Origin of the sequence: Halalkalibacter flavus (assembly GCF_036663575.1) — a bacterium.
Classification (GTDB): Bacteria; Bacillota; Bacilli; order Bacillales; family Bacillaceae_D; genus Halalkalibacter; species Halalkalibacter flavus.
The window spans coordinates 1-57,671 of the sequence record NZ_JAWRVK010000023.1 but is presented as its reverse complement, the minus strand read 5'-3'; the positions used below and the strand labels follow the sequence as shown (position 1 = coordinate 57,671).

The window sequence follows — 57,671 nt, the reverse complement described above, 5'->3', positions numbered from 1 at the left end:
AATCTCTAATCCGAATTGAAAGTGATGAGCTAACTTACTGTTTACATATCATTTTACGTTATGAACTTGAAAAAGCTCTTATGGAAGATAAGATTACGGTTGCTGAACTTCCACAAGCTTGGAACGACAAAATGGAGGAGTATTTAGGTATCCGTCCTTCTCATGATGCCGAGGGTGTTCTTCAGGATGTACATTGGTCGTTTGGGGCATTTGGCTACTTCCCATCATATGCTCTTGGATATATTTATTCAGCCCAAATAAAAGAAGCGATGGAGAAAGATTTACCTAACTTTGATCAATTGGTGAAAGAAGGTGAGTTTGCTCCAATTCGTGAATGGTTAACGAATAAAGTTCACCAACATGGAAAAATGAAAAAACCAGCTGAGATTATTAAAGATATTACAGGTGGAGGCATTGACTCTAAGCCGCTTGTTCGTTACCTGGAAGAAAAATACCGCAGATTATATAAGTTTTAGGTGAAGATGGTTGGATCTTAGCTTTTTTGGCAAGACTATTGACACAATCTTTAGTTGGAGTGAAATAGCGAATGCGTATAGTTGAAATGCATCCAAGGGAAGAGAGTTCAGTAATAGCTTTAGAGACGGATCCACAAACTTATTTTCATGGTGAGGCAAAAATTCTTAGTTTCACATTAGGAGAAAAGAAATATAGCTTCGTTTGTCACCAAGATGGTGTACAAGTAAAGAACAATGAAGTTAAAGCTCTATATGGTCCAGCTATCGTTTGCGGTGAAGCGTTACAAGGACTATCTGAGCAAGAAGCAAGCCTCGTACAGAGATATATGAATGACTATCAGTTTGATTTATCTAATATATCCTTGCATTGAACTAGATTACGTTATGTAAAAGGGATTGAACATGGAGGTGACGAAAAGGGGAATTGAGCCTTTTGAGTCACCTCCTTCTTTTTTGGGTGAAACGAATTGTAGAAATAGATCGTTTTATTATAAAAAGTAGGTAGGTGAAAAGGTGATGTTACCGTTAACGAAAAAGGCATGGATCTCTTTTTTTAGTCCGTATTTTCCCCAAAAAAAGAAGCAAGTCAGTTTAGAATCTTTAGTGAAAGAAAAAGCAAACTTATCAAGCGAAGTATGTAATGTAGAAGACCATTGGTTGTTACTTTGTAATAACATTTACGTTGATATAAGAGAGGCGTCACTATTTGATGAAAATTTACGTGCTATAGAGATTGATCAGATTAAAGAGGGGGATATAGTCGATGTATGGATAGAAGAGAGTGAAGTGATTCGCACGTATCCAGCATTAGCTACCGCTCGTATGGTTAGGACCAAAAGTGACCTGCACTAAAATTGAAAGGAAAAGACACGAAATGAAACGATTATGTTCTGTACTACTAATAATTTCTTTTTTAGCTTTTATTACTGTATTTACCTATATTGGAAGAGGGGAAGTCGTTCCTCTTTATACTGAAGAGATTGAATCTTCTCCACACTAAAACAAAGAACATTCAAGCTTACTTGAAACGCTTTTGTTTAATTAAAAACGGAAGATAGAGGAGAAGAAACATCACCAAAGCAATAACTTCAAGGGAAAGAATATACCAAGGGTATGGTCCTAAGAAGTCAAGAATGCTCGGGTTTTGCGGTTTCCGAGCAAGAAACATATAATTGGCCCCCGTTGCGATATTAATAAAGAGTGCGATAAGGGCAAATAGGTTTAATACAATAAATGATTTAAAGACGGATCTAAGTGTAATGCTTGCTCCTTCTACCCATACCATATATAGGATGGCTAAGATAATAGCAAAATGGGCTATGAAAAAGTGTAGATAGCGAAAGTGAGGAAATGTGTAAAATAATTCAGGTGTGATGAGTGCTTGCAAAGCCCCTGCCAAACCAAAAAAATAAACAATTTCAAATACAAAGCGCCTCTTCGTGATGAGCATAAATATACACAAATAGAGGCTTATTGTACATAGTTGTAAAGGTAAGTTGAACCGAATATCCCAAAGCCCTACAGAAATACTCCATTTTATGATGCTTATTTCAGATAAGATTAAAGTGACAATAAGAATCCAGCGACCATATTTCCTTAAAAAAGGGGAATGCCGGAATAAAAAAAGCAAAAAAACGAGCACAGCGAAAAGAACTAACGTTGTTATATGGACAGGAGAAAGAAAGAGTGCGTCGTTTACATAAGATCCTCGTTCAAATATAGCTGTCACACCACTCCTCCTTTACTAAATAAAGAATGTAGACGTATTAAGTCGGTTTATTAGACGAGTGTAAGGCAGTCGTGCGTTCCTTCTTATTTTGTCTTTGGTCTGTATGGCGAAACCTAGATCGCTTATATTTTTTATATTGGTTAAGGATTTCTTTTTCGGACAATGTATTTTCTTGTAACTCAATTCTATCAATAAACTTAATAAAAAGTTCGGCTGTATTTATCGCATCATCAATCCCTCGGTGTGCTTTCCCTTTTGGTTCGATTCCTGCAATTTTTAAAGCATTTTTTAATCCTAATTGATTGTTTGGGTTTTGAGTTATTAATTTTCCGATCGGCTTTTGGATGTCATTGTAATTTCGTAGCCAATCTAGGTTTATCTTGTTTTGAGCAGCTTGATTAATAAAATGTGCTTTGTCGTCTTTTCCCCATGAACATAAATAATAGTCATCACCAAGCCAGTTAGCAAATTGCCGAATAGCCTCCTCGAATGATACGGCTTTATCTACATCCTCTTCTTTCATTTTAATGAACTTTCTTGTGCTTTTAGAGATATGACCTCGTTTTGGTAAAATATAGAGCTGGAACTGGTCAATGATTTCTTTTTTCCCAAGGTGTACTTTACATGCCCCAATTTCAACGATTTCACTAGGCTGACCTTTTCTAAATCGTTTGATGAGTTCCAGATCAAATATGACGGCTACCAACAAACATCATCCTTTCTTCATTCCTACTTATACTCTGCGCTTCAAAGACTATTTAAATGCAAATCATAGGCAAAGCATTTTCCTTTTATTATTATTGTAGATTGAAATTGATCTTCAGTCTTGTCCAAGCCATTAATTTGTCAAAAGAAGTGGAAGGAAACGCCAGTGCTGTTACAGAAGTAATTCTTATAGCAGTAGGATTATTTAAATAAACGAGACAAGACAAGAGAGGATGAATGATGTGAAAAGTCAGTTTCAAGCATTTGTTTTAGATATAGTAGACGGAAAAACAAAAATGGAAGTAAAGCAGTTATCGACATTTGATTTACATACAGGAAATGTGACGATTCAAGTTCAGTACTCAAGTGTAAATTTTAAAGACGGATTGGCCACGATTCCAAATCAAATTATTCAATCATATCCTCTTATTCCAGGAATAGACTTGGCGGGGACAGTGCTTGAGTCCGAAGATGAACGGTTTTCTGAAGGAGACGAGGTCATTGTAACAAGTTATGAATTAGGGGTTTCTCATCATGGGGGTTTTAGCGAACTAGCACGTGTTCCAGCTGAATGGGTCGTGCCTCTCCCAGAAGGATTAACTCTTAAAGAAGCCATGACCATAGGGACGGCAGGATTTACTGCAGCTTTATCGATTCAACGTTTAGAGGAAAATGGCTTAACTCCTGATCAGGGACCAGTACTTGTAACAGGAGCAACTGGTGGTGTTGGGAGTCTTGCTGTAGATATGTTAGCTAAGTTAGGTTATGAAGTTACTGCAAGTACAGGAAAAGAAGAGGAACACGACTATTTACGTCAATTAGGAGCATCAACGGTTCTTCACCGTAATGATTTAATTGCCGAAGATAAAAAAGTGTTACGAAAGCAGCTCTTTTCGGCTGCGGTTGATCCTGTCGGAGGAAAAACGCTGGAATTTGTTCTTGCGTCACTGAAGTACGGCGGTTCTGTTGCTAATAGTGGGTTAACGGGTGGAACGAAGGTCGAGGCGACAGTGTTTCCATTCATTTTAAGAGGAGTAAATTGGTTAGGAATTGATTCCGTTTATTGTCCAATGAACACACGAGTAAAGGTATGGGATCGCTTAGCAACTGATTTAAAACCAGTACATTTAAATAATGAAGTTGTTACAGAAGTTTCACTAGACCAATTACCAGAAGTGTTGGACAAAATTGTTGCTGGCAGCGTTCGTGGAAGGACAATTGTGAAGCTATAGTTGTCTTGTGAAAAAAAACTGGAATTTCACACATATTTCATTCCATTCAAGGTTAATTTACTTTTGTACCAATAACATTAAACCTTTAGGAGGAATGAAACTATGTTTCAACAACCGAATCAAATGAGTTCAATGACATCCATGAACATGTCATCAATGACAGGGCAATTACAGCAGATGCTGCACCAAATGCAGCAAATGGAACAACAACATGCTTCTCAATTAAAACAAATTACTAGCCAGCTTCAACAGATTGCTCAGCATGAAGGGATGGCAGGTCAACAAATTCAACAACTTTCTCACATGTGTAACCAGTTAATACAAGAAAATCAGCGCTTATCTCAAACTCAATCTATGCATTCCATGCAATCTACTTCTATGCAACCAATGACACATAGTATGAATCATATGAATACGAATCAAATGAATCAAACACCTAACCAATTTCAATAATTCTAGGTGTTACATACTTTTATGTCATTTGATGTTGTAAGGCGGTTTATCCCAAAAGGTCAAAAGCCTTTTGGGATAAACCCATTAGTAAACCATTTCAATATCATGATAATATTTAAATTCCAAAAGGTTATTGGCAGGATCAATTAAAAAGAACATGATATGTTCCTCTTGCTTTCCTTCAAAGCGAGTAGTTGGCTCCAAATAGAACGGGAGAGCGTTCGTTTTTGCTCGTTCAAGAAGTTGATCAAATTCTTCCTTATTAATAAGGGTGAGTCCAAAATGTCGTGGGTACATTTTTGGTGATAAGTCAATGTCATTTGGATTCAAATGACATACCAATTGATCTCCAAAAAAATTAAAAGTAACCCGGTCGTCATACCTTCTTGCCAATTTACAGCCTAATTTCTCATAAAATTCTACTGTTTCATCTAACTCCTTACACGGGATCGCGAGGTGAAACAATTTGTTTGTCTCTCTCATTTTTCTAACTCCTTCTTATCAAATAAATTAAACGTATCAGAGCGTAACCCTAATCGAAGAGTTTCCAATGAAATGGTGTCGGTAAAAGGGATATTTGCTAAGTTCACATTTGAACCGAGTAGTTGTATGAAGAATGTTTGCATCTTTTTCGTTGGGGCTTCAAAAATAATATCCTCCTTATTAATGGAAGAGGCAAGTATCTCTTCAATAACGTGATAGCGCATGTCTCCATTGCTTTGACAAATACCACTTGTACCACTTTCTCTGGCTTCTGTCATTACTTTTATTGCTCCTGCATCCAAATCCTCGTGTAACTGTTCAACCCATTCAGATGTGCAGCAGTTATCGGATTTTTCAGAGTCTTTACTACCTACCTCACTAAAAACATGAAAGTCTGCTGAGAACTCAGATATATATTTTGCTTTTTCTTTATTTGAAAGATCGATCGTTCCGTTAGAGATCTCAATGTATCTACAGTTGTACATTTTACAATAATCATAATATTGATCAATTTTATTTTGACTTAGAAACTTCTCAAAAAGAGTTCCGCCAAAAAAATAATAAATGCTATGGTCCATTAAACAATTTATTTTCTCTTGAAGTTGTTTCGTTATGAGAGACGTACCCCAGCCAAATTTAACAAAGTCGATCAATTCAGGTGAGCTAGTGATGACGTCTTGAAATGCATGTAACGATAACCCGTTATCAATTAACACAGTGAGTCCTTTTGTTCTCGGCTTTACTTGTCTTTCTGGAAGAATTAATCCAGAAGTTGATGTGACATTCATACGTTTTTCCTCTCAATCACTGGTATTTTTCTGTTTTTGTTCACTTCCATAATGAAATAGCTGTTGTGCTCCTTAGAGCAAAAGCTTATATCCTCAGGATCAAAATCTGAATTTGTTTCATCAAAAAATTTCTGTGAAACATGTGAGTGAATAATTCTAGTTATCACTTCTGTGGCGGTGATCGTATTCGATCCTAAAATTACGTTTTTTATATACTCTGCACAGGCTAAATCATCATCTCCGGTAGGATGAGAAGCAATGATATTAATGAGGAGCTTCTTATCGGCTAATGAATATAACTTCCTAACATATTCGGCTGTACATTTTGCGTTTGAAAAGCCAGTAACAAAGAGGTGTTTCGTATTTAAAGAGTGTAGCGTTGCTTTAACACCATTTGTTGTTTTTTGAACAAGAGTTGTATCATTCAACCTTTCCTGTGAAATTTGTTTAGGAGAGTTACTTAAGTCAAATCCTCTTATCGCAATGCCGTGTTCTTCCCCAGCTAGAAGGTAATGTGGATGTGTTTTTTTCAATGCTTTTGCCTCGTCAGTCGACTCAACAAGTAGTATGTTTCTCACTCCTCCTAAAAAGGCATAATGAGCTACTGTGAATGCACGTATGACGTCAATAACAATATTGATATCTGATCGTTCCAACTCGAGATTATTTCCCTGATGTATGGCAATAGTCATTTTATATCTCCCCTATAACAGGCTTAGTGTCACGGTTACTATATTCGCCTAGCAAAAGAGATGTTACTAAAAACTGCCTGTATTATTACTGAACAAAAAAATACGTGAAGAACAATTAAGACAACTTGCTTACAATAATGATTTAACTGAATTACCGAATAGAAAGCTTCTAGACATCCAATTAAAAAAGCATTAGCACGATCGAAGCGTCCTAATCATTCTCTTGTGACAATGTTTATCGATTTGGATGGATTTAAAAAGGTGAATGATACGTATGGTCATGAGAGTGGGGATCTCCTATTAAAAGAATTAGGGACGATGAAATGTAAATTTTATTACATTTACTGTATTTTGTCACATTGTCGAATAGCTTGAATAGAATGGAGCTACTAACAGATAAAAAAGTTAGTAGCTTTTTTTAGTGTAATTAAAGCAACGTGCAGAACCTTTGCTTCTTCATACAAGCACTAAAAAGGTTAGATTAGTTTTAATACTTGTGTTGTTCTATTTTTGTCTAATTATTGAAATAAGCGATTATTTTAATGAGAAATATTCTGACGAAAGGTTTGAAGGGACGACCATGTGAGGTATAAGATTTGAAAAAGTACCGAATGAAATGTCAATTTTTTACTATAAATTGGATTTTAAGAAGAAAGGTGTGATTTTCTTTGATTGAAAACTACTTAGAGGAACGATTTGGGATTGTTCAGGAAGACATATTGGTTTCTCCTGCAACAAACCAAAAAGCAACGGTCAAAGAAGTCTTACGCATAATTGAACAAAGAGGACATGCGGATCGAGTATTAAGAAAGATTAAATCCATCCAGTCTCTAGGGAGAAAAGGGGTAATTGTTTATTTAACCGGGCAGTTTGAATTGGATCGAAGAAAATTTAAATAGAAGAAGGGTTATCGCACAAGGGCAAAAGCAGCCCTGTGCGATAACCCTTACACTTGGGTTTTGAAAGTAAAAAGAGTAACAGAAACCAATCCAATGGAAGAATAGAAGGTTGCTGTTACTCATTATTTTGTTACTTATTCGGATTGATCATTTTTCTTTGCCTTAAAGAGGTCCTTTAAAGAAGTCTTTGCTACTACTTTTTGATCTTCTTGTTTTTCATTCTTGTTTTCCTTGTGCGCATACCATGAAATAATCTTCAATTTAAGCACCACCGTTCATTGTTTTAATTATTATTTTATATACGCTTTGTCCAAGTATATGAATGTAAGTGATTAATATGACAAAAAAGTAGTATTACTAGATTTCTAGGATAACTCTTTCGAACAAGCAACACGACCTGAAAAGAAAGTAGCCCCTCCGCCCATATCGGATAGACGGTCAGGTGTTAACGCATTGACAAGTTGCTTCTTCCCAGGCATATCAGCCCATAAACCTTGACTGACAAGAACACCAGGAAGAACATTTTCTCCTACTGCGGCCATTAATTCACATTCGCCTTGATTGTTCCAGATTCGAATCATGTCACCGTCTTCAATTCCGAGATTTTGTGCATCCAATTGACTTATATGAACTTTAGGTTCTTTTTCTAACGTTATGTGCTTATCGTTATTTGAAAACGTGGAATTTAAGAAATTATGATTCGGGCCAGGAACAAATAGAAAAGGAAACTCTCCGTCATCAACCAAAGGTATGTGCGTCGGTAACCCAGGATATCCATCTTTGATCATAGTTTCTGAATAAAGTTCAATTTTACGACTTGGAGTAGTAAGGTTGAGTAAAGAAAATGACTTTCGATCTGCTTTGATATACAGCTTTTCATCTAATTCATCAAACTGTACATCTTTTAAGAAAGGATTCTCTGGATGATGGACAGCTTGACGAACTAATTCTTCGTCTGAGTCTTGTAAGGTATCGTCTGTAAAGCCCATGGATCTTGCTAACAAGCGAAATACTTCAGTGTTTGACTTACTATCTCCAAAGGGTTCTACAATAGGCTTTTGCATATGAATGTAGTGATGCCAATAAGACGTATAGAAATCAGTGTTCTCAAAAGCTGAAGTTGCTGGTAATACTACGTCTGCAAATGTCGCTGTTTCTGTTAAAAATAAGTCATGAACAACGGTAAACAAATCCTCGCGTGCTAACCCTTCTCGCACTTTGTTACTATCAGGTGTGACGACTGCAGGGTTGCAATTATAAATAAAAAGTGACCTTACAGGAGGAGTTGTTTCTAGTAACGCTTTTCCTAGTTCGTTCATGTTAAACACGCGAGTTTGCTTATCTTTAAGTAGATCTGGTCGCTGCAATGCTGCCGAATTGTGTGACAAAAATCCTGAATTTGATTTAAGCGCACCACCGCCTTTTTCAAGCCATGCTCCTGTAAGGGCTGGCAAACATGAAATCGTCCGCACAATCATCCCACCATTATCGTGGTGCTGTAACCCATTCCCGATACGAATAAGGGAGGGAGAAGTCGTTGCGTACATACGAGATAATTTATAAATGTCATCGACTGGTACGCCAGTAATCACAGAAACCGTTTCAGGATCATATTGTTTTACATGCTCTTCTAATTGTTGATACCCAACCGTGTATTCTTTCATAAATGGTTCATTAACTAACTTTTCTTTAAAAAGAATATGCATCATTCCAAGAGCTAGCGCGCTATCAGTACCTGGAACAATCGGAATAAACCAATCAGCCATTTTGCCTGTTTGATTTTTATGAACATCAATGACGATGATTTTCGCCCCATTTTTTCGAGCTTTTTGAGCCAACATCATTTGGTGCATGTTTGTACTTACAGCATTAATCCCCCAAAAAATAAAAAGTTTCGTTTCCGTTGTTTCCTCAGGGTCTGTTCCATATGCTCCACCCATCGTATAGCGATAGCCTACAGACCCTGCAGCTTGGCAGATGGTCCGGTCAAGCTGACTGGCACCTAGTCGATGAAAGAAGCGGCGATCCATTCCTTCTGCATTAATGTTTCCCATATTTCCATAGAAGCTGTAAGGAAGGATTGACTCAGGTCCTTCAATTTCAATTAATTTTCGCCAGTTTGAAGCAATGATTACGATGGCTTCCTCCCAAGAAATAGGAGTAAAGGTTCCTTCGCCTTTAGCACCGACACGTTTTAGCGGAGTCGTCAGTCGCTTCGGATCATAGAGACGTTCTGTCATATGTCGAACTTTGTTGCAAATCGCTCCTTGTGTAACAGGGTGATTAGGATCACCCTCAATCTTGACAATTTTTCCCGCTTTTTTATGTACTAATAGTCCACACTGATCAGGACAATCTAAAGAACAGACCGATGGGAAAATTCCGTCTTCTTTTGATATAAATGATTGCATAATATTAACCCTTTCCAAAATGAAGTTAGTAGATTATATCATTTAATTGAATAGTAGAAAAGTTTAAGAGGCCATTGAAAAAGGTACGGTTTTGACCTTTTTCAATGGCCTCATCTGTATCTGTATTTGTGATTTTTTTTATTTAACAAAAGCAACTCCTACAATAACTAGTAGGATGAAAAGCACAACGATTAACGCAAATCCGCTACCTGTGCCGTAGTAACCCATGTGGAATACCTCCTTTTTGAGTTGCTATACTACACTGTATGATGAGGTGCTGAATTTGATTGGGCAGGGGACCATTAAATGAAAAATAAAGCAGGTGCCAATTGATCATAAGCAAATCAAATATAGGAGGATCTGATCATTTGAAAAAAATATGATAAAATAAAAAGAAATGAAACTTGAGGAGTTTATTATGCATATCGATCATTTAAAAATATTTGTCACTGTTGTAGAGTTAAAGCATTTTTCAAAAGCGGCAAAGGTTCTAAATTTATCACAGCCAAATGTTAGTCTTCATATTCGCAATCTAGAGAGTGAATTAGAAACAACGTTGTTTATTCGATCACCGAAACAAGTAAAAGTAACAGCAGCAGGAGAGATGTTTTATATAAAGGCAAGACAAATGTTATCTCTTTTTGAAGAAGCAAAGCAGGAAATTGCCGATCAACAGCATATTGTTCAAGGTACGATCAAAATTGGAGCTAGTTTTACGATAGGGGAATACATCCTCCCAAGAGTCCTTGCTGAATATGCGAACGATCACCCAAAGGTTAATGTTGAAGTCATGGTTGGAAATACAGAAGAAGTTATGGAGAAAACACGGACAAATGAATTAGATATTAGCTTAATTGAAGGAGAAGTTAGCGAGCAGGAAGTAGAAGCTGTCCCGTTCATGGATGATGAGATGATTATTATTGCTTCAAGTTCCCATCCATTAGCACAAGTCAGTGTAGTAACCCCTGATTTATTACAAAATCAAGTATGGATATTAAGAGAAAGTGGGTCCGGAACAAGGGCGTTTAGTAACCAATTGATTCAGCATTTAGAATTACAAATGAAGCGATCCTTTGTCTTTAGTAGCAGCCAAGGAATCAAAGAGGCGGTTTCTGCAGGACTTGGTATAGCGATGATCTCACGCTTAACTGTAAGGAAGGAATTAGAATTAGGTGAGCTGAAAGAAATCGATATTGCAAATCAGAGGTTCACACGAAAACTATCTATTATAAAAGGGAAACATGAATTTGTCTCACGAGCGCATGATTTATTTATTGAGAAAATACTTAATTTAAATAAATCGTAAAAATCTACAATGAAGAACAAGCTCTGCTCTTTGCAAACCTTCTATGAGAAAGCCACTCATAGAAGGTTTTTATAATATTTACAATAGATCAGCAGGGCAACTGACAAGGTCATAACTTATTCTTTTCCCCCTCCTCCACAAAATAAAACATATTCTTTCTGAAAAATTGTATTTTTTTGAAGGAATTGAAATGTTTTGGTCGAATTAAGTATGTGTAAGTAAAACGAATACATTTTTTTATCGCAGGAGGAGTAAAGATGAGAGAAGTAGTCATTGTTAGTGCAGTACGTACGCCAGTTGGGACATTCGGAGGTTCATTAGCGAGTGTATCAGCAGTTGATTTAGGGGTTGTCGCAACAAAAGAAGCAATCAAACGAGCAAATATTGCTCCAGAATTAGTTGATGAAGTACTAATTGGAAACATCTTGTCAGCTGGTCTTGGCCAAAACGTAGCACGTCAAGTTGCTATTAATGCCGGCTTACCAGAAACTACACCAGCTACAGCGATTAATAAATTATGTGGTTCAGGTCTTCGTACGGTCAGTATGGGAGCACAATTTATTGCATTAGGCGATGCAGATGTGGTTTTAGCTGGTGGAATTGAGAGCATGAGTAACGCTCCTTATGTTCTACCAAATGCACGTTGGGGTCAACGTATGGGACATGGCCAGTTAATTGATACAATGATTCACGATGCCTTAACAGACAAATTCAATGATTTTCATATGGGTATTACTGCTGAAAACATTGCAGAACAATGGGAATTAAGCAGAGAATCGCAAGATGAGTTTGCCCTACATAGCCAACATAAGGCAGAAAAAGCACAAAAAGAGGGTCGATTTAAAGATGAAATCGTCCCAGTTGAAATCCCGCAAAGAAGAGGGGAGCCAATTGTAGTTGATACAGACGAGCATCCAAAGCATGGTCTAACTATCGAAAAGCTTGCTAAGCTTCGTCCTGCCTTTAAGAAGGATGGTACGGTTACTGCGGGGAATGCATCAGGAATTAACGATGGAGCAGCGATGGTAATCTTAATGGCAAAAGAAAAAGCGGAAGAGCTTGGACTTGAGCCATTAGCGACAATTAAATCGTACGGAAATGCAGGACTTGATCCAAAAATTATGGGATATGGACCTGTACCAGCAACAAAACAAGCGTTAGAGCGTGCTGGATTAACAGTGGAAGATTTAGATTTAATCGAAGCTAACGAAGCGTTTGCTGCACAATCATTAGCTGTCGTAAAAGATCTTGGTTTAGACCCTGAAAAGGTCAATGTAAACGGTGGTGCGATTGCGTTAGGTCACCCTGTAGGTGCTTCTGGTACACGTGTGTTAGTAACATTGTTACATGAAATGCAACGCAGAGATGCGAAGCGCGGTTTAGCGACGCTTTGTATCGGTGGCGGTCAAGGAACAGCACTTATTGTTGAACGTAACTAAATAGAAGAAAAAGGTTTCTTTTTTGAGGCACTGAAAAAGGTCGATTGTATCTTTTCAGTGCCTTTTTTCATAAAAGAGTCTTTTTTCTATTAGTGCAATGAGTAAAAAGGGTTCTAACTATAAGAGGAACATGGTAAGATGAAATAGAAAGTGAATGAATGTTCATTCAAGAGGGGGTAGAGACTGTGAAGGGAAAAGCAGTTATTGTGACAGGTGGTAGCAATGGCATGGGAAAAGCAATGGCCAAACGATTTGCAGAACAAGGTGCTTTTGTGACAATTAGTGGGCGGGACCAGGGAAAATTGGAACGTGCAAAAGAAAAAATTGAGACGTTTGATGGACAGGTGTTACCAGTTGTCATGGATGTTCGTGACCCAAAAAAAGTCCAATGGATGGTAAGTCAAACGAAAGAGAAGTTTGGAGCAGTTGACTACCTGGTCAACAATGCAGCAGGAAATTTTCTCGTCTCAGCAGAGCAGTTATCACTAAACGGCTGGAACTCTGTTATTGACATTGTCTTAAATGGAACATGGTATTGCACACAAGCGGTGGCAAAGGACTGGATCAAAGAGAAAAAGTCTGGGAGCATCATCAATATTGTTGCAACTTACGCTTGGACAGCAGGACCAGGTGTTGTTCACTCTGCTAGTGCTAAGGCTGGTGTATTAGCGATGACAAGATCGCTCGCTGTTGAATGGGGAAGCAAGTACGGAATTCGCGTCAATGCAATTGCACCAGGACCAATTGAAGGTACTGGAGGAGTCGATAAGCTGATAGAGAATGAAAGTGTTCATAAAAAAATCATCGAAGGAATTCCGGCAAAACGATTTGGAAAAGTAGAGGAAGTAGCTGGAGTCGCTGCGTTTCTCTTCTCAGAAGAAGCCCGTTATATTAACGGAGATTGCATTACCATTGATGGGGCGCAATGGTTAAGTGGAGCTTCTTATAAACTGTAGTGAACTTAAGACCCTCTAAGTATAAAAAAGTGAGATTTAAGGTCTACGGAGTGCCGTTATATTGCTCAGAACACATCCCTTTTTAAAAAATCTTTGAGCAAATAACGGCTTTTTTGTGCACTTGTATTTTTTTACTTATAAAGGATGGTAATCATTCGCGTGTTCCGTTTGAATGGCTAATTTATAGATTTTTTCATTTAAATACTTACGATCAAGTTCCAATATCTCTTCTTTTTTGATTCCTTGCTGGATATAGCGAGAGAATTGCCATACCATCTTTTTAATTCTTGTCTCATTTTGTGAGGCGATTAATTGTAAGGAGTCGATCATAGCTGCAACAACGGATACATCCTCGATCCCGTAATGCCTAATTTGGTAGTAGCAACGATATAAATAGTCTTCAAAATGTCGCTGTTTTACGATGACACGTAAGCTTTCGAATTTATCATTGTAATAAGAACGATGAAGGTTCTTTTTTGCTAACACTTTCAGAATTCGAGCTAGTGCTCGAATTCCGCTAATAGCTGTATTCGGGTCATTTGTGCCTGGAGATAACGCTCGTAAAGTAATTTCAACAAGCTTGGTAAGGCCAAAATCAATGTCTTGAATAGTCGCCCGTTCTTCTCCTACATGAAACAAATCTTGATATCTAGCCTGATCTACGTTGCTTTTCTTATTCCCCCAAAAGGATAGGATGGTTGAACCTTTTTCAATAAAATCACCAAGTCCAACTTCTACTTTGATAATAATATCATCATCACTTGCTCGCTCAACTAATTTATCGATTTCAACAACAAGCAAATACCCTGATTTCTCAGAATGAATGTAAGTAGGCTCAACTAAATTCAGTTCTTCACTCTCCCAATCTTTCCATGGCTCATCTGCAGCTTCAATCATCTCATCTTCATAATTGGCATGAATCGATTCAATTGTATTTCGCGTAATATGATGAATTAAATTACTCACTTGAATCCATCTTCCTACATGATGTACAAAAAATACAAAAAAGCCTACACAAACGATCGCATACAACACAGCTAGTGTTGGCGAGAGAAACAACGTTTGCTCCTTTGTTTCTCGAATGAACAACAATAAAATTAAGGCATACACAAATCCGCCAATGAAAACACCAAGAATTCGCTGTGTGTTGTCATCTGTTAAAAAATCTTGCATCGTCCGTGGAGAAAATTGTGATAAGTAGGTTGTAAGAACGACCATAATCGTTGAAAACGAAATGGTTGTCATTGTTAACAGAGAGGAAGCGATTGTGCTTAACAGAGTCTGTGCCAAACCAATGTCAACGATAAAAAATCTAGGCAAAACATCATTGTTTACATACAGATCAAATAGAATGCTCAAGAAGGCGAGTATGATTGAGATGAGTCCATATAATGCCGGGATAAACCAAAAATGTGAGCGCAACATAAGCCATGTGGGACGATTTTTCATGACAAACAACCTCCCTCTTTAACGATGTATTACGTATTATTTTTTGTTATTTTGTCAAAATTAAACATTTATCTTTTCGTTTATGCAGGAAAATGAACCGATCATGCGGAAACATGTGAGAGTGAAAAAGAATAAAGGAGTGTTTAGATGGCTATTCAATACCCGAGCAATGAAGAAGTGAAGCAATTATTACAAGAAAGCAAACGAATTGCAGTTGTCGGTCTGTCAGCAAACCCAGAGCGAACGTCATACATGGTGTCAGAAGCGATGCAAAAAGCAGGCTATGAGATCATCCCAGTCAATCCTACAGCAGATGAAGTACTAGGGGTGAAAGCAGTTAAATCACTTAAAGAAATTGAAGGTGACATTGATATTGTTAATGTTTTTAGAAGAAGTGAATTTCTCCCGGAAGTAGCACGTGAAACGATTGAAGTGGGTGCTAAGTCATTTTGGGCTCAGCTCGGGCTTGAAAACGAAGAGGCATACGATATGTTAACTGAAAAAGGAATTCAAACAGTCATGAATCGCTGCATAAAAGTCGAACATGCAAAGTGGAAATAGAAACAGTGGTTAAAAATAGAGAGAATGAATACTGAACAAGGTGAAAAGTCACTTAATAATCAGTACGTTGATCTATACTAGCAATGTCTTTGCACGTTGCCGCCTTCTATGAGAAACCCACTCATAGAAGGTTTTTTAAGATATTACATAATGGGTAGAGGATCAGGTGAAATTGATTCTTTTTCCGACGAAACATTGAAGCTGCAAGGCTAGTGAAAAAGGCTAATAGTAACCTTTTTCACTAGCCTTGCAGAGCTCCCCCTTTTCTTTTCAGAATGTTGAAGAAAATGCAGGATAATCGAAAAGAGGTTGCGAATACAGAAATAACCGCTACAATAGATAAAGCAGCACTGTTCGATAAATAGAAACATTTGTTCGTTTGTGCTACAATACGAAAAGTAGCATGTTGAAAGGAGTACCAACTTTGGCTAAGAAACAACATTTGGATTATAACGATGATGCGATACAAGTATTAGAAGGGCTAGAGGCAGTAAGAAAGCGTCCGGGGATGTACATCGGGAGTACAGACGCTCGTGGCCTCCATCACCTTGTCTATGAAATAGTTGATAACTCCGTTGACGAAGCGTTAGCTGGACACGGATCATACATAAATGTTACGGTACACCGCGATAACAGTATCTCTGTTAGTGATGAAGGACGAGGAATGCCTACAGGAATGCATAAATCGGGGAAACCAACACCTGAAGTCATTTTAACGGTATTACATGCAGGTGGAAAATTTGGTCAAGGAGGCTATGCGACAAGTGGAGGTCTTCACGGTGTAGGGGCCTCGGTCGTAAATGCGCTGTCTGAGTGGCTTGTTGTTGAAATTAAGCGAGATGGGCAAGTATATAAGCAACGTTTTGAAAATGGTGGCAAACCTGTTACCACACTTGAGAAGACAGGGAAGACGCGCAAATCAGGAACAACCATTCATTTCAAGCCTGATCCAACCATTTTTAGCGCAATTACGTATAACATTGAAACGTTAACAGAACGATTACGTGAAGCGGCATTCCTCTTAAAAGGACTAAAAATTGAACTAGTCGATTTACGTGGCGAAGGTTCACAGCTAGAGTTTTATTTTGAAAATGGAATTGAAGCGTTTGTTGAATATTTAAACGAGGACAAAGAAACGTTAAGTCCGGTCGTCTTTTTCTCAGGGGACCAAAACGACATTGAAGTTGAATTCGCTTTCCAGTTTAACGATGGGTATACAGAAAATGTCCTTTCTTTCGTTAACAATGTTCGTACAAAAGATGGCGGAACCCATGAACTTGGTGCAAAAGCAGCGATGACGCGCGCTGTAAATGAATATGCACGTAAAGTGAAACTGTTAAAAGAAAGAGATAAAAATTTAGATGGATCAGATATTAGGGAAGGCTTCACTTCAATTATTTCCGTTCGAGTACCTGAAGCAAAGCTTCAATTCGAGGGCCAAACAAAAGGAAAGCTCGGTACACCTGAGGCACGATCGGCCGTAGATAGCGTTGTTTCCGAGAAGCTCTCTTATTTCTTCGAGGAAAATCCAGATGTCAGTACAATGCTCATAAAAAAAGCTGTGAAAGCCGCACAAGCGCGTGAAGCGGCAAGAAAAGCACGTGAAGATGCTAGAAACGGCAAGAAGAGCAAGCGAAAAGACATCCTATTAAGCGGGAAGCTCACACCAGCTCAATCGAAAAATCCACAACGTAATGAACTATATTTAGTTGAGGGTGATTCCGCTGGAGGATCGGCTAAACAAGGACGAGACCGTAAGTTCCAAGCCGTTTTGCCTTTACGGGGGAAAGTTATTAACACAGAAAAAGCAAAGCTTGAAGATATTATGAAAAATGAAGAAATTCGCACGATTATTCATACGATAGGTGCAGGGGTTGGGTCTGATTTCACGTTAGAAGATGTCAATTATGATAAAATTGTCATTATGACTGATGCGGATACCGATGGTGCGCACATTCAAGTCCTTTTGCTAACATTCTTTTATCGTTATATGCGCCCGCTGTATGATGCAGGGAAAATATACATTGCTTTGCCTCCGCTTTATAAAATCAGCAAAGGCAGCGGAAAAAAAGAAGTAATCGAATATGCGTGGGATGAGCGTGAACTTGATAAGGCGACGAAAAAAGTCGGTCGTGGCTATACATTACAACGTTATAAAGGTTTAGGTGAAATGAACGCAACTCAGCTATGGGAAACAACGATGGACCCAGAAACGAGAACGTTAATTCGTGTGAAACTAGATGATGCAGCACGTGCCGAAAAGCGTGTCACGACATTAATGGGAGATAAAGTTGAACCAAGACGAAAATGGATTGAGTCTCATGTTGCATTTGGGATGGAAGAAGACTCAAACATCTTAGAAAACGAAAACTTAGCAATTATTGAGGAGGAGTAAGCTTGGCACAAACAGAGCGTTACTTAGACCTTCCCTTAGAAGAAGTCATCGGTGACCGATTTGGTCGTTATAGTAAATACATTATTCAGGAGCGTGCATTACCTGATGCAAGAGACGGCCTAAAACCCGTACAACGAAGAATTTTATACGCAATGTATAAAGATGGAAATACAGCAGATAAACCGTTCCGTAAATCAGCGAAAACCGTTGGTAACGTCATCGGTAACTATCACCCACATGGTGATTCATCTGTGTATGAAGCGATGATTCGAATGAGTCAGGAATGGAAGGTTCGTAACCTGCTAGTTGATATGCACGGAAACAACGGATCAATTGATGGCGATCCACCGGCAGCAATGCGTTATACAGAAGCGAGATTATCGAAAATTGCATCACAGCTTCTGCGTGACATTGATCGCGATACGGTTGACTACATTCCTAACTTTGATGATACAGAGGATGAACCAGTTGTCCTTCCAGCCATGTTTCCGAACTTGCTAGTCAATGGCTCCACAGGAATTTCCTCTGGTTATGCAACCGACATCCCTCCGCATCATTTAGGGGAGATCATTGATGGTGTTATCATGCAAATGGAAAAGCCGAGTACAACGCTTGACGATCTATTACATGTTATTAAAGGTCCTGACTTTCCTACAGGGGGAATCGTTCAAGGTCTCGATGGGATCCGCCAAGCATACCGTACCGGAAAAGGAAAAGTTGTCGTCCGGGCAAAAACAGAAGTGGAAGAACTTCGCGGAGGCCGTGAGCAAATTGTCATCACGGAAATTCCATACGAAGTCGTTAAGTCTAACTTAGTGAAAAAAATGGATGAGCTTCGCTTTGATAAAAAAGTAGATGGAATTGCAGAAGTTCGGGATGATACTGACCGTACTGGTTTACGAATCGTTGTTGAGTTGAAAAAAGAAGCGGATGCAAATGCAATCTTAAACTATCTATTAAAAAATACTGATTTACAAGTTACATATAATTTCAACATGGTAGCGATCGCCAACAAAGCGCCGAAATTAATGGGATTGCAAGCACTAATCCAAGCATACATTGACCATCAAAAACTTGTCTTTACAAGACGTGCCAAATACGATCTGAACAAAGCGTTGGACCGTCAACATATTGTTCAAGGGTTAATTAAGGCGATTTCGATTCTTGACGAAGTCATTGCAACCATTCGTGCGTCTAAAGATAAAAAGAATGCGAAAGATAACTTAATTGCACAATTTGAATTTACAGAAGCACAAGCAGAGGCAATTGTTACATTGCAACTATACCGTTTAACAAATACGGATATTACAACACTTGAAGAAGAAGCAGCTGAGCTAGAACGCCGTATTCATGAGTTAGAAGCGATTCTAGGCAGCGAGAAGAAGCTTATCCAAGTTATTAAGAGCAATCTTCAAGTGATTAAAAAAGAGTTTGCAGATCCTCGCCGTACGGTAATTAAAGAAGAAATCGAAGAAATCAAAATCAACATGGATGTCCTCATTGCATCAGAAGACGTCATGGTTACTGTTACAAAAGAAGGCTATGTAAAACGAACAAGCATCCGTTCATATGGCGCATCAAATGGAGAGAATCCTGGGATGAAGGAAGGAGATTACCTACTCGGGCATTTTGAAATTAACACAACAGAAACGTTGTTGTTGTTTACAAAGTCCGGCAACTATCTCTATATTCCAGTTCACCAGCTCCCAGATATCCGTTGGAAAGACAATGGTCAACATGTAGCTAACCTTGTTAGTGGGTACAATTCAGATGATGAAATTATTAAAGCATTGCCAGTTAAAGAGTTTAAAGAAGAGCAATCGCTCCTGTTTATCACGAAAAATGGAATGGCGAAAAAGTCACAATTGTCCCTGTACCAAGCACAGCGTTTCTCGAAACCGTTAATGGCCTTAAAGTTGAAAGAAAACGATGAAGTAGTAGCTTGTATGTTAACAAATGGAAATGAAGAATTATTTATCGCAACCCATTTAGGATACGGGCTCTGGCTCGGTGAAGAAGAAATTAACCTAGTTGGCCAAAGAGCAGCTGGTGTCAAAGCAATTAATCTAAAGGATGAAGACCATGTTGTCGATGCGTCCACATTCCTAGCAGATGACAAGAAAGTTGAATTTATCATCGTCACACAGCGCGGGGCAGTGAAAAAGGTACCAATTACTGAATTTGATAAGTCGAGTAGAGCCAAACGCGGACTTGTCATGTTACGTGAATTAAAATCAAATCCACATCGAGTCATCGCATGCAAACGAGTGAATAACCAAAATGAAACGCTTGTAGTTGTCACTGATAAGAATCATGAAGAGACATTGGAAGTAGATAACTATCGAAATAGTGATCGTTATAGCAATGGATCGTTTGTCATTGACGTCTCAACTAACGGCAATGCGATTGAAGTTCGAGAAGAGATTGATACGACACCGAAAAATGACGAGGGTTAATTAAAACCACTGAAAAAGGTTCACCTTTTTCAGTGAGTAGAGGGTACTGAAAATTGACTATTTTCAGTACCCTTCATTAATGTAATCGGTTGTTTAATCAACACAAAAAGTAACCATAATAATATTATGTAAACTAAAAGAAAAGGAAGAAGACGATGAAAGGAACAACTCACCTGATTGGTGGTGTGACGGCAGCTGTGATCTATGAAAATCAGTTTCCCGGAACAATCAATGAACCATTTTTATTTTATACAACGGCATTAGCAGGAGCCATTATTCCAGACATTTGCCACCCTAAATCAATGATCGGCAGAAGACTACCGATAGTATCAAGAACGATAAGCACCGTTTTTGGACATCGCTCATTTAGTCATAGCTTGCTATTTCTAATGATTGTTTATTTGCTTACCGAGCAATTAACGATTCAAGGAGCCAATGCAATTCAACTCGGACTCCTTCTTGGTGTGGGCAGTCATATTGTTCTTGATGCGATAACCCCACAAGGAGTGAAATTGTTTTATCCAATCAAAATGAATGTAAGAACACCCATTTATGTCAAAACTGGATCAGTCATTGGAGAAACCGTTGTTACGTTTTGCTTGGGAGGACTGCTTGTTTTCTATTTGTTTTCGTAAGGAAAGGAAGGGAAGGTACCAGTCCAGAAAAACAGGGGAAAAGATCTTCATAAAGCCGATAAAGACCCAAACAGCTTAGAATAGCATGGAAAAGATCTTCATAAAGCCGATAAAGACCCAAACAGCCTAGAAAAGCATGGGAAAGAGTCTTCATAAAACAAATGAAGACCCAAACAGACAAAAAAGCATGGGAAAAGGACTTCATAAAAACCAATATATATTATTCTTGTTGAAAATGCGATTAGTTAGCCCAGATTAATGACTGGGCTATTTTTTATGCAAAAAGCACCGCATTTAGCGGTGCAACTAGATATACATTTTCTTGTGTAAATCTGGTAATTGCGATAGGTAACTGAACCGGTTACCTATTTACGGCGCCTTCCTTTTATCGTTTATTGATAGTTTGGGCGGTAGAAAAGTAAAATGATAAAACCACATAAAGATATGATTCCACATAAGAAAAAGACAAAAGGTAAACTTATTCTGTCAGCAAACTCACCAGCGACCAACGGCCCGGCCAAAATTCCAATAGCATAAAAGGATTGATAAAAACCCATTGCTGAGCTTTTCATTTCACTTGTAGCTAGTTGGATTACCATCCCCAAAAGGAGAGGAAAGATAATCCCAAGTAACAAGCCAATCCCAGCATGGATGAGACAGAACAATAAAAATGAGTTTACTAGAGGAGGCATGAACAACAGCAGAGCAATGAAAATAAAACAAACGAGTAAAACAAGTTTTTGCTTTCTTATATCAATTTGATAAAACATAAGCCAAACTGAAGCAAGTGCATGCGGGATAAAAAATGAACAAACTAACAACGTGATTGCATGACTGCCTGATGAAAGCTGTGTTGTATACATCGGTGAAAACCCAAAAATTGTAATAAACAAAATCGCATGTCCACTTAACGATAGGAATGTAATCGTTTTTAGTCCGTGGATTTGATACGTCTTTTGTATATGCGAAGTTATTTTAATAGGTTTTTTATTTGTTGAGACAGTAACTTCTTTAATACGAAAAGCTAAGATTAGCCCAATGATGGAGGTAACAGCAGCAACCCAAAACGGAAACGACCAACCTAGTTGAATGACTAAATACCCGCTAATCATCATGCTAAAGAATTGCGCAAACACCGTTAAAAATTGCACACGACTCATTGCTTTGGAAGCATCTTCTGTCTTAAAATATTGTGAATACAACACAGTTGCCATCACCCACATCGCAGCAGTAATTCCTGCTAAAAGACGGGAAGTGAAGATTCCAATAAATGATTGTGTGAAAATAAGCAGAAGGCTGCTAATGAATGCGATAACAAAACCAGAAATGAATAGTGGCTTTCGTAAACCTGCCAGGCGGTCTGAAAGGACACCTAAAGGAAAACGCAGGATGATTTGTGTCACCCCATAACTTCCTAAGATGATTCCAATGATAGAATAGCTAAAACCAATATCCTCTAAATATAAGCCAAAAACAGGTATGTAAATATAAGTGCAAAACCAAAAACAAAAGACCACACTTAAAAATACAAGATGATCAGTTTTTGATGCGACATGTTCCTCTCCTGCTGCTTTTCTTAAGGCTTGTTCCAATAATTCCACTCCTATCCTATTTAAAAGCATTTTCTTTTACTGTAACATGATAAACTACACTGTCAATTGCAAAAATGAAAGCTACGTTCAATACGTATAACTATGCCCATTTATTGAAATACTTGCTAGAAGATAGTGAATTTATAGCTAGGAGTGGGTAGATTGAAACGAATTGCTGTATTAACGAGTGGAGGAGATTCACCAGGAATGAATGCGGCCGTTCGTGCCGTTGTTCGTAAAGCGATATACCATGATTGCAAAGTATTTGGTGTATACCGTGGATATGCTGGGATGATGGAAGGCGATATTAAGGAACTAAATTTAGGTTCTGTAGGTGATATTATTCATCGCGGTGGGACGATGCTTCACACAGCAAGAAGTGAAGATTTTAAAACAAAAGAAGGCCAATTAAAAGCTGTTGAACATTTAAAGAAACATGAGATTGAGGGCGTCGTAGTCATAGGTGGCGATGGGTCTTACCGCGGAGCCCAAAAGCTTGCCGAACATGGGGTTGCAACGATTGGAGCACCAGGAACCATTGATAATGATATTCCAGGTACTGATTTTACAATTGGCTTTGATACATCGTTAAATACGATCATCCACGCCATTGATAAAATTCGAGATACCGCATCCTCACACGAGAGAACCTACGTGATCGAAGTGATGGGACGCCACGCTGGGGACCTCGCATTATGGAGTGGGCTCGCGGCCGGAGCAGAAACCATTATGCTCCCTGAAGTTGAACATAATATGGAAGAGATTATCGACCGACTGAAGCGAGGCGCCAAACGCGGAAAGAAACATAGTATTATTGTTGTCGCAGAAGGGGTAGGCTCAGGTGTTGAAATCGGAGAAAGCATTCAAAAGCAATTAAATATTGAAACTCGTGTAACCGTCTTAGGACATATCCAACGGGGCGGCTCTCCAACTGGGTTTGACCGTGTATTAGCGAGCCGTTTGGGCGCTCACGCCGTTGATTTATTATTAGAAGGCAAGTCTGGCTTAGCTGTTGGAATTGAAAAAAATGTCTTAGTGAGCACTTCATTCGATGAAATTTTTTCAAAACCGCATGAAATCGATACGAAGATGTATGAATTATCGAGTCAACTTTCGATTTAAACGCAAAAAGACGTGTCAGCAATGGCACGTCTTTTTGTTGCGGTTTGTGGCAAGAGGGTGAGTGGGGGAAATCAAATATAGCAAATTCGAGAGCTCAGAAATGAGCCGTACAAATCAACCGCTCTTGCCAGCATCCCTTAAAGCCTCACGCTTAAAAACCCACACATAAAGCAATCCTGCAAAAAAGATGAATCCCCCATACCCGACAGCTGGATATAAATACGTCACTAACGTGGAAAATCCAACTTGGCTAACGATAAAAGCAGCGATTGTTGTCCCGACTATCAGCCAAATTCGGAACTTCTGATCAATAAAGGTCATTCTTGAAACGAATCCATACAGATTACTAACAGCTGTAGAGTAGACAGCGGAAAATAAGACAACTGCAAACAATAGCTGAATGAACGGAGAGATGAGAGACGCGATATAAATCATCGGAACTTCCACAACAGCTACTTCCAAAATATTAGACAAAACACTAAAATATATCGCTAACACACCAAGGCCTAAACCAAGAGCTCCTAACAACGCACCCCAGAACAGAGCGCTTGTCTTCTTTGCATTCGGTCCCATTGGGGCCAAAATAGCAACAGCGATAACTAAATTAAAGGAGGCATAATTTAATGCAGCAATGAACCAGTTAGGTGCAGCACCTACTAAGTTTGCCGTACGTTGAATATCTTCTACTGTTACAGGACTACGATAAATTCCATATAGTGAAATTAATAAAACCGATATTAATAAAACAGGAACGACATAGCTAATCGCATTTATGACTCCTTTGATTCCACGAATAACCGTAAAAAGGGATAGCAGTGCCATCAAAATCGTACCCCACCATGAGGACAAGGCAAATTGTTCAACAAAAATAGCCCCAGCCCCAGCAATCATCGCTGCAAGTGCTCCAAATAAGAAAATTGTAATAATAAAATCGATCAGTGAACCGAAAAACCGACCATTTGAAAAGCGAACAACTTCCACATAAGCAGAAGCGCTTAAAGCTCGTCCAATAACTAAAATCATATAACCAAAGACAAAAAAAAGTGAGGTTGCTAGAACAATTCCCCATATTCCTAAAAAGCCAAACGCACTAAAAAATTGAAGTACCTCTTGACCAGATGCGAAACCAGCCCCTACAATGGTACCTATATAAGTAGCTGCAATTTTGAAAGCATTTAAATGAGCAGGAGATTCATTCGTCACAATCGTCACCACCTCTGTGAATATTTGTAAGGAGTTATTATTATGGATTCAAATGAGCAAATTTATTTATGGGCGATACATAGCAATATAAAGCCAATTATGTATCTTGAGAAAATGGTGCAGGTGCAGAAATGTAAGGCAAGTGACGGGAAATGAAGAGATGATACTTATAATTTCACGTACTGTATGTATTATCTAAAATTATAAAGCCAACTCAATTAGGGGAAAAAGAAAGCTACGGCACTTAAAGAAGATACCATAGCTTTCCAAGTCTATTCTGATCTTTGTTCTGTTTCTTTTGATGTTGCTGTAGCACCGTCATATTCTCTGTCGATCTGGCCTGTCGTATCCTTTTTCGGTGAAAGAGAGTAGTCAGCGATCTCATCGGGACCAGTTAATCCAAATAGTCCCATTGTTCCACCTTGACCCATTCGGACATGTTCTTGAACATCACTTTTTTCATTTGCCACATCAATCACCTCATAGACCTAGGTTTATTCTTCAGCAGGATTCGCTTCAACAGCAATTTCATATGCTTCCAAAATGGAGTCTCTTTCTTCAGGGTCCGTGATCCCAACTAGGTATTGTTCATCCTCTTCATCTTCTACTCTCATTAAAATGGTTTCTTCGTTTGATGTTAGAAGAGCATATGAATGGTCCTCCATATCAAATAACGCTTCGACTGCATAATCTTTCATATGCCCTTGTTCATCTTCTATCGTTATTTGGTCTCTAACTTCATTTGGTTCCATCAAGCTCACCACCATATCATCAAGTGTACGTCAGGTAACGTACTAGTTATAATTTGCCCCTTTTATTGTTGATTATTTTTCATAAGAATTGGTTTATCGATCATTTTGCATACTAATTAAGGTAAAGGAACCTTTTCTTGATAGGGGGAGTAAATCGTATGCGAAAAATTGTTGTAGCAATCATAGTCATTTGTCTCGTGTTACATGCTCCGTTTGTCGAAGCTAAGACAAATAGGCAGCTTATGAACAATCAAATTGAGCACCTTTTACAAATGGATCCGAGCATGGAGGGTGCCATAGCGAGCATCAGTATTCGATCAGCTAAAACAGGCGAACTGTTAATGGATCACAATGGTACAACTCGCCTAAGACCAGCTTCAAATATGAAGCTTTTTACAGCAGCTGCGGCATTGGCAGTATTAGGTGATGATTACACGTTTCAAACAGAGTTAGTAACCGATGGAAATATAAAGTGGACCTTATTAGATGGAAATCTTTATATAAAAGGAAAAGGAGATCCAACCTTACTTAAAGAAGACATTGATCAATTAGTAGGGACACTCCAAAAGAAAGGAGTTAAATTCATTCGAGGCGATGTAATTGGAGATGACTCCTGGTATGACGACACACGCTATTCAGTCGATTTACCGTGGAGTGATGAAACCAACTATTATGGATCAGCTATTTCCGCTTTAACTGTATCCGCTGACCACGATTATGATGCCGGATCAATTATTGTAAACGTTATCCCACAAGACATAGGTCAAAGTGGCAAAATTCAGATCGAACCACAGACGGAATATGTCCACATTGTCAATGAAACAGAAACTGTTTCTGCTGATCAAACAACAAAAATAACAGTCAAAAGAGAGCATGGCACGAACACCATTATTATTGCAGGGGAAATTTCAAAAGACACTCCTGAAGAAAATAGCACAGTTGCAGTATGGGAACCAACAGATTTCGCACTTGCTTTTTTTGAAGAAGCACTGCAACGAAAGGGGATTAAGCTTCTTGGTGAAGTGAAACGAGGAGTAACACCTGAAACTGCAAGCTTAATAGCCGCACATGAATCCATTCCACTGTCAGAGCTCATGGTCGCTTTTATGAAACTTAGCAACAATGGACATGCAGAAGTGCTTGTTAAAGAGATGGGGAAGGTGATGAAAGAGGAGGGAAGCTGGGAAAAGGGACTAGAGGTGATGGATGAACAATTACGGTCGTTTGGGGTAGAAACAGATACATTAGTCATAAGAGACGGATCAGGCATATCCCACATTAACTTAGTTTCGGCAAATCAATTAACGAAAATTTTATTTTCTGTTCAATCTGAAGACTGGTTTCCTGTATTTTTACATTCGCTGCCTGTTTCAGGAGGAGAAGACAAATTAGAAAGAGGCACGTTGTATAGACGTTTAGCAAATACAGAGGCAGCAGGAAAGGTAAAAGCTAAAACGGGAACACTAACTACCGTTAGTACGTTATCTGGTTACGTGGAAACAAAGTCTGGAGAAACCTTGATTTTTTCAATCATGTTAAACAATGTATTAGACGGAAAGAAAGCGAAACAATTGGAAGATCAAATTGTCCTGCAGCTAGTCAATCTGTAACAGTAAGCAGGAATAGCTTTGTTTGGCCTGAGGAATTATAAATATCATCTCAGAAGATGCAGGAGGCTTAAGATGGAACATCAACCATTAACATATTTCGAAAAACTAGAAAATGTCTATGTCCTTATGGAAACGAAAAAAATGCTCCAAGCAAAGTTAGAGCAAGTAAAGCAAGAAAATGAACCGACAAATCTGATCGAGGAAGACTTGCGTAAAATTGAAGAAGAAATTGCAGAATATACAGACGGAGTAGATATGCCTGACCCGAATATAACGGTAACAAGTTCTTTATTTAATCCTGCAATTATGGAGGAAATGGAAGGAACCGATTCATAGTACGTTCCTGTTTAAACGCTGAGGAAAACGATAGAAAATCATAAACAGGAGTAGACAAATGAAAAAAATAATTATCTTGCTGTTTGTCCTTTGTATGATGTTGCCAACTACCATAGCGGCAGCAGAAGGCAATGGACAAGTATCTCTCATAGTCAAATCTTCAAGCCATTCATTACATCAAACCGTACTTAAGATCAAGTCAGACAAAATCGTACAAGCGCTATTCCAAGCAAAAACGATCGAATCTGTCTCAGAAATACCTCATTCTAACCACTACCTTTTACTAGAAGATAAAGGGACCGTAAGAATATTTGTGCTTGATTATAAAAACGGGTTATATGATGTTCAACAAAAAGAAAAAATTCAAGTTGAAGAAAAAATCATCAATAAACTTAATGACTACTTTAGTGGGTTAGAGGCGCATCACTTCGGTACAGTTTTCTCGTGGGAGGAAGTTGACAAGCTAATCCCGCGCTACACTTCTTTTACGATTACCGATATCGAAACAGGCTTAAAATTTGAAGCGCAAAGACGAGCAGGATCAAGTCATGCAGATGTCCAACCATTAACAACGAAAGATACAAAAATCATGAAAGAAATCTATAGTGGAAAATGGAGTTGGCAAAGACGAGCAATCCTTGTTCACCATGAAGGAAAAATGATTGCGGCTTCCATGCATGGAATGCCTCATGGTGGGGGAGCGCTAGCAAATAATTTTCCAGGACATTTCTGTATTCACTTTAAAGGCAGTACGACGCACAGATCGAAAAGTCTGGATTTATCCCATCAAATAATGGTGTATAAGGCAGGAGGAATGCTTGCTCCGTACGTGCAGCAACTGCCACCAAATAAGATTGTTGAATTGTTTTTAATCGCATTGAATCAAAATGATCTAGATTTACTAAATTTAATTTATACGGATCAAAACAGGGAGTCAGAAAAATTAATTGAAGAAATTGAGTCGATCAGACTTGTTAAAAAGAAAAATCCGTCGTCTATAAATGGACCGCTTGTATATGAGCTTCCACTATCTTTTCTCGTGAAAAAGAAGAACAAAGGAGAAGTAGGTTCATTCTATACATTCCGAGTGAGACGAGACTCGCCAACGAGTGAATGGAAGTTAGAAAGCGTCCCAACTGACTTACTCCATTAAAAGAGGATGACCTTATCGATGGTCATCCTCTTTCTTCTATAGTAATTTCTCTCGGCAATTTTTGCGGAGCACCAGGAACATTGCGTTGTTCCACATTGATTGAATCAGAGGAAAGAACAACGACGCTCATTTGCCCACCATACACCCTCGCTTGCAATAAAATAGGTTGATTTAATTCATTCCGAAACACAAAGTCAGGTCCATACCAACTAACTGTCGCATCACGGCCACGCGGTACATAAGGAACCCTGCGACTATGAGAATAACGTTGAACAATGGCCAATCCCGCACGATCGACGGCATTGTACAAAGTAGAAGATACTTGACAGATCCCGCCACCAATTCCTTCAGAAAGCTCACCTCTGACAATGACAGGAGCAGGCAAATACCCTCGTTCCTTTGTCCGCTTTCCAACGATTTGATTAAACGAAAACGTTTCTCCAGGGAAAACAACTTGATTATTGATGGCTTCTGTAGCCAATTTTATGTTATGAGAGCGTTGCTTGTTGCGGCTATTAAAGTACGTAACATATTGACCAATTCGCCGAGTACGGATATCAGAAAGGAGTTCACTATCGACTCGCGGGTGAAGTACCTGTCTTGGAACAACAATCTCCATCGAACCTTTGCCAAAATAATATTGGTAAAATAACTGTTTGAACTTATGCTTATTTAACCGGTACCCAACTTGCTCAGAAACAAGGTTTCCCAATTTATCAATCTGAGCATTTACTGGAGGTTCAAACGTTAACTGATCAAGTTGTTGTACAAATTGGTCATACTTCTCATGATCGATCATTTCTCTTCCTAATAGATCATTGGTAAAGTCAGATCGAGAAACTAACGCAATCGTCTCATCGTTATATTCAATTGATAAATCATCGGCAATATCGGTAAAGGGAGCAAAAAGCAATAGAAATCCAAGAAAAATATGTATCATGTTAAAGACTACCTCCTGTTTTTAGTATGAGTTTATGGAGAGGATTTCATGTGGATAATTGGGGAGTGAAGTAAAGAAAAAAGACCCAGTTAGCAACTGAATCTTTATCGCGATATGATATTCGAGATCTTACTTACTTCTAATTCTTTATTCTCCAGCACCTCAATTGAATTCGTGGAGGTTTTTGCAGCTTGTTTCGTCTTTTCAACTAACTTTGATATATTTGGAAACGTTTTTTGTGCTCCTTTTACAAGCAAAGGAACACCAATAAAATCAATATGCATCTTATGCGAAAACAGCCCGCCAAACGTCATTTCAAGCGGTACAGTAGGAGAGGCGTTGGAGCAGATTACTTTCTCATGCTCATAGCCTTTGCCTTCTAACAATAGAAGGAGTTCGCTCATTGCTGTCACCATTTTGTGTGAAAGACCACGGCCAAGTTTGAACACCTGGCTGCCTTCTTCATCAATCCCGTGATAAATAAGCTTCCCTAACGATTTTGACGTTAATTTGTTAAAGATATCAATTCCTAAGATCTCTTCTTTTGTTGGTACACGGTCATTCGGAATCTTTTTTAAATGATAAGCTGCACAAAGGGCAGAAGAGTGGGTCCCTGCATAACAATTGTAAATATAAATCATGTCAAATCACCTCTTAATAAAAGGGATAAGATAGTTTTCCACTCTTACAGCACATTATACTTACCATCGGCTTTTCACCCAACGCTCCAATTTCCGTTTAAGAACAATTTGAATCGGCTCATGCTCTTGACCAATTGGCTTCACAAGAGCCGTCTTCATCCCCGCACGTTTTCCGCACCATACATCAGTAAATAACTGATCTCCTAAGAAGAGACTTGTTTCTTTTGTGGCACCGACGGTTTTCATATGTTTTTCAATTCTTGACGCAGCTGGCTTATTACATTTGCCAAAACCAATAATGCCATTCGGCTCACAAAAACGATCGACACGTCCTTGGCTATTGTTCGATGCAACGATTAATTGCACACCTTGCTCTTTTAACATCGCAATCCAATTCGTTAAATCATCGCCAGCAGGCCGATCGTGACTAGCGAGGGTACTGTCTAAATCGGAAAAGATGGTTTTGATTTGGTTTTTCTTTAACCAATCTGCTGTAATATCTGAGAAGTGGTGAAGATCGAAGTCTGGTTTAAAATATTTCATGTTATGTTTCACTGCCTTTATGTATATGTATTAGATTATCTTTTCTTATTTTAGCAAATATTAGACAAAGATGTTTAGGAAAAATATAAGTTGAATAGAAGAGCGAGGTCTAGGTGAACTGAGACTATATTCTTATAAAGCTTAAATATATAGAAAAAAATCTCTAATGGTTGATATTAAATTGAACCGTTAAATTCTTCCTGTAACTTGGTTGTAGTTGACAATATGTGAACTAAATTGTATAATTATCTCGAAACTGAGGTAATTAAAGGAACTGATATTTATGGATAAGTATGAAGAGGATATTTCTTTAAAATTATTTGTTGTTATGACTCGTGCGATTCAAGCCATTACAAAACGAGTCGAAGAAGATATAAAGGGTTATGGTTTAAATCCAACTGAATTTGGTGTTCTTGAACTTCTTTACAACAAAGGTGATCAACCAATTCAAAAGATTGGTCAAAAAGTATTGCTAGCAAGTAGCAGCATTACGTATGTAGTTGATAAGCTTGAGAAGAAAAAGTATATAAAAAGACAGCCATGCCCAAAAGATCGTCGTGTCACGTATGCGACAATTACAGAGGAAGGCTCTCAGTTAATGAAAGAAATCTTTCCGAAGCATAAAGAAGCTATTGAAGAAATCTTTGGAGGGCTTAAAGCGGAAGAGAAAGAACTAATGATTGATCAATTAAAAAAATTAGGCTTTTATGCACAAGAGCTTTAATTTTTTTACTTATTTATCTCGAATTAAGATTAAATTAATTAATAGTATGATAGAGCTAGGCAGGAGGGTAACATAATGAAATCAATTGATCCAAACCAGCTAGCTGAACGGGAGAATTATAAGTTTTTAACGGGAAGCATTATTCCAAGACCGGTAGCATTCGTGACAACTCTATCAAAGGAGGGCGTTTTAAACGCTGCACCATTTAGTTATTTTAATGTCGTCTCGTCAAATCCGCCGTTAATTTCTGTTTCTGTCGGTCGGAAAGATGGAAAAATGAAAGATACATCGAGAAATGCGATTGAGCGTAATGAATTCGTTGTTCATATTTCTGATGAATCCTATATTGAAAAAATAAACATGACAGCGAAAAGCCTGCCTTCAGATAAAAGTGAAGTTGCCGATTCGGGTTTAACTCCAGTTGATAGTTTAAAAATAGGTGTACCGGGTATAAAGGAAGCAAGGATTCGGATGGAATGTGTACTTGAAAAAGCGATATCTCTTGGTGGAACAGTTGAGAGTCCTTCTTGTGAATTATTAATTGGACGTGTTGTTCTTTACCACATTCGAGAAGACTTGTATGCGAATGGGAGAATTGATACTTCAAAATTACAACCAGTCAGCCGATTAGCTGGGAATGCTTATTCCAAACTAGGAGAGACGTTTGAACTAGAACGTCCACAATAAATAGCCCTTCTACATCAGAAGGGAATTTCTACAAAGGATATCTCGAATTCATATTTTATGAACTCGTTTTATGTAAACTAGAACTAGTTTAAGGGGGGTGTTGGTCTTCCTATGTAAGTACATATAAAAAGGAGTGTGAGAGGCTATGAGATTTATTAAGAAGTTATTTGGTCAAACTAATAAAAAAGAAGAGGAGACGATCAATATGTCAAACGTCAAATTAGCAGTTATTTATTACAGTTCTACAGGTACAAACTATCAATTAGCAAAGTGGGCAGAAGAAGGTGGGAACGCGGCAGGTGCAGAAGTGAAAGTTCTGAAAGTACCTGAACTTGCTCCTGAAGCAGCGATTGAATCAAACCCAGCCTGGAAAGCACATGTCGAAGAAACAAAAGACGTACCAGAAGTAACATTAGATGATCTAGAGTGGGCAGATGCGATTATTTTCAGTGTTCCGACACGTTTTGGTAACATGGCAGCTCAAATGAAGCAATTCATTGATACAACTGGTGGATTATGGTTTGAAGGAAAACTTGCTAACAAAGCGGTTAGTGCGATGTCTTCAGCAAGTAATGCACATGGTGGGCAGGAAGCAACGATTCTATCCCTTTATACAACAATGTACCACTGGGGTGCGATCGTTGCATCACCTGGCTACACAGATCCGTTACTATTTGCTTCAGGCGGGAACCCGTACGGAACAAGTGTAACAGTAAGTCAAGATGGAAAGATGCAAGAAAATGTAGAAGAAGCAGCGAAGTACCAAGCGAAGCGTACGGTTCAAGTTGCTGAGTGGATTAAAAAAGGAAATCAATAATAATGACGCCCCCTCGCTATAGAAGCCTTTCTATGCGAGGGGGTTTTTGTCTAGTTAGATGGAAGGAAACGTCGAGAATCGTAAGGAAATGTTGCTTTATGCGCTTGCCCAGGAAAGGAAAAAATATTCTTTTTATCCGAGCTTAAAAAAAATGGTGGTAACTTATTAACAATAATGAGCTATTTTACTATTTTCAAAGCAATACCCCTTATCTCGACTTTTGTAGACAAGTATTAATTAAACGTTTGTTTAAATTTCGACATCTCACTTTTTAAAGGTGAAATAAAGACCAAAGTAACGCAACATTCATGAAGAAAACTCAGCCAAACTCAAAGTTCGACATGATTAATCAAACGTTTGTTTAATTTTTTAAAACTCATCATCGGCCGTGACACAACAAAAAATAGAGGCACTACCGAAGTGCCTCTATTAACCGTTACTGATGCTTCTCCAAAAACTCAAGCATCTTCTCATAAACTTTTATTTCATTTTCTTTTTTCGAGAATCCGTGCCCTTCGTCATCTAACACAAGGTATTCCACATCAACTCCATTTGCTTTTAGAGCATCAACAATTTGATCAGATTCTTCTTTTACGACTCGTGGATCGTTCGCCCCTTGAATAACAAGCATCGGTTTAACCATGTTGGCTAAGTACGTAATGGGTGAATCTTTTTCTAAGCGCTTTTTGTCTTCAATTGGATCTCCTAACCAGCGTTTCATAATTGGTTTCCAATGTTCTGGAACGGAATTAAGGAATGTGAAGAGATTGCTTACTCCAAAAATATCAACTGTTGCTCGGAAGTATTCAGGGTGTCTACCGGCAAGTAGCAAGCTCATATATCCTCCGTAACTTCCTCCGACGACAAATAGCTTTTCTTTATTCGTAATTCCTTGTTCGAATAACCACTCAATTCCGTGTACGCAGTCAAGGCAAGGGCCTTCACCCCAGTCTCCTTCAACAAGCTTTGTAAAAGAAGCACCGTAGCCAGTACTCCCGCGGAAGTTCGGTGCAAAAATCGTATAGCCGCGATTTAAAAAGCATTGAAACATCGCTCTAAACCATTTTCTTTCCGCAGATTGAGGTCCGCCATGTGGCCAGAAGATCGTATAGCCATTTGAAAGTTCTGATTTTGCTTTAAAGAGTAAGGCTTCGATGTTCATCCCATCAAACGATTTATATGTGATGACGTCAGGTTCGACCATTTGTTCTTCGGAGACACCGAGGACGTTATTTTTTGTTATCTGTTCAAATGGTTGATCTGCTATTTGTACATAAATATTGCTTGGAACGGTTGAGCTTCTGCCGCGAAGATAAAGGTTGCCTTGTTCACTGACAACAAGCTCTTCAATTACGTCCGTTGGGCATTCAATACGTTCCGGAGTTTTAGCACCTAGCTCAAATGAATAAAGATGGTCCGTTACGCCTTTTTCTGTTGCAAAGTATAACTTCTTTTGTTTCTCATTCCATTTAATGAACTCGACATTTTCTTGTTCTAGTTTTAATTGTGGTGTGAACGTCCGGCTGGCAATATCAAATGAAGCAATATAGGAAAACTCTTCTCCATAATTAGTTACAAAGTAAATAGTTGATTCATCGACATATACAGGGCTAGATACAGTGTGTACCTCTTCTTTTGAAGGGGTAAGAAGCACTTCTTGCCCGTCTATATGAAGGTAGGCTACTTGGTACGTGTTAGCAAAAATTCGTGCTGTGACAAAGCTTGCTTCATCCTTCGCAACAGCATAAAGGTATGTCGGTGATTCGACACCCTTATACAGAATCGTATCTTCTTTTGACGTCAGGTCATAACGGTGAATGTTTAAAAACTGAGAATTGTCTTTACTCGTAATGTAATAGAGGATGTTTCCGTCTTTTGATTGATCAGCAAAAAAGAATTTATCGGTCTTGTCACCTGTAATAAGTGGCTGCGGTTTTCCGCCTTCTGCAGGAAGGGCGTAAATATGATAGTTTTCATCACCGTCATCGTCAAAGCCAGCTAGAACGAAACGATTCTCCGGATCTATTTTAATAAAGTTGCACTGTTGGTCCACTTGAGCAAATAGAGAAGGAAACTGGTTTGGAAAGTCAATACTCCAAAGGTTATTCTTTCCGTTTAAATTGCTGCTGAAAATGAGTTTGCCTTCATCCTTGTTTACAGCAAACGTAGAAATCGCATATGTACGAAAAAATTGTTCGACATCAGGCTTAGGGAATTGGATCAAATAGCTCACTCCTTAATTGGGTAATAGATTGCTAGTTATATTTTAACAGATTGTTCAATTGTTCTAAATATTTCCATTTCAAATAAGCAGATTTTTTGCTATTGATTTCGTAAATGACTATAGTGAAGATGTTGCCTTTGTTATTTTTTAGCACTGGATACATAAATAAAAAACATGTAGTTGGAGGGAACGCTATGGTTGTTATTCATGCTTATCTTCATGTGTTGCCTGAAAAAAGAGAGCTCTTTCTTGATCACGTTCAGGACTTAATTACGAACTCAAAAGCAGAAGAAGGAAATATCACATATCATCTGTATGAAGATACGGAAGAAAAAACGAAATTTGTGATGGTCGAAGAGTGGAGAGATGAAGCTGCCGTCCGGTTCCATAATCAAACGGAACATTTTAAAAATTTCGGCGCTAGAGCAGGAGATTGGTTTGCAACTCCTCCAGAAGTACAGCAGTTTGCTGTATCAAGAAAGTATTAGAAAGGAAGACTAATTAATTATGCCAACTTTGGTAGATTCATTTGAATATAAGGGATTACAGCTGAAAAATAGAATTGTTATGCCGCCAATGTGTCAGTACTCCGTTACGGCAAAAGATGGGAAGCCAAACGATTGGCATTTCACACATTATACAAGTCGAGCGATTGGCGGGACAGGGTTAATTATTATGGAGATGACAGATGTGGAGCCAGATGGAAGAATTTCTGATTTTGATTTAGGAATCTGGTCCGATGATCATATTCCGGCATTTGAACGGATCGTAAAGTCTTGCCAAAGCTACGGTGCGAAAGTAGGCATTCAAATTGCACACGCTGGTCGAAAAGCAGAGGATGCAGAAGTTCCTGTTTCTTCAACATCAGTTGCTTTTTCAGAGGATTACAAAGCGCCTCGAGAATTAACAACAGAAGAAGTAGAAGAGATGGTAGGTAAGTTTGAACAAGCGTTTCAGCGTGCAGTAGCGGCTGGTGTGGATACAATTGAAATTCATGGAGCACATGGGTACTTAATTCATCAGTTCCAATCTCCGTTAACGAATAAACGAGAGGACAAATACGGGCAAGATAAAAGTTTATTCGGACGTGAAATCATAAAAGCTGCGCGTCGCGTGATGCCAGAATCGATGCCTTTAATTATGCGAATTTCAGCAAAAGAGTACACCGAAGAAGGCTACGATGTGAATTATGCGATTGAGTTAGCACAGAAGTATAAAGAAGAAGGTGTGGATATTTTCCATATTTCTTCAGGTGGGGAAAGCAACAATGGACCTGAATACTCTGGCCAAGGATATCAAGTCGACCTTGCTAAAGCAGTGAAACAAGCGTTAGATGTACCAGTAATTGCTGTTGGAAGAATGGAAGATGCTCAGTTTAGTGATGAGGCTGTCCGTGAAGGAAAAGCAGATCTTGTTGCCGTTGGTAGAGGAATGCTTCGCAGTCCGTTTTGGGCGAATGAAGCTTCGCTTGCATTAGGTGGAGAAATTTTAACTCCGAATGCGTTACGAGCAGGATATAGTTTCTAATAAAAAAGGTATCCACCAAGGTGATTTTACCCTGTTGGATACCTTTTTCCATCCTAAGTTGCATTATGCTGACTTTCTTCGTATGCAATTAGGACAACATCCTTATCGGTGGTGCTTCTAATTTCGTCTTCTAACGATACGATTCTCTCTAATAAGTCAGGGCTTAAATCTGCCGCTGTGTAGCGATCAAATTCTACTGGTTTATTTGACTCCATTTGGTTCAACTCCTTCATTTACTCAATAATAAAATTCTCTTAAGTAAGAAGTTCTATACTGACTTATAAAATGTAATGATATGGAATTGTTGTTATACTGCTTCATTAGTAGGTAAATGCTATGAGTAAAACTAAGCATGAAGGTGAGGATCTTGAAGATTTTATGCCTTGACGGTGGTGGAATTCGCGGAGTGTTTGAAGTAGCAATCTTACAAGCACTCGAAGAAGAATACAATCAGCCTATTACGAATTTATTTGATCTCATAGCAGGAACGAGCACAGGTTCAATTATTGCTACATCGGTTATTTTAGAAAAAAGAATGTCTGATGTATTAGACAGCTATAAGCAATTTGGAAAGAAGGTTTTTAAGCGCCAGGCGAAAATTGGGATATTTAAAAGTGTTTATAGTGATAAGGATTTGCGCCAATATTTTAAGGGGATGTTCGGTGATCTAACGTTATCAGATATAGAGAAACCGCTTTTAATTCCAGCGGTCGATGTGACTCATGGAAAACCATATGTATACAGGTCAAATTATGGTCATCCTGGCAGCGATGATCTCTCAATAAAATTATGGGATGCTGTGCTCTCATCTTGTTCAGCACCTGTATATTTTCCACCAAACAACATTAAAAATAAATATTTATCTGTTGATGGAGGGTTATGGGCCAATAATCCATCATTGGTTTGTATTACAGAGGCACTCGATTATTTTAAGTTGAATGTAGGCGACTTGAAGATTTTATCACTTGGTACAGGGTTACAGGACATTGAATACAACATTGAACCAGATAAATATTGGGGAATTAAAAAGTGGTTGCCTTTTCGTTTAATGACAATGAAAGTTCAACCTAAGTTACTTGACTTAGCTCTTGACCTTTCGTCTGAATCGATTTCCTATCATTGTCAAATTCTTTTAGGAAGGCAATATTTTCGTTTAAATAGGGATTTAGGAGATGAAATTCCTTTTGATGATATTACATTTGTTGATGAATTAATTGCATTAGGAAAGCGTGTGTTCGAAGAGAAAAAAGATGAAATTAAGAAGTTTTTAGATTTAGAATGACAGGAAAGAGACAATTTATCCAATTGTAAGCATATAATGAAACAAAATAGAGTAAATGAGGTGAGGATAAGGTGGTAACGGAAGTCTATTTAAATGATGTATCAATCCCTGTAATCAGTTTTAAGTCTGAGCAGATAGAATCAAGTGAAGGGAAATCTTTAACGAAAATTACATTTGATTTTAAAGTGAGAAGTGGAGAGGAATATCACAAAATCACTACATTGCTCTATAAAATGAATTTTGATGTGAGGGTTCCCGCACAAGAGGTAGAATTCAAGGGTACCATCCAGAACTATTCTACGTCATTTACCAATTTGTATGAGGAAAATAATGTAGGTGTGTTTCACCTTCAACTCATTGAGGGAGCTTAAATAGCATGCAATAAAGAGGAGAGGATGACAAAAATAAAAAAGAATAACAAAGAATAACAAAGTCATCCTCTCAGTGGATTTAATAAAAATAAGGGAAGAAGAACCTTCTTAAGAAATGGAATGGAAAATGATGACGTCTGAAACGACGGAATCTTCTAGGGAAACCATAGCCATACCCATATCCAGGAAATCCTCCATACCCCCCATAACGAAGGTCTGTTTCGTCATCGCGGTCCGTATCACCGGCTGGCATAAGCATGTTCACACCGTTACGGTCGATTCCATCGATAATTCCATCATGAACTTGACCGTCTTGTGTTTCAAATTGCATTAAGTGATGATGATACCTTTGACATAAATCATGTAATTGTTGAAGATGATCAGGACTTAATCCCATGTGTTGTTGTTGCATAGTAGGATCCATCGCCATATGTGGTTGCTGTGGCATCATTCCGTGCTGAACTGGTTGACCTTGTTGCATTTGATTCATTTGCTGATTGTGCATTGATTTTCTCCTCCTTTTCTAAAACCAAGATATTCATCTATGGGTAAATGTGACACTATGGATTTTGAAAAAAATTGAATTTTTTTGAGGGAACTGTATGTAATAGAGTTGATGGAAGCTATAAGTGGGTTAAAACAGGGTTTTAACTTGGATAGTGGCAGAAGAGTGAGGATGGGATTTTAGAAAAGGTTACAGTGGAAACAGAAGAAAATCCGGATACAGAGAAAGTAACAAAAAATAGAGCATTCGAAAGCTTATCCCTGTACTTTTTCGAATGCTCATTAACGAATGGATTATGGTTTAAGAACAACCTTAATACAATCATCGTCATGATTATTAAACATTTTGTACGCTTCATTCGCATCATCAAGGTTAGCTACATGTGTAATAATTTCTCTAGGGTCGTATTCATTATTGACAATTTGGTCATATAATGTCGGCATAATTGGGATGACAGGAGCTTGTCCCATTTTTATCGTAATGTTTCGTGAGAAGAATGGACCTAATGGAAAGTTATTATAATGGCTGCCATACACGCCGGTTAATTGAACCGTTCCAGCTTTTCTGACAGCTTTTGTTGCAATTTGAACAGGACCGAGTGTTCCACCTTGAAGCTTTAATTTCTGTTCGATAAACTCCAGTGGAGATTTCTTCCCGTCCATTCCTACACAGTCAATGACAACATCGGCGCCGCCTGAAGTGATTTCTTTTAAATGTTCACCCATGTCAGAAAATTCGGTAAAGTCAAATGTCTCAACATTGTTTGTTTTTTTCGCGTGATTAAGGCGATAATCTAAATAGTCAACAGCAATCACACGCTTAGCGCTTTTTTTCCATGCATATTTTTGCGTCATTAGACCAACTGGTCCGGATCCTAGCACAATAACAGTATCTCCTTCTTTTACGCCCGCATGTTCGACACTCCAATACGCAGTCGGTAGTACATCCGATAAAAAGAGGAGAGATTCATCTTCAACCTCACATGATTCTGGTATGACAAAAGGAGTAAAGTTGCCGAATGGGACTTTTAAATATTCAGCCTGTCCACCTGGGTGATTTCCGAATTTTTCTGTATAGCCAAAATACCCACCTGAGTCATAGTGCGGATTGGAATTGTCACATTGACTCGTTAAATCATGTTCACAATAAATACAATGACCGCAGGCTACGTTAAAAGGAACAACGACTCGATCCCCTTTTTTTACTTTCGTTACATCAGGGCCGACTTCTTCAACAATTCCCATGGGCTCATGACCGATGCTATATCCTTTTGGTACAGGAAAGTTGCCTTGGTACAAATGTAAATCAGAGCCACAAATGGCTGTGCTCGTTATTTTTACAATGATATCGTCTTGTTTCTCAATTTTAGCGTCCTCTACGTTTGTCACTTCCACGTGATTTGGACCTTGATATGTTACGGCTCTCATGATGACACTCCATTCATTTATCTTTCTTATATTTTACAGTATCTCCACTTAGTAACTTCGAACGTCAGTCAATTATTAACATCTATTATGCAATGTGAGGATTACTGATTTAGATTAGTAAAGATGGGTAACATAAAAAATATAAGACCGGGACTGACAAGATAATGGGAGATAAGGGGGACCTTATTCATGAAAATAACACCAGAACAACGAGTGACGTTGCATGAATTTAATAACTTAACCAAGTCATTAAGTTTTAATATGTATGATGTATGTTATACGAAAACGAAGGCTGAGCGTGAAGCGTATATAGAGTATATTGATGAGCAATACAATGCGGATCGTCTTACGAAAATTCTTGAAAACGTAACAGAGATTATCGGTGCGCATGTGTTAAATGTCGCTAAGCAAGATTTTGTTCCACAAGGAGCGAGTGTTACGTTACTAGTATCAGAGGGACCGGTAGTGGAAGTACCAACCGAATCTTATGATGAATCACCAGGGCCATTGCCAGAATCAGTTGTATTGTCTTTAGATAAAAGTCACATCACCGTTCATACGTATCCTGAGTATCATCCAGTAGAGGGGATAAGTACGTTTAGGGCAGACATCGATGTTTCTACATGTGGAGAAATCTCTCCGCTAAAAGCTCTTAACTATTTGATTCACTCGTTTGAAACGGACATTATGACAATGGATTATCGTGTTCGTGGCTTCACACGGGATATTCAAGGACAAAAGTTATTTATTGATCACGAAATTAATTCCATCCAAAACTACATACCGGATGAAGTGAAAAAATTGTATGACATGATCGATGTGAATATTTACCAAGAAAATATTTTTCACACGAAATGTAAGCTAAAGGAATTTGATTTGGATAATTATTTGTTCGGTACAACAAAGGTAAATCTTCACCCAGGAGAAGCGGAAGAAATCACGGCAAAGCTGACAACCGAGATGGATGAGATCTTTTACGGGAAAAACATTCATTAATAAGAGAGGTGTTTCGAAAGCAGAGAGAGGTGGCAATGGCTCCGTTCGCCACGCGCCTTTTAGAGGAGCACCCCTCTCCTCTTAAGGCTTAAAAAATGTAGCGATTCCGCTCATTGCTTCGGGCTGTCCCAAGGTCGAAATTACACCTTTTGGGACAGCCCCTTCGTTATTTATTCTTTTTACGAGACGTTTTCATATCATCACTAAAGAATTCGTCACGAACACTTTTTGGGATATGGTTATCTGTTGAAGCATAATTGCCAGCTCTATACGTGTTTTCGTTGTTTAACTTGTCTTTCTTATCCATATCAATCCCTCCTTTGCTTCCTTATTATTTTATTGTTAAGTAGCAATTAACAAAGGTAATTACTTCTATGAAAGCTTTTAACAAAAGAGGGAATGATAAGAGTAGAAATGGAGATGATCCAAATGGCGAGAAGAAGACGATTACTTGTACCTGAAGCAGAACAAGCGGTTAATCAATTCAAAGGACAAGTAATGGCAAAAGAGGGATTCAAAGCTTCAAATCCTGAGAATGTAAAATATGAGGTAGCAAAAGACTTACATGTGCCATTCAAAAAAGGCTACAACGGTCACCTTACTTCTAAACAAGCAGGTGAAGTCGGTGGCAAAATCGGCGGGAGTATGGTAAAAGAAATGATTCGAATGGCGCAGCAAAATCTAAATAAATGAAGAGGTGGAACTCGTGAAGGAACGAAGAGGTGTTTGTGATGAACCGGTAGAGCATCTATTGCAAGAACAAGAATATGAACATGAGTTTGCAGAAGAATTATCAGACGGTGGAGAACGAAATGAGTTTGCAGAAAAGCAGCAGGAAGGACCATCGAGACGCAAACGGATTAGAACTGGATGAAGTAATGTGGATTTGATGTCAAGAAACGGTTAAAAGGAGGTGCTTTTTGTATCTCCTTTTTTGTGTACTGATAACACAACAACCACATTAAAAATATTAAAAATAGAGGGGTGAAAATAAACATTATCTTAGTATGAAACTAGTAACTACTAAAAATTAACACATTCTCTTACCTTCATTCTATATCTCTACTACAGTATAATAGTTACTATGAAATTACTATACTAGGAGAAGATTCAGATGATTAACACAAACCTAGATTTATCCTCTGAGATGAAAAACAATCATCTGACTGCCGATTTCACCGTACATGAGATGAAAATGCTTAGTAAGTTTTCCGAGCTTGTACATTTTAAAAAAGGTGAATACATCGTAAAAGAAGGAGAACCGAACTCGTTTTTGTATATGATAAAAAATGGAATGGTTAAATTGTATAAAGGAAGAAACAACCTTGTTTCTACTTATAAAGAAGGAGACGTTTTTGGAGAGTGCTCTCTCTATGATGAGGTTGGTCAACAACCTGAAACGGTCATATCCCAAGAGTCGACGTCAGTTATAAAAATCAATGTAGGGCTGCTCTTTGCGGCAGATCGATATAAAGATCTTCAAATACGCTTATTAAGTAAAGTCGTTTCTCAGCTTTCAACCGAATTAGATCAAAAAAATGAACAAATGATCGATAATGAAACTAAGGAAAAGAAGTCACATAAAGCATTGGGTGTATTAACGACCAATTTATTGACAGTGGTGTCAGTTTATACGTTGTTATTAATTTCACTTACCATATTTGTTGAAGCAACAGGTGTGTCCACCTATGTTGATATTAGTATCATAATCATTTTTGCATTAGTTATGGTAATGATTATGAAAAAAAGTGGCTATTCGTTTAAATCATTTGGTGTAACGATGAAAAATTGGAAGCAGCATAGTAAAGAAGCGATACTTTTGACACTGCCTGTTTTATTCTTTTTCTTGATTTTAAAGTGGGGGTTAATTACATTTATACCTGCGTTTTCTCACATTCCTTTGTTTAACATAAAAGCAACGTTTGAAGACATCGGATTTTCGTATTCCGTGTTCGCATTTTCTGTAGCAGTATATATATTGTTTTCCGTTGTCCAAGAGTTTATTGCAAGAGCAGGATTGCAATCGGCTTTGTACAAGTTTCTTCCACCTACAAAAAGAAAAGTTTTAATATCGATATTGTTATCAAATCTATTGTTTGCGATGGCACATTCGCATATAAATATTTGGTTTGCCCTGACGGCTTTTCTACCTGGTCTGTACTGGGGATGGATGTTTGCGCGTCAACGCTCTCTTGTGGGAGTGTCTATCTCTCATATGATGATTGGGATCTGGGTGTTATTTATTTTAGGTTTTACAGAATTCTTAACTCTATAAAAATCACTTAGCTAGGTATGAACAAGTTAAAATGTAGCCACTGCATTCACTTTTTCAGGGGTGTACCAAAAGATCAAAACTCGACTTTTATCGGTACAGCCCTTTGCTTTTCATTTTTTGTGAAACTAGGTACTTTGATTGTAGAAACAGTGAAGGAGGAAATTTGATGATAGTACATTATCAGGCAATCGTTCATGGAAGAGTTCAAGGAGTTGGGTTTCGTTATTTTACTCAGCAAGAAGCTTTGAAGCACAACATTAAAGGGACAGTTCGGAATTTAGAAAATGGATCGGTTAAGATCGATGCAGAGGGCTCTAGAGAAGACATGTCAGCATTCATTCAAGCGGTGAAAAAGGGTCCTATGTTTTCTAAAGTTACAGATGTTGAGTTATACGAACTAGAAGAAACAAAGCAGTATACATCCTTTTCAATTGTATACTAAACGGAGAATATTGAATGATTTTTTTACATGATAAGGGATTGGGCATAGGGGGTAGAAACTGATTTGAGGCAACCTTTCTTATGTAACCAAAAAATACATTGAAAAAATCGCATCATGTCCTTCAAAAATAGGAGGACATGCTGTAATATAGTTAATAGGAGATATTATGACCTAGTCATAATTGAAGTTAGGGTGATGAAATGAAGCGTGTTGGTATCATCGGAATTGGTGCGTATGTTCCAGATAATATTGTAACAAATCGTGACTTAGAAAAACGTGTAGATACAACTGATGAATGGATACGAACAAGGACTGGAATTGAGGAACGTAGAATTGCATGTGATGATATTGATACGTCTCATATGGCAATTATGGCTGCAAAAGAGGCGATAAAAGATGCTGAAATTGAAGCTGAAGAAATCGACTTAATCTTAGTAGCGACGGCAACTCCGGATTATTCGTTTCCATCTGTTGCTTGTTTAGTTCAAGGTGCACTAGAAATTCAAAATGCAGCGGCTATGGACATTAGTGCGGCTTGTTCAGGATTTGTTTATGGAGTCGTGACAGGTCAACAGTTTGTTCAGAGTGGTACATACAACAATGTTTTGGTTATCGGTAGTGAGAAATTCTCTAAAATTGTTGATTGGTCAGATCGAGATACGTGTGTGTTATTTGGTGATGGTGCTGGAGCTGTTGTGTTAAGTACCGTTTCAGAACAAAGAGGTATTCTGGCAGTTGATTTAGGTGCTGATGGAAGTGGTTCGGAGCATTTATTGGTAGAAAAAGAATCGAACTATGTTGCAATGAATGGGAGAGAAGTATTTAAGTTTGCAGTAAGGCAAATGCCTGAATCTAGTTTGAACGTAGTAGAAAAGGCTGGATTAACGAAAGAAGATGTGAATTTTCTAATACCGCACCAAGCCAATATGAGAATTATTGAAGCGGCAAGAGAACGGCTAGGACTTGAGAAAGGACGAGTCTCAACCACTGTTAGAGAACATGGAAATACATCTGCGGCGTCTATTCCATTGGCGCTATATTCAGAAGTGAAAAATGGCAATATTCATGATGATGATGTTATTGTCATGGTTGGTTTTGGTGGAGGTTTAACTTGGGGTTCGTTCTGTTTAAAATGGGGAAGATAATACGGTAAAAAGGGGAGTAAGCATATGAAAAGACGCGTGGTTGTTACGGGAATTGGAGCAGTGACACCGTTAGGAAATGATGTTGTCACAACATGGAACAATGTAAAACAAGGTGTCTCTGGTATTGGACCGATGACTAGAGTAGATTCAGACCAGTTTAACGTGAAAGTGGCTGGTGAGGTAAAAGAGTTTGTTCCATCTGAATTTATGGATGGCAAAGAAGCACGAAGAATGGCTCGTTTCACGCAATTTGCGATTGCAGCAAGTAAGATGGCTGTAAAGGACGCAGGATTACAAATTGGCGATAACATTGAAGAAGAGCGTGTGGGTGTATGGATCGGCTCTGGAATTGGTGGATTGGATGCGTTTGAAGAGCAACATAAACGCTTTTTAGATAAAGGACCAAAACGGGTGAGTCCTTTTATTATCCCAATGCTGATTCCTGATATGGCATCAGGGAGGGTGTCAATTGAGACAGGAGCAAAAGGAATCAATAATTGTTCAGTAACAGCCTGTGCTTCAGGCGCTAATTCCATTGGTGATGCATTTCGTGTCATTCAAAATGGTCAGGCTGACGCGATGATTACAGGTGGAACAGAAGCCGCAATTACAGATATGACGATTGCTGGATTTGCTAATATGACGGCCTTATCTACAAATCCAGATCACAAGACAGCAAGTCGTCCGTTTGATAAAAATCGCGACGGCTTTGTGATTGCAGAAGGTTCAGGTGTTCTTATTTTAGAAGAATTAGAACATGCGCAAGCGCGTGGGGCGACGATTTATGGAGAGATCGTCGGTTACGGAGCAACTGGTGATGCTCATCACATTACCACTCCGGCACCTGAAGGAGAAGGTGGTCAACGAGCAATGAAATTAGCACTATCTGATAGTGGAATTTCTCCAGAAGAAGTAGATTACATTAACGCTCATGGGACAAGTACTTATTATAATGACCTATATGAAACAGCAGCAATTAAGGAAGTCTTTGGGGAGCATGCGTATAAGCTTTCCATTAGTTCAACAAAATCAATGACTGGACACTTACTAGGGGCTGCTGGTGCAATTGAAGCGATCTTTTCATTGTTATCAATGAGAGACGGGATTATTCCACCGACGATCAATTATGAAACGCCTGATGAAGAACTTGATTTAGACTATGTTCCGAACGTAGCGAAAGAAAAAGAAGTCAACGTTGTGTTCTCGAATTCATTAGGGTTTGGTGGCCATAATGTAACATTGGCATTCAAGAAAATATAATTTTTACTGACCTAATCATCAATTTGATTAGGTTCTTTTTTGTTGAAAATGTCGTACTTGTAAGCATAGCTGAATCGATTATTTTCTAGGAATATGCCTGAAGATCCCCCATAAAATGTGAAAAAAAGGGGTGTGAGAAAATGGCTATTCATGTTGTACAGTCCGGCGATTCATTGTGGAGAATTTCACAACTTTATAACGTTCCCATACCAACCTTAATGGAAATCAATGGGTTAGAATCACCTTTACTTGTTCCTGGTTTAGCACTATATATTCCTGCTAATATGCTGACCAATCGCTTTTATGAAATAAGTGCTGGGGATACGCTTTGGTCAATAGCTAGAAGGTATCAAACAACGGTCGAAGCGATTTTAGCAGTGAATCCGCAAATAAACGTTTATTTTCTTCAAATTGGTCAAAGAATTACTGTGCCAACACCTTTAAAAATGAACATGACAACATTGGGATTTTTCGTCCCGTATTCTATTCCTTATTTCCTCCCAGTATTTGAACAGTTTGCGAATCAATTAACGTATTTAGCCGTTGTTTCTTATTCTTTTACGGAAGAAGGATGGGCGTATGTTGATCTTCCTGATGATCAAATTCCTGAAAGAGCTCGGCAATTAAATGTTGTTCCATTGTTAATGATTCGAAACATTACCGCTGCAGGAGTGTTTAGTGCAGAGTTAGTCGGGACAGTACTTGAAAATCCAACCTTCCGCGGAAACCTAATTCGGAGTCTAATGAACTTCGTTGAGCAAAGGGGCTATGGAGGGGTTAGTATTGATTTTGAATTTATCCCACCACCAAGGCGAAATGATTTTGTTATCTTTCTAACTGAATTAAAAACTGCATTAGGGGATTTGGTTTTACATGTAAATGTTCATGCGAAAACGGTTGATATCCCAACCAATCCAATTATCGGAGGCCATGATTATCGGGGGATTGCTGATGCTGCTGATATTGTCGCTGTTATGACAATGGATTATGGTTATCCAGGTGGTCCCCCTGATCCGGTAAGTCCACTTTGGTGGGTAGAAGAAGTGATTCGTTATTCTTTAACAGAAATCGATCGAAACAAACTGCAAATTGCCTTGCCGATGTATGGATATGACTGGATTCTAGGAACAAATGTAACAAGAGGATGGTCGCTGAATGATGCCCAAAACCTAGCTATTAATTCAGGTGCTGTGATTAATTTTGATCCGACAGCAATGTCACCAAATTTTTTATATTGGATAGGGACAGAAGGGCATATTGTATGGTTTGAAGATATTCGTAGCTATGAAGAAAAATACAAACTGATTGATTTTTATGGGTTACTTGGAGCAACCTTCTGGGAAACTCGATTGCCGTTCCCTCAAAATTGGGATTATATGGAACGACATATTAACGTACAGAGTTAATTGATAATAAAAAAGCAATGCTCTCGTGAGTGAGGAGGCATTGCTTTTACTATTTTTTTATGCAGCTTTTTTGCTGTAATCATCACAACGAATTTCTGCATTTTTCCTTTGGTAGTAATACCAATTAAGCCCAATAGAGATCACATAAAATGCAATGAAGTAATACAATGCTGAAATCGGTGTGCCCGTTGTTGATACAGACCAACCAAATAACTGCGGAATAAAGAATGATCCATATGCAGCAAAGGCTGCTGTAAATCCTAAAACAGGAGCTGCTTCTTTAACCGGGAAGATGATCGGGATCATTTGGAATGTTGACCCAGAACCCATTCCTGCAGCAATAAATAATAATAGGAACGATACTAAGAACCCAGCAAAGTTTTGTTGGCCGATAAAGTAAATAACAGAAAGGGCTCCAAGTGTCATAGCAACAAGTACGTAAGCTGTTACTCTTGCACCACCAAATTTATCAGAAACCCATCCGCCAACAGGTCGGAATGCTGCTGCTAAAAAGGCACCTAGAAAGGCTAATGCAACGTAATCTGGGAATTGTGAGCGTAATAATAATGGAAATGCTGCTCCGTATCCAATAAATGAACCGAATGTAGCTACATATAAAATAGTCATGATCCACGTATGCTTCCGCTTTACAATAACAAATTGGTCTTTCACTGACTGCTGAGCAGTTGGTAAGTTATCCATTCCGAAATACGCAACAATTGTCATCACAGCAATTGGTATGACCCAAATGAATGCCGCATTTTGTAACCAAATTTCCTGGCCATTTGCTAACACTTGACCTTCTCCACCAATGAAAGCAAATGTACTCACTGCAATGATAAGTGGTGTCACGAATTGAACAACAGAAACCCCCATATTTCCTAAACCACCATTAATACCAAGCGCAGTTCCTTTTTCTTTTTTCGGGAAAAAGAAACTGATGTTTGCTAAAGCAGAAGAGAAGTTTCCTCCACCAAGTCCACACAATGCTGCTAGCAGCAACATAACCCAGTAAGGTGTATCAGGATTTTGAACTGCAAAACCAATACCTAGCGTAGGGATTAATAGTACCCCTGTTGAGAATACGACCCAGTTTCTACCACCGAATTTTCCGACAGCAAATGTGTACACAAAACGTAGTGACGCACCAACAAGTCCTGGAATAGCCGCTAACGTAAATAATTGTTCATCAGTAAAGGCAAAACCAATGTCATTCAACCTAACTGCTACAACCGACCAAATTTGCCAAACGATAAAGGCGAGCATTAGTGTTGGAACTGAGATCCATAGATTTCTTTTGGCGTGCCTTTTCCCTTCTCTTTCCCAGAATTCTGTGTTCTCTGGATTCCATTCTTTTATTCTTCCCATGTCGATTTCCCCCAATAATGGATTAATATATTTGAAATACATCTTTTTATCATACTCAAATCATACAAAGTTACTATCCACATGAAAGTGATGAATGTCACATTCGCGAATGTTTTGCAAAGCGTAAAAGCTTGTTTTATGTTTTATATATAATAGGAAACAATCAGGGGGAGACAGGTTGAAAAAAATAAATATTAAATATTGAAGAATTGTTTAAAACAGAAATCGACACCTTGTGAAAAATTGAACATTATTTTTGAAAGTGTGACCTTTCTCACATAAATGGTGGAAATATTGTCCTAGAATGATCAGTAGAAAAAGCATGTGAACTACTGAACAACTTGGAGGGATAAATAATGGCAAAGAGAAAGTTAGTTATGATAGGAAATGGGATGGCAGGTGTTCGTGTCATAGAAGAGATTTTAAAACTTAACCGTGATTTATACGAGATCACAATCTTCGGAAATGAGCCTCATCCTAACTACAATCGTATTCAGTTATCAAATGTGCTACAAGGAAACACGACATTTGAAGAAACAATAATTAATGATCTGAATTGGTACGCGGCGAATCTCATTCAACTCTTTACAGGTGAGACAGTAACTGGAATAGACACCAATAAAAAACTTGTTATCTCAGATAGAGGGCGTGAAGTAGCTTACGATGAATTGATTCTAGCAACAGGATCGTTGCCATTTGTCTTGCCGGTACCTGGTGCAGATAAAGAAGGTGTCATAGGTTTTCGCGATATTAAAGATTGTGAGGATATGATTCAAACAGCAAAGCAATACAAAAAAGCCGTCGTCATTGGTGGAGGATTGTTAGGTTTAGAAGCGGCAAAAGGATTAATTCATTTAGGAATGAAAGTAGATATTGTACATTTAATGGAACATTTAATGGAACGACAACTTGATGCGGTTGCATCATCAATGTTGAAGAGAGAATTGGAAGAACAAGGAATGAACTTCCTAATGGAAAAAGCAACGGTCGAACTTACTGGTTCAGATCGAGTTGAAGGCATCCGCTTCAAAGACGGTACAGAGACTGAAGCAGATTTAGTTGTAATGGCTGCAGGGATCAAACCAAATGTTAGTCTTGCAAAAGAAAGCGGAATCTATGTAAACAGAGGAATTGTCGTAAATGACTTTATGGAAACAAACATTCCGCATGTATATGCAGTTGGTGAATGTGCAGAACATAGAGAGATTGTTTACGGTCTAGTTGCTCCGCTCTATGAGCAAGGAAAAGTGTTGGCACAAGTACTTTGCAATCAGAAAGATAAAGGCTATGAAGGCTCCATCACTGGAACGCAATTAAAAGTTTCAGGGATTGACCTTTTCTCAGCTGGGGAAATTTACGATGATAATACATCAAAAGCAATTGTTGTTCACAATGAATATGAAGGAATCTATAAAAAAGTATTAGTTCGTGATGATCATATTGTAGGGATTGTTTTGTACGGTGACACAAAAGATAGCAACCGATTGTTTAAAATGCTGAATGAGAAACAAGATGTGTCAGACTTTACTTCTATTTCATTTCTTCATTCTCAAGAAGCTTCTGACACAAATGATGTGGCTAGTATGCCAAATGATGAGGTTGTTTGTGGGTGTAATGGGATTAGTAAAGAAACGATTGTTAACGCAATCCAAGAGGAAGGGGTCACAACGGTAGAACAAGTCGGAGGATGCACGAATGCGGGGCGTTCATGTGGAAGATGCAAACCTGTAATTCAAGACATTATTGCCTACACTCTTGGAGATGAATTTGCACAAACAGCCGAGAAAAAGACCGTATGTGGATGTACAACATTAAGCCGTGATGAAGTAGTGGAAGAAATCCGCGAAAAAGGATTAACAACGATCAAAGAAGTCATGAATGTATTGCATTGGAAAAATGAAGAAGGTTGTTCAAAATGCAGACCTGCTCTTAATTATTTCTTAGGGATGATTTATCCTGACTATGCGGATGAAAGAGATTCACGTTTAGTAAATGAAAAAATGCATGCAAACATTCAAAAAGACGGTACGTATTCTGTCATTCCGAGAATGTACGGTGGAGTCACAACAGCAAAAGATTTACGCAAATTAGCGGATATTGCAGAGAAGTATGATGTTCAATTACTAAAAATAACGGGCGGACAGCGTATTGGTTTATATGGATTAGAAAAAGAACAACTGCCAGCTGTTTGGGAAGACTTAGGTATGCCTTCTGGTTATGCATACGGAAAAACGCTACGGACAGTAAAAACATGTGTTGGAGCTCAATTCTGCCGCTTTGGTACTCAAGATTCTATGAGTCTAGGAATTGAATTAGAGAAACGTTTTGAACGACTCGATACTCCCCATAAAGTAAAAATGGGTGTGTCAGCTTGTCCACGAAACTGTGCAGAAGCAGGGATTAAAGATGTGGGAATTGTCGGTCTAGATGGAGGTTGGGAAATTTACGTAGCAGGGAACGGCGGAACAGACCTAAGAGCTGGAGATTTATTATGTAAAGTGAAAACAGAAGAAGAAGTTTATGAAATTACAGGAGCGTATTTACAATATTACCGTGAAACAGCTCTATATTTAGAAAGAACATCTACATGGGTTGAGCGTGTTGGATTAGACCATGTAAAGGAAGTCTTAGCCAATGAAAAAACAAGAAATGAGTTAAATGAGAGATTAAACCAAACGCTTGCACGTTATGAAGAGCCTTGGCAAAAAGCAGTAGAAGAAGAGCAAATCCGAAATGCTTATTATTCAAAACGTGAATTATTAAAATTATAAAAATAGAAGGGAGAGGAATCTAAATGATTTCTACTGGAACTCGAATCAATATTTGTAACTATAATCAACTACCAAGTATGATTGGACAAGTTTTTGTTATAGATCATGAAGAAATTGCTGTGTTTCGACTATCAAACGGAAAGGTACGAGCAATCGAAAACAAAAGTCCGCATCCAAAGGGGGGGAAATTGGCTGATGGTCTAATAAGCGGTGAATTTATTTATTGTCCGATTCATGATTGGAAAATTTCACTTGTCGATGGAAAAGTGCAAGCTCCTGATAGAGGACTTGTCAAAACATTTCCAATTGAAATAGACGGGGAAGATGTTTTTCTCATTGTTTAACATCACGTTACGTATTCAATAATTTGTCACGAATGAAAGTGGTATTTGTGATAAAAATCACATTGTTTTATTCGAATATCTATTAATCTTATATGTGTAAGGTAATAAAAGTTATATCAGCTAGTCAACTGGGTTAGGTGTATAGGTGAGAGATGTGATTACGTTAATAGTTATGCAACTAACCATGTGAATGGATTCACATGATTTTAGTGAAAATTAACCTTTAGATGTAGAGAGTGAGGGTGAATGTAAATGAACCACTGGAGAACATTCAATCAAGGAAAATGGCAAACGGATGTAGATGTAAGAGATTTTATTCAACGTAATTACGTTTTATATGAAGGAAATGACGAGTTCTTAGAAAAAGCAACCGATCAATCACGAGAGCTATGGGATCAAATCATGGATCTAAGTAAAAAAGAACGCGAAAAAGGTGGCGTGTTAAACATGGATACATCGATCGTTTCAACGATTGTATCTCATGGGCCAGGATACTTAAATCAAGAAATAGAACAAGTTGTCGGTTTACAAACGGATGAACCTTTTAAAAGATCGATGCAACCATTTGGTGGTATTCGAATGGCTGCTGATTCGTGCAATGCATACGGATATACATTATCCCCTGAAGTAGAAGAGATTTTTACGAAATATCGCAAAACACATAACCAAGGCGTGTTTGATGCCTACACTCCAGAGATGAGGATGGCTCGTAAGGCAGGAATTGTTACAGGTCTTCCAGACGCTTACGGACGAGGAAGAATTATTGGAGATTACCGAAGAGTAGCCCTTTACGGAGTAGATTTCTTAATTAAACAAAAACAAGATGAATTAAATACAACTGGTTCGATCATGTCTGAAGATGTGATACGTGACCGCGAAGAAATAGCTGAACAAATTAAAGCACTTAAGGAATTAAAGGAAATGGCAGCGTCTTATGGTTTTGATATCTCACAACCAGCAACAACGGCGAAAGAAGCGTTCCAATGGTTGTACTTTGCTTATTTAGCAGCGATCAAAGAGCAAAATGGAGCAGCGATGAGCTTAGGCCGTGTCTCTACGTTCCTAGACATTTATATTGAGCGTGACTTACAGGAAGGTACATTAACAGAAGTGGAAGCTCAAGAGCTTGTTGACCATTTCGTGATGAAACTACGTCTTGTAAAATTTGCAAGAACACCTGATTACAATGAGTTATTCAGTGGGGACCCAACGTGGGTGACAGAATCAATTGGTGGTGTTGGTGTAGACGGCAGACCGCTTGTAACGAAGAACTCGTTTAGATTCTTGCATACGTTAGACAACTTAGGGCCAGCACCAGAACCAAATTTAACTGTATTGTGGTCCAACCAGTTACCTAAGGGCTTCAAAGAGTATTGCTCAAACATGTCGATTAAAACAAGTTCGATTCAATACGAAAATGATGACCTCATGAGAGCAAGTTACGGAGATGATTATGGAATTGCTTGTTGCGTAAGTGCGATGAAAATTGGTAAACAAATGCAGTTTTTCGGGGCACGTGCGAACTTAGCCAAAGCACTATTGTATGCTATTAATGGTGGAATAGATGAAAAGTTAAAAGTGCAAGTGGGGCCTGCAATATCGCCTATTACAGATGAATATTTAGATTACGATAAAGTTGTTGCTAACTTTGATAAAGTAATGGATTGGTTGGCAGAGTTATATATGAATACGCTTAACATCATCCACTATATGCACGATAAGTATAGTTATGAGCGGATTGAAATGGCTCTTCATGACAAAGAAGTGATTCGCACAATGGCGTGTGGAATTGCTGGTTTATCTGTTACGGCTGATAGTTTAAGTGCTATTAAACATACGAAAGTAAAAGTCATTCGTGACGAACAAGGCATTGCTGTTGATTACGAAATTGAAGGTGATTATCCAAAGTATGGAAACAATGACGATCGTGTAGATGACATTGCTGTTTCATTAGTGAAAACGTTTATGAATAAATTGAAAAAGCATAAAACGTACCGCAATGCAATTCCGACGATGTCCGTTTTAACAATTACAAGTAATGTTGTATACGGTAAGAAAACAGGAAACACACCTGATGGAAGAAAAGCTGGTGAGCCATTTGCACCAGGTGCAAACCCGCTACATGGACGCGATCAAAAGGGTGCTCTTGCATCACTAACATCAGTTGCGAAAATTCCATATGAGTATTCACTTGATGGTGTATCAAATACATTCAGTATCGTACCAAAGGCATTAGGAAAAGAAGATCAAGATCAAACAGCAAATCTAGTGGGAATCCTAGATGGTTATGCAAAACAAGGGGGCCATCACTTAAATATTAATGTATTCAACCGTGATACATTGATTGATGCGATGGAACATCCAGAAGAGTACCCACAATTAACGATTCGTGTATCGGGTTATGCTGTTAACTTCATAAAGTTAACACGTGACCAACAAATTGACGTCATTAATCGTACATTCCACGAATCGCTGTAAGATTACTCAATTGCCCCCAGCTAAGAACAACAAAAATAATAGTAACTAGCGGGGCATTTTTCGTCACCTTGGTTATCTAGGAAAATGAGGGATAAATGATGATTGGAAAAATTCATTCAATAGAAACTTGTGGAACCGTTGATGGTCCAGGATTACGATATATTGTTTTCATGCAAGGATGCTTGCTACGCTGTCAATACTGTCATAATCCAGATACGTGGAAAATTGGTGAAGGAAAAGATATTACCGTAGATGAAATCGTTAATGACCTGAAGTCTTATTTGCCTTACTTTGAGAGTAGTGGAGGGGGGATTACTGTTTCAGGGGGAGAACCATTACTTAACCTCGATTTCCTTATCGAACTATTTACGAAATGTAAGGAATTAGGGATCCACACGACAATTGATTCATCTGGTGGCTGTTTCCAAGAGCATCCCGAATTTTTAAGAAAACTAGATAAACTATTATCATTGACAGATTTAATTTTGTTAGATATTAAGCATATTGATACAAAAAAGCATCATGCATTGACAGGAATGAAAAATGATCACATTTTAAAGTTTGCTAAATTTTTGTCCAATAAACACATCCCAATTTGGGTTAGACATGTATTAGTCCCAGGCATTTCTGATGATGTCGAAGACTTAAGGAATTTACGGCTATTTATTGATGGATTAGGCAACGTTGAAAGAGTCGAAGTGTTGCCTTATCACAAATTAGGTGTTTATAAATGGAAAGAGCTAGGTTTAGACTATGCATTAGAAGATGTGGAACCTCCAACGGAAGAATCGGTATTGGAAGCAAAAATGATTCTGAGAAGTAGATAATATGTGAAGCACATGGTAGACAAAAGAAGAAATAAGTAGATGATGAAGCGCTCGAATATTATTGTTCGAGTGCTTTTAATAGGTTTAACATGTTAAAAGTGTATTAGAAGTCAGTACAATAATTAGTTAAGTTTTCCGAATAGTGACCAATGTCACAGCAACCCTGTAAAGATGAATGTAAAATACATGTTATAGAAGGATTAAATTTTACTGCAAATTTGGAGGGGATGTACATGTTTTGTCATCAATGTGAGCAAACACCAACAGGGGGCTGTAACATCGTAGGCGTTTGTGGAAAAAATGAAGATATTGCCAGTTTGCAAGATACACTTGTTTTTGCGTTAAAAGGAATTGCCGCTTATGCAACTCACGCAAGACAATTAGGCTTCTCTGACCCAGAGGTAGATGCTACAACACATGAAGCATTGTATATGACGTTAACAAACTCAAATTTTAATATGCAAGAACACATTGATATGGCGATGAAAGTCGGAAGTTCTGCAGTCAAAGTGATGGAACTGTTAGATCAAGCCCATACAAGTAGATTAGGTGTTCCGGAACCAATCACCGTTTCCCAGAACAAAGTTGAAGGAAAAGCGATTATTGTAACAGGACACAATTTATTTGCATTAGAAGAATTGCTTAAGCAAACAGAGGGGAAAGGAATTAATATTTATACACACTCGGAAATGCTTCCAGCTCATGGATACCCTGAACTAAAGAAATATCCGCATTTAAAAGGAAACATTGGGAAAGCATGGTTCGATCAACGTCGCTTGTTTGAGAAATTTCCTGGAGCCATTCTTGCAACGACTAACTGTGTTATGCCAATTAAAGGAAGCTATTCACACCGATTCTTCTCGTATGATATTGCAGGGCTAGAAGGCGTAGAAAAAATCTTGAATGACGACTTTACACCTTTGATCGAGAAAGCTTTATCTTTACCTGATGCAAATATGGAGAGTGAAGAGGTATTAACAACCGGCTTCCACCATAACACCGTAATCGGAATTGCTCCTGAAATTGTCGATGCTGTTAAAGCAGGAAAAATTCAACGGTTTTTCGTTATCGCAGGATGTGACGCACCAGGACCTGGAGGAAAATACTATCGTGAACTAGCAACATCCCTACCAAACGATACAGTCATTTTAACGACATCCTGTGGAAAGTTTCGATTCAATGATTATGATTTTGGAACGGTAGCTGATACAGGCATTCCTCGTTATATTGATCTAGGGCAGTGTAACAACTCTGTATCAACAGTAAAAATTGCACTCGCTTTAGCTGAAGCATTTGATTGTGAAGTAAATGAGTTACCTGTAAGCATTGTCTTATCATGGTTTGAACAAAAAGCTGTTGCGATCTTACTTGGCTTATTCAGTTTAGGAATCAAAGACATTCGAATCGGTCCGAAACCACCAGAGTGGATTACACCAGGAGTTCTGAACGTGTTGCAGGAGGCATTTAATTTAAAACTAATTACTACTGCTGAAGAGGATATGCGAGATATGCTTGCGTTGAACTAACATAGGCTTATGTATCAAGGGTTAAAGATCCGAAAGACAATTGACCACATTTAGAAAAAGTTTTCTTAGACTTATCTAAAAAATAATGCTGAATTGAAAATAAGCTTTTCATCAATTAACTGAATTGGTGAGAAGCTTTTTCTTTTGTCGTTGAACGAGTACGCGATCGCCTTTACAAATGCGACTTCTTCCTTTCATCGAATCTTCAGTGACTTCTAAGATAAATGGTCACCTTCTTAAACGACCACCTGCTAAAGCAGGTGGATTTGGACATAAAATGTCTACGACTAAAGTCGTTTCTTAAGACTGAAG

General features: G+C 38.3%; 61 protein-coding genes (1 of these 61 running past the window's edge). 39 read left to right on the top strand and 22 right to left on the bottom strand.

Going from position 1 to position 57,671, the window contains the following annotated elements:
* From SAY88_RS15505 to SAY88_RS15490, 4 genes are all read left to right on the top strand, one after another.
* A protein-coding gene (locus tag SAY88_RS15505; protein ID WP_332632836.1) for a carboxypeptidase M32 crosses the window boundary here: on the top strand, positions 1 to 476 show its end. 1,042 nt of this gene lie to the left of the window's left edge; 476 of the gene's 1,518 nt are visible here — the last part of the coding sequence; its start codon lies off the left edge, out of view; the stop codon is at positions 474 to 476.
* Positions 477 to 547: 71 nt separating this feature from the next.
* Entirely contained in the window at positions 548 to 847 is a 300-nt protein-coding gene (locus tag SAY88_RS15500; RefSeq protein ID WP_332632834.1) for a hypothetical protein, read from the top strand.
* A gap of 145 nt (positions 848 to 992) precedes the next feature.
* Positions 993 to 1,328 (top strand): hypothetical protein, encoded by a 336-nt coding sequence (locus SAY88_RS15495; RefSeq protein WP_332632832.1) that lies wholly within the window; start codon positions 993 to 995, stop codon positions 1,326 to 1,328.
* A gap of 22 nt (positions 1,329 to 1,350) precedes the next feature.
* Positions 1,351 to 1,476: a hypothetical protein gene (locus SAY88_RS15490; RefSeq protein WP_332632830.1), complete on the top strand. Its 126-nt coding sequence runs from the start codon at positions 1,351 to 1,353 to the stop codon at positions 1,474 to 1,476.
* An 18-nt stretch (positions 1,477 to 1,494) separates the two neighbouring features.
* On the opposite strand, the gene SAY88_RS15485 is transcribed toward SAY88_RS15490, so the two are convergent.
* Both SAY88_RS15485 and SAY88_RS15480 read right to left on the bottom strand, forming a co-directional pair.
* Positions 1,495 to 2,205, bottom strand: coding sequence for a YwaF family protein (locus SAY88_RS15485; RefSeq protein WP_332632829.1), 711 nt, complete (start codon positions 2,203 to 2,205; stop codon positions 1,495 to 1,497).
* Between the two features lie 37 nt (positions 2,206 to 2,242).
* Positions 2,243 to 2,911, bottom strand: a complete 669-nt coding sequence (locus tag SAY88_RS15480; protein WP_332632827.1) for a 3'-5' exonuclease — start codon at positions 2,909 to 2,911, stop codon at positions 2,243 to 2,245.
* A gap of 232 nt (positions 2,912 to 3,143) precedes the next feature.
* Between SAY88_RS15480 and SAY88_RS15475 the strand changes: the two genes are divergently transcribed.
* The gene (locus tag SAY88_RS15475; RefSeq protein ID WP_332632826.1) at positions 3,144 to 4,142 is read left to right on the top strand and encodes an NADPH:quinone oxidoreductase family protein; all 999 of its coding nucleotides are present in this window, start codon (positions 3,144 to 3,146) and stop codon (positions 4,140 to 4,142) included.
* Between the two features lie 102 nt (positions 4,143 to 4,244).
* A complete protein-coding gene (locus tag SAY88_RS15470; protein WP_332632825.1) occupies positions 4,245 to 4,595 on the top strand; it encodes a hypothetical protein in 351 nt (116 codons plus the stop codon).
* Positions 4,596 to 4,679: 84 nt separating this feature from the next.
* On the opposite strand, the gene SAY88_RS15465 is transcribed toward SAY88_RS15470, so the two are convergent.
* From SAY88_RS15465 to SAY88_RS15455, 3 genes are read right to left on the bottom strand one after another with little or no spacing between them, the layout of a single operon-like run.
* The gene (locus tag SAY88_RS15465) at positions 4,680 to 5,078 is read right to left on the bottom strand and encodes a VOC family protein (RefSeq protein ID WP_332632823.1); all 399 of its coding nucleotides are present in this window, start codon (positions 5,076 to 5,078) and stop codon (positions 4,680 to 4,682) included.
* Positions 5,075 to 5,866 (bottom strand): phosphosulfolactate synthase, encoded by a 792-nt coding sequence (locus tag SAY88_RS15460; protein WP_332632821.1) that lies wholly within the window; start codon positions 5,864 to 5,866, stop codon positions 5,075 to 5,077. Before SAY88_RS15460 ends, SAY88_RS15465 begins: the two co-directional genes overlap by 4 nt.
* Positions 5,863 to 6,558, bottom strand: coding sequence for a 2-phosphosulfolactate phosphatase (locus SAY88_RS15455; protein WP_332632819.1), 696 nt, complete (start codon positions 6,556 to 6,558; stop codon positions 5,863 to 5,865). The genes SAY88_RS15460 and SAY88_RS15455 overlap by 4 nt, the downstream gene beginning before the upstream one ends.
* 231 nt (positions 6,559 to 6,789) lie before the next feature.
* Here SAY88_RS15455 and SAY88_RS26040 point away from each other — a divergent pair, with 231 nt between their 5' ends.
* The gene (locus SAY88_RS26040) at positions 6,790 to 6,933 is read left to right on the top strand and encodes a diguanylate cyclase domain-containing protein (RefSeq protein ID WP_431308881.1); all 144 of its coding nucleotides are present in this window, start codon (positions 6,790 to 6,792) and stop codon (positions 6,931 to 6,933) included.
* 293 nt (positions 6,934 to 7,226) lie between these two features.
* Entirely contained in the window at positions 7,227 to 7,457 is a 231-nt protein-coding gene (locus SAY88_RS15450) for a hypothetical protein (RefSeq protein WP_332632817.1), read from the top strand.
* A gap of 134 nt (positions 7,458 to 7,591) precedes the next feature.
* On the opposite strand, the gene SAY88_RS15445 is transcribed toward SAY88_RS15450, so the two are convergent.
* From SAY88_RS15445 to SAY88_RS15435, 3 genes are all read right to left on the bottom strand, one after another.
* Positions 7,592 to 7,717: a hypothetical protein gene (locus tag SAY88_RS15445; RefSeq protein WP_332632815.1), complete on the bottom strand. Its 126-nt coding sequence runs from the start codon at positions 7,715 to 7,717 to the stop codon at positions 7,592 to 7,594.
* A 105-nt stretch (positions 7,718 to 7,822) separates the two neighbouring features.
* The gene (locus tag SAY88_RS15440; RefSeq protein ID WP_332632813.1) at positions 7,823 to 9,868 is read right to left on the bottom strand and encodes a molybdopterin oxidoreductase family protein; all 2,046 of its coding nucleotides are present in this window, start codon (positions 9,866 to 9,868) and stop codon (positions 7,823 to 7,825) included.
* A gap of 138 nt (positions 9,869 to 10,006) precedes the next feature.
* Positions 10,007 to 10,096 carry a YjcZ family sporulation protein gene (locus tag SAY88_RS15435; protein ID WP_332632811.1) on the bottom strand — a complete coding sequence of 30 codons (90 nt, stop codon included), beginning with the start codon at positions 10,094 to 10,096 and terminating at the stop codon, positions 10,007 to 10,009.
* Positions 10,097 to 10,286: 190 nt separating this feature from the next.
* Between SAY88_RS15435 and SAY88_RS15430 the strand changes: the two genes are divergently transcribed.
* From SAY88_RS15430 to fadH, 3 genes are all read left to right on the top strand, one after another.
* Entirely contained in the window at positions 10,287 to 11,174 is an 888-nt protein-coding gene (locus tag SAY88_RS15430) for a LysR family transcriptional regulator (RefSeq protein ID WP_332632809.1), read from the top strand.
* 257 nt (positions 11,175 to 11,431) lie between these two features.
* Positions 11,432 to 12,613, top strand: coding sequence for an acetyl-CoA C-acetyltransferase (locus tag SAY88_RS15425; RefSeq protein WP_332632807.1), 1,182 nt, complete (start codon positions 11,432 to 11,434; stop codon positions 12,611 to 12,613).
* A 185-nt stretch (positions 12,614 to 12,798) separates the two neighbouring features.
* Positions 12,799 to 13,569, top strand: coding sequence for a 2,4-dienoyl-CoA reductase (fadH, locus tag SAY88_RS15420; protein WP_332632805.1), 771 nt, complete (start codon positions 12,799 to 12,801; stop codon positions 13,567 to 13,569).
* Positions 13,570 to 13,704: 135 nt separating this feature from the next.
* On the opposite strand, the gene SAY88_RS15415 is transcribed toward fadH, so the two are convergent.
* Positions 13,705 to 15,018 carry a DUF2254 domain-containing protein gene (locus tag SAY88_RS15415; RefSeq protein ID WP_332632803.1) on the bottom strand — a complete coding sequence of 438 codons (1,314 nt, stop codon included), beginning with the start codon at positions 15,016 to 15,018 and terminating at the stop codon, positions 13,705 to 13,707.
* A gap of 147 nt (positions 15,019 to 15,165) precedes the next feature.
* Between SAY88_RS15415 and SAY88_RS15410 the strand changes: the two genes are divergently transcribed.
* The 4 genes from SAY88_RS15410 to SAY88_RS15395 all read left to right on the top strand — a co-directional run bounded on the left by SAY88_RS15410 (position 15,166) and on the right by SAY88_RS15395 (position 21,065).
* A complete protein-coding gene (locus SAY88_RS15410; protein ID WP_332632801.1) occupies positions 15,166 to 15,579 on the top strand; it encodes a CoA-binding protein in 414 nt (137 codons plus the stop codon).
* Positions 15,580 to 16,003: 424 nt separating this feature from the next.
* Complete coding sequence (parE, locus tag SAY88_RS15405) at positions 16,004 to 17,974, top strand: DNA topoisomerase IV subunit B (RefSeq protein WP_332632799.1); 1,971 nt, start codon at positions 16,004 to 16,006, stop codon at positions 17,972 to 17,974.
* A 2-nt stretch (positions 17,975 to 17,976) separates the two neighbouring features.
* Positions 17,977 to 20,430 (top strand): DNA topoisomerase IV subunit A, encoded by a 2,454-nt coding sequence (gene parC / locus SAY88_RS15400; RefSeq protein ID WP_332632797.1) that lies wholly within the window; start codon positions 17,977 to 17,979, stop codon positions 20,428 to 20,430.
* Between the two features lie 155 nt (positions 20,431 to 20,585).
* Entirely contained in the window at positions 20,586 to 21,065 is a 480-nt protein-coding gene (locus tag SAY88_RS15395; RefSeq protein WP_332632795.1) for a metal-dependent hydrolase, read from the top strand.
* A gap of 392 nt (positions 21,066 to 21,457) precedes the next feature.
* Here SAY88_RS15395 and SAY88_RS15390 read toward each other — a convergent pair whose 3' ends face one another.
* Positions 21,458 to 22,657, bottom strand: a complete 1,200-nt coding sequence (locus SAY88_RS15390; protein ID WP_332632794.1) for an MFS transporter — start codon at positions 22,655 to 22,657, stop codon at positions 21,458 to 21,460.
* Positions 22,658 to 22,819: 162 nt separating this feature from the next.
* Between SAY88_RS15390 and pfkA the strand changes: the two genes are divergently transcribed.
* Complete coding sequence (gene pfkA, locus SAY88_RS15385) at positions 22,820 to 23,779, top strand: 6-phosphofructokinase (protein ID WP_332632792.1); 960 nt, start codon at positions 22,820 to 22,822, stop codon at positions 23,777 to 23,779.
* Between the two features lie 114 nt (positions 23,780 to 23,893).
* Here the strand turns inward: pfkA and SAY88_RS15380 are convergent, their stop codons facing one another.
* From SAY88_RS15380 to SAY88_RS15370, 3 genes are all read right to left on the bottom strand, one after another.
* Positions 23,894 to 24,982, bottom strand: a complete 1,089-nt coding sequence (locus SAY88_RS15380; RefSeq protein ID WP_332632789.1) for a YkvI family membrane protein — start codon at positions 24,980 to 24,982, stop codon at positions 23,894 to 23,896.
* 272 nt (positions 24,983 to 25,254) lie between these two features.
* A complete protein-coding gene (locus tag SAY88_RS15375; RefSeq protein WP_250094979.1) occupies positions 25,255 to 25,452 on the bottom strand; it encodes a hypothetical protein in 198 nt (65 codons plus the stop codon).
* Between the two features lie 24 nt (positions 25,453 to 25,476).
* Positions 25,477 to 25,734, bottom strand: a complete 258-nt coding sequence (locus SAY88_RS15370; protein WP_250094980.1) for a DUF1292 domain-containing protein — start codon at positions 25,732 to 25,734, stop codon at positions 25,477 to 25,479.
* A gap of 158 nt (positions 25,735 to 25,892) precedes the next feature.
* Here SAY88_RS15370 and dacB point away from each other — a divergent pair, with 158 nt between their 5' ends.
* The 3 genes from dacB (at position 25,893) to SAY88_RS15355 (ending at position 28,833) form a co-directional block, all read left to right on the top strand.
* A complete protein-coding gene (gene dacB / locus SAY88_RS15365) occupies positions 25,893 to 27,344 on the top strand; it encodes a D-alanyl-D-alanine carboxypeptidase/D-alanyl-D-alanine endopeptidase (protein WP_332632786.1) in 1,452 nt (483 codons plus the stop codon).
* A gap of 72 nt (positions 27,345 to 27,416) precedes the next feature.
* The gene (locus tag SAY88_RS15360) at positions 27,417 to 27,680 is read left to right on the top strand and encodes a hypothetical protein (protein WP_332632785.1); all 264 of its coding nucleotides are present in this window, start codon (positions 27,417 to 27,419) and stop codon (positions 27,678 to 27,680) included.
* 58 nt (positions 27,681 to 27,738) lie between these two features.
* Positions 27,739 to 28,833 carry a hypothetical protein gene (locus SAY88_RS15355; protein ID WP_332632783.1) on the top strand — a complete coding sequence of 365 codons (1,095 nt, stop codon included), beginning with the start codon at positions 27,739 to 27,741 and terminating at the stop codon, positions 28,831 to 28,833.
* A gap of 22 nt (positions 28,834 to 28,855) precedes the next feature.
* Here the strand turns inward: SAY88_RS15355 and SAY88_RS15350 are convergent, their stop codons facing one another.
* The 3 genes from SAY88_RS15350 to SAY88_RS15340 all read right to left on the bottom strand — a co-directional run bounded on the left by SAY88_RS15350 (position 28,856) and on the right by SAY88_RS15340 (position 30,957).
* Entirely contained in the window at positions 28,856 to 29,773 is a 918-nt protein-coding gene (locus SAY88_RS15350) for a VanW family protein (protein WP_332632781.1), read from the bottom strand.
* A 104-nt stretch (positions 29,774 to 29,877) separates the two neighbouring features.
* On the bottom strand, positions 29,878 to 30,414 hold the full coding sequence (locus SAY88_RS15345) for a DUF3189 family protein (RefSeq protein ID WP_332632779.1): 537 nt from the start codon (positions 30,412 to 30,414) through the stop codon (positions 29,878 to 29,880).
* A 60-nt stretch (positions 30,415 to 30,474) separates the two neighbouring features.
* On the bottom strand, positions 30,475 to 30,957 hold the full coding sequence (locus SAY88_RS15340; RefSeq protein WP_332632777.1) for a YqeG family HAD IIIA-type phosphatase: 483 nt from the start codon (positions 30,955 to 30,957) through the stop codon (positions 30,475 to 30,477).
* Positions 30,958 to 31,240: 283 nt separating this feature from the next.
* Here SAY88_RS15340 and SAY88_RS15335 point away from each other — a divergent pair, with 283 nt between their 5' ends.
* The 3 genes from SAY88_RS15335 to wrbA all read left to right on the top strand — a co-directional run bounded on the left by SAY88_RS15335 (position 31,241) and on the right by wrbA (position 33,185).
* On the top strand, positions 31,241 to 31,681 hold the full coding sequence (locus SAY88_RS15335; protein ID WP_332632775.1) for a MarR family winged helix-turn-helix transcriptional regulator: 441 nt from the start codon (positions 31,241 to 31,243) through the stop codon (positions 31,679 to 31,681).
* Between the two features lie 75 nt (positions 31,682 to 31,756).
* On the top strand, positions 31,757 to 32,368 hold the full coding sequence (locus SAY88_RS15330) for a flavin reductase family protein (protein WP_332632774.1): 612 nt from the start codon (positions 31,757 to 31,759) through the stop codon (positions 32,366 to 32,368).
* 145 nt (positions 32,369 to 32,513) lie between these two features.
* Positions 32,514 to 33,185 (top strand): NAD(P)H:quinone oxidoreductase, encoded by a 672-nt coding sequence (gene wrbA, locus SAY88_RS15325; RefSeq protein WP_332632772.1) that lies wholly within the window; start codon positions 32,514 to 32,516, stop codon positions 33,183 to 33,185.
* A gap of 436 nt (positions 33,186 to 33,621) precedes the next feature.
* Here the strand turns inward: wrbA and SAY88_RS15320 are convergent, their stop codons facing one another.
* A complete protein-coding gene (locus SAY88_RS15320; protein WP_332632770.1) occupies positions 33,622 to 35,409 on the bottom strand; it encodes a S9 family peptidase in 1,788 nt (595 codons plus the stop codon).
* A gap of 194 nt (positions 35,410 to 35,603) precedes the next feature.
* Here SAY88_RS15320 and SAY88_RS15315 point away from each other — a divergent pair, with 194 nt between their 5' ends.
* Positions 35,604 to 35,897, top strand: a complete 294-nt coding sequence (locus SAY88_RS15315; protein ID WP_332632768.1) for a putative quinol monooxygenase — start codon at positions 35,604 to 35,606, stop codon at positions 35,895 to 35,897.
* Positions 35,898 to 35,916: 19 nt separating this feature from the next.
* Entirely contained in the window at positions 35,917 to 36,936 is a 1,020-nt protein-coding gene (locus SAY88_RS15310; RefSeq protein ID WP_332632766.1) for an NADH:flavin oxidoreductase/NADH oxidase, read from the top strand.
* A gap of 53 nt (positions 36,937 to 36,989) precedes the next feature.
* On the opposite strand, the gene SAY88_RS15305 is transcribed toward SAY88_RS15310, so the two are convergent.
* Positions 36,990 to 37,151: a hypothetical protein gene (locus tag SAY88_RS15305; protein ID WP_332632764.1), complete on the bottom strand. Its 162-nt coding sequence runs from the start codon at positions 37,149 to 37,151 to the stop codon at positions 36,990 to 36,992.
* A gap of 152 nt (positions 37,152 to 37,303) precedes the next feature.
* Here SAY88_RS15305 and SAY88_RS15300 point away from each other — a divergent pair, with 152 nt between their 5' ends.
* Together SAY88_RS15300 and SAY88_RS15295 are read left to right on the top strand one after the other, a co-directional pair.
* Positions 37,304 to 38,218: a CBASS cGAMP-activated phospholipase gene (locus SAY88_RS15300; protein WP_332632762.1), complete on the top strand. Its 915-nt coding sequence runs from the start codon at positions 37,304 to 37,306 to the stop codon at positions 38,216 to 38,218.
* A gap of 71 nt (positions 38,219 to 38,289) precedes the next feature.
* Entirely contained in the window at positions 38,290 to 38,589 is a 300-nt protein-coding gene (locus SAY88_RS15295; protein ID WP_332632760.1) for a DUF3219 family protein, read from the top strand.
* A 79-nt stretch (positions 38,590 to 38,668) separates the two neighbouring features.
* Here SAY88_RS15295 and SAY88_RS15290 read toward each other — a convergent pair whose 3' ends face one another.
* Together SAY88_RS15290 and SAY88_RS15285 are read right to left on the bottom strand one after the other, a co-directional pair.
* Positions 38,669 to 39,094 (bottom strand): hypothetical protein, encoded by a 426-nt coding sequence (locus SAY88_RS15290; protein ID WP_332632758.1) that lies wholly within the window; start codon positions 39,092 to 39,094, stop codon positions 38,669 to 38,671.
* A gap of 293 nt (positions 39,095 to 39,387) precedes the next feature.
* A complete protein-coding gene (locus SAY88_RS15285; RefSeq protein ID WP_332632755.1) occupies positions 39,388 to 40,521 on the bottom strand; it encodes a zinc-dependent alcohol dehydrogenase in 1,134 nt (377 codons plus the stop codon).
* A 189-nt stretch (positions 40,522 to 40,710) separates the two neighbouring features.
* Here SAY88_RS15285 and speD point away from each other — a divergent pair, with 189 nt between their 5' ends.
* Positions 40,711 to 41,517: an adenosylmethionine decarboxylase gene (speD, locus tag SAY88_RS15280; RefSeq protein ID WP_332632753.1), complete on the top strand. Its 807-nt coding sequence runs from the start codon at positions 40,711 to 40,713 to the stop codon at positions 41,515 to 41,517.
* Between the two features lie 166 nt (positions 41,518 to 41,683).
* Here speD and SAY88_RS15275 read toward each other — a convergent pair whose 3' ends face one another.
* On the bottom strand, positions 41,684 to 41,824 hold the full coding sequence (locus SAY88_RS15275) for a hypothetical protein (protein ID WP_250095033.1): 141 nt from the start codon (positions 41,822 to 41,824) through the stop codon (positions 41,684 to 41,686).
* A 122-nt stretch (positions 41,825 to 41,946) separates the two neighbouring features.
* Between SAY88_RS15275 and SAY88_RS15270 the strand changes: the two genes are divergently transcribed.
* The 7 genes from SAY88_RS15270 (at position 41,947) to SAY88_RS15240 (ending at position 48,045) form a co-directional block, all read left to right on the top strand.
* On the top strand, positions 41,947 to 42,210 hold the full coding sequence (locus SAY88_RS15270) for an alpha/beta-type small acid-soluble spore protein (protein WP_332632751.1): 264 nt from the start codon (positions 41,947 to 41,949) through the stop codon (positions 42,208 to 42,210).
* A gap of 13 nt (positions 42,211 to 42,223) precedes the next feature.
* Complete coding sequence (locus SAY88_RS15265) at positions 42,224 to 42,391, top strand: hypothetical protein (RefSeq protein ID WP_332632749.1); 168 nt, start codon at positions 42,224 to 42,226, stop codon at positions 42,389 to 42,391.
* Between the two features lie 240 nt (positions 42,392 to 42,631).
* Positions 42,632 to 43,792, top strand: a complete 1,161-nt coding sequence (locus SAY88_RS15260) for a cyclic nucleotide-binding domain-containing protein (protein ID WP_332632747.1) — start codon at positions 42,632 to 42,634, stop codon at positions 43,790 to 43,792.
* A 169-nt stretch (positions 43,793 to 43,961) separates the two neighbouring features.
* A complete protein-coding gene (locus SAY88_RS15255; protein WP_332632850.1) occupies positions 43,962 to 44,234 on the top strand; it encodes an acylphosphatase in 273 nt (90 codons plus the stop codon).
* 200 nt (positions 44,235 to 44,434) lie between these two features.
* A complete protein-coding gene (locus SAY88_RS15250) occupies positions 44,435 to 45,379 on the top strand; it encodes a beta-ketoacyl-ACP synthase III (RefSeq protein WP_332632746.1) in 945 nt (314 codons plus the stop codon).
* A 24-nt stretch (positions 45,380 to 45,403) separates the two neighbouring features.
* Complete coding sequence (gene fabF, locus SAY88_RS15245) at positions 45,404 to 46,639, top strand: beta-ketoacyl-ACP synthase II (RefSeq protein ID WP_332632744.1); 1,236 nt, start codon at positions 45,404 to 45,406, stop codon at positions 46,637 to 46,639.
* Between the two features lie 140 nt (positions 46,640 to 46,779).
* Complete coding sequence (locus SAY88_RS15240) at positions 46,780 to 48,045, top strand: LysM peptidoglycan-binding domain-containing protein (protein ID WP_332632742.1); 1,266 nt, start codon at positions 46,780 to 46,782, stop codon at positions 48,043 to 48,045.
* A gap of 57 nt (positions 48,046 to 48,102) precedes the next feature.
* Here the strand turns inward: SAY88_RS15240 and SAY88_RS15235 are convergent, their stop codons facing one another.
* A complete protein-coding gene (locus SAY88_RS15235) occupies positions 48,103 to 49,413 on the bottom strand; it encodes a NarK family nitrate/nitrite MFS transporter (protein WP_332632740.1) in 1,311 nt (436 codons plus the stop codon).
* Positions 49,414 to 49,769: 356 nt separating this feature from the next.
* On the opposite strand from SAY88_RS15235, the gene nirB reads away from it, so the two are divergent.
* The 5 genes from nirB (at position 49,770) to hcp (ending at position 57,359) form a co-directional block, all read left to right on the top strand.
* Positions 49,770 to 52,184 carry a nitrite reductase large subunit NirB gene (gene nirB / locus SAY88_RS15230; protein ID WP_332632738.1) on the top strand — a complete coding sequence of 805 codons (2,415 nt, stop codon included), beginning with the start codon at positions 49,770 to 49,772 and terminating at the stop codon, positions 52,182 to 52,184.
* A gap of 23 nt (positions 52,185 to 52,207) precedes the next feature.
* On the top strand, positions 52,208 to 52,528 hold the full coding sequence (gene nirD / locus SAY88_RS15225) for a nitrite reductase small subunit NirD (protein WP_332632736.1): 321 nt from the start codon (positions 52,208 to 52,210) through the stop codon (positions 52,526 to 52,528).
* Between the two features lie 252 nt (positions 52,529 to 52,780).
* Positions 52,781 to 55,006 carry a formate C-acetyltransferase gene (pflB, locus tag SAY88_RS15220; RefSeq protein ID WP_332632734.1) on the top strand — a complete coding sequence of 742 codons (2,226 nt, stop codon included), beginning with the start codon at positions 52,781 to 52,783 and terminating at the stop codon, positions 55,004 to 55,006.
* 95 nt (positions 55,007 to 55,101) lie between these two features.
* Entirely contained in the window at positions 55,102 to 55,833 is a 732-nt protein-coding gene (gene pflA / locus SAY88_RS15215) for a pyruvate formate-lyase-activating protein (protein WP_332632732.1), read from the top strand.
* 233 nt (positions 55,834 to 56,066) lie between these two features.
* Positions 56,067 to 57,359 (top strand): hydroxylamine reductase, encoded by a 1,293-nt coding sequence (gene hcp / locus SAY88_RS15210; protein WP_332632731.1) that lies wholly within the window; start codon positions 56,067 to 56,069, stop codon positions 57,357 to 57,359.
* Positions 57,360 to 57,671 lie beyond the last annotated feature (312 nt).

What these genes read in the sequence shown, in the direction of transcription:
- SAY88_RS15500 (WP_332632834.1), top strand. Translation starts at nt 548, where the DNA reads ATGCGTATAGTTGAAATGCATCCAAGGGAAGAGAGTTCAGTAATAGCT.
- SAY88_RS15495 (WP_332632832.1), top strand. Translation starts at nt 993, where the DNA reads ATGTTACCGTTAACGAAAAAGGCATGGATCTCTTTTTTTAGTCCGTAT.
- SAY88_RS15490 (WP_332632830.1), top strand. Translation starts at nt 1,351, where the DNA reads ATGAAACGATTATGTTCTGTACTACTAATAATTTCTTTTTTAGCTTTT.
- SAY88_RS15475 (WP_332632826.1), top strand. Translation starts at nt 3,144, where the DNA reads ATGAATGATGTGAAAAGTCAGTTTCAAGCATTTGTTTTAGATATAGTA.
- SAY88_RS15470 (WP_332632825.1), top strand. Translation starts at nt 4,245, where the DNA reads ATGTTTCAACAACCGAATCAAATGAGTTCAATGACATCCATGAACATG.
- SAY88_RS15465 (WP_332632823.1), bottom strand. Translation starts at nt 5,078, where the DNA reads ATGAGAGAGACAAACAAATTGTTTCACCTCGCGATCCCGTGTAAGGAG.
- SAY88_RS15460 (WP_332632821.1), bottom strand. Translation starts at nt 5,866, where the DNA reads ATGAATGTCACATCAACTTCTGGATTAATTCTTCCAGAAAGACAAGTA.
- SAY88_RS15455 (WP_332632819.1), bottom strand. Translation starts at nt 6,558, where the DNA reads ATGACTATTGCCATACATCAGGGAAATAATCTCGAGTTGGAACGATCA.
- SAY88_RS26040 (WP_431308881.1), top strand. Translation starts at nt 6,790, where the DNA reads ATGTTTATCGATTTGGATGGATTTAAAAAGGTGAATGATACGTATGGT.
- SAY88_RS15440 (WP_332632813.1), bottom strand. Translation starts at nt 9,868, where the DNA reads ATGCAATCATTTATATCAAAAGAAGACGGAATTTTCCCATCGGTCTGT.
- SAY88_RS15435 (WP_332632811.1), bottom strand. Translation starts at nt 10,096, where the DNA reads ATGGGTTACTACGGCACAGGTAGCGGATTTGCGTTAATCGTTGTGCTT.
- SAY88_RS15430 (WP_332632809.1), top strand. Translation starts at nt 10,287, where the DNA reads ATGCATATCGATCATTTAAAAATATTTGTCACTGTTGTAGAGTTAAAG.
- SAY88_RS15425 (WP_332632807.1), top strand. Translation starts at nt 11,432, where the DNA reads ATGAGAGAAGTAGTCATTGTTAGTGCAGTACGTACGCCAGTTGGGACA.
- SAY88_RS15415 (WP_332632803.1), bottom strand. Translation starts at nt 15,018, where the DNA reads ATGAAAAATCGTCCCACATGGCTTATGTTGCGCTCACATTTTTGGTTT.
- SAY88_RS15410 (WP_332632801.1), top strand. Translation starts at nt 15,166, where the DNA reads ATGGCTATTCAATACCCGAGCAATGAAGAAGTGAAGCAATTATTACAA.
- SAY88_RS15395 (WP_332632795.1), top strand. Translation starts at nt 20,586, where the DNA reads ATGAAAGGAACAACTCACCTGATTGGTGGTGTGACGGCAGCTGTGATC.
- SAY88_RS15370 (WP_250094980.1), bottom strand. Translation starts at nt 25,734, where the DNA reads ATGGAACCAAATGAAGTTAGAGACCAAATAACGATAGAAGATGAACAA.
- dacB (WP_332632786.1), top strand. Translation starts at nt 25,893, where the DNA reads ATGCGAAAAATTGTTGTAGCAATCATAGTCATTTGTCTCGTGTTACAT.
- SAY88_RS15360 (WP_332632785.1), top strand. Translation starts at nt 27,417, where the DNA reads ATGGAACATCAACCATTAACATATTTCGAAAAACTAGAAAATGTCTAT.
- SAY88_RS15355 (WP_332632783.1), top strand. Translation starts at nt 27,739, where the DNA reads ATGAAAAAAATAATTATCTTGCTGTTTGTCCTTTGTATGATGTTGCCA.
- SAY88_RS15350 (WP_332632781.1), bottom strand. Translation starts at nt 29,773, where the DNA reads ATGATACATATTTTTCTTGGATTTCTATTGCTTTTTGCTCCCTTTACC.
- SAY88_RS15345 (WP_332632779.1), bottom strand. Translation starts at nt 30,414, where the DNA reads ATGATTTATATTTACAATTGTTATGCAGGGACCCACTCTTCTGCCCTT.
- SAY88_RS15340 (WP_332632777.1), bottom strand. Translation starts at nt 30,957, where the DNA reads ATGAAATATTTTAAACCAGACTTCGATCTTCACCACTTCTCAGATATT.
- SAY88_RS15335 (WP_332632775.1), top strand. Translation starts at nt 31,241, where the DNA reads ATGGATAAGTATGAAGAGGATATTTCTTTAAAATTATTTGTTGTTATG.
- SAY88_RS15330 (WP_332632774.1), top strand. Translation starts at nt 31,757, where the DNA reads ATGAAATCAATTGATCCAAACCAGCTAGCTGAACGGGAGAATTATAAG.
- wrbA (WP_332632772.1), top strand. Translation starts at nt 32,514, where the DNA reads ATGAGATTTATTAAGAAGTTATTTGGTCAAACTAATAAAAAAGAAGAG.
- SAY88_RS15315 (WP_332632768.1), top strand. Translation starts at nt 35,604, where the DNA reads ATGGTTGTTATTCATGCTTATCTTCATGTGTTGCCTGAAAAAAGAGAG.
- SAY88_RS15310 (WP_332632766.1), top strand. Translation starts at nt 35,917, where the DNA reads ATGCCAACTTTGGTAGATTCATTTGAATATAAGGGATTACAGCTGAAA.
- SAY88_RS15305 (WP_332632764.1), bottom strand. Translation starts at nt 37,151, where the DNA reads ATGGAGTCAAATAAACCAGTAGAATTTGATCGCTACACAGCGGCAGAT.
- SAY88_RS15290 (WP_332632758.1), bottom strand. Translation starts at nt 39,094, where the DNA reads ATGCACAATCAGCAAATGAATCAAATGCAACAAGGTCAACCAGTTCAG.
- SAY88_RS15285 (WP_332632755.1), bottom strand. Translation starts at nt 40,521, where the DNA reads ATGAGAGCCGTAACATATCAAGGTCCAAATCACGTGGAAGTGACAAAC.
- speD (WP_332632753.1), top strand. Translation starts at nt 40,711, where the DNA reads ATGAAAATAACACCAGAACAACGAGTGACGTTGCATGAATTTAATAAC.
- SAY88_RS15275 (WP_250095033.1), bottom strand. Translation starts at nt 41,824, where the DNA reads ATGGATAAGAAAGACAAGTTAAACAACGAAAACACGTATAGAGCTGGC.
- SAY88_RS15270 (WP_332632751.1), top strand. Translation starts at nt 41,947, where the DNA reads ATGGCGAGAAGAAGACGATTACTTGTACCTGAAGCAGAACAAGCGGTT.
- SAY88_RS15260 (WP_332632747.1), top strand. Translation starts at nt 42,632, where the DNA reads ATGATTAACACAAACCTAGATTTATCCTCTGAGATGAAAAACAATCAT.
- SAY88_RS15250 (WP_332632746.1), top strand. Translation starts at nt 44,435, where the DNA reads ATGAAGCGTGTTGGTATCATCGGAATTGGTGCGTATGTTCCAGATAAT.
- fabF (WP_332632744.1), top strand. Translation starts at nt 45,404, where the DNA reads ATGAAAAGACGCGTGGTTGTTACGGGAATTGGAGCAGTGACACCGTTA.
- SAY88_RS15240 (WP_332632742.1), top strand. Translation starts at nt 46,780, where the DNA reads ATGGCTATTCATGTTGTACAGTCCGGCGATTCATTGTGGAGAATTTCA.
- SAY88_RS15235 (WP_332632740.1), bottom strand. Translation starts at nt 49,413, where the DNA reads ATGGGAAGAATAAAAGAATGGAATCCAGAGAACACAGAATTCTGGGAA.
- nirB (WP_332632738.1), top strand. Translation starts at nt 49,770, where the DNA reads ATGGCAAAGAGAAAGTTAGTTATGATAGGAAATGGGATGGCAGGTGTT.
- nirD (WP_332632736.1), top strand. Translation starts at nt 52,208, where the DNA reads ATGATTTCTACTGGAACTCGAATCAATATTTGTAACTATAATCAACTA.
- pflB (WP_332632734.1), top strand. Translation starts at nt 52,781, where the DNA reads ATGAACCACTGGAGAACATTCAATCAAGGAAAATGGCAAACGGATGTA.
- pflA (WP_332632732.1), top strand. Translation starts at nt 55,102, where the DNA reads ATGATGATTGGAAAAATTCATTCAATAGAAACTTGTGGAACCGTTGAT.
- hcp (WP_332632731.1), top strand. Translation starts at nt 56,067, where the DNA reads ATGTTTTGTCATCAATGTGAGCAAACACCAACAGGGGGCTGTAACATC.